The 57,671-nt window shown below is 38.5% G+C and carries 55 protein-coding genes and 3 riboswitches (1 of these 58 running past the window's edge); of the genes, 45 read left to right on the forward strand and 10 right to left on the reverse strand.

Annotated features, from left to right (window positions below):
* Positions 1-344 precede the first annotated feature (344 nt).
* The 6 genes from BUB87_RS03440 (at position 345) to rimI (ending at position 3,851) form a co-directional block, all read left to right on the forward strand.
* A complete protein-coding gene (locus BUB87_RS03440; RefSeq protein ID WP_073341808.1) occupies positions 345-707 on the forward strand; it encodes a hypothetical protein in 363 nt (120 codons plus the stop codon).
* A gap of 129 nt (positions 708-836) precedes the next feature.
* A riboswitch (FMN riboswitch) is annotated at positions 837-974 on the forward strand.
* 1 nt (position 975) lies between these two features.
* Positions 976-1,653 (forward strand): ECF transporter S component, encoded by a 678-nt coding sequence (locus BUB87_RS03445; RefSeq protein WP_234945940.1) that lies wholly within the window; start codon positions 976-978, stop codon positions 1,651-1,653.
* Positions 1,654-1,812: 159 nt separating this feature from the next.
* Positions 1,813-2,151, forward strand: coding sequence for a P-II family nitrogen regulator (locus BUB87_RS03450; RefSeq protein WP_073341810.1), 339 nt, complete (start codon positions 1,813-1,815; stop codon positions 2,149-2,151).
* Positions 2,152-2,229: 78 nt separating this feature from the next.
* The gene (tsaE, locus tag BUB87_RS03455; RefSeq protein ID WP_200792753.1) at positions 2,230-2,709 is read left to right on the forward strand and encodes a tRNA (adenosine(37)-N6)-threonylcarbamoyltransferase complex ATPase subunit type 1 TsaE; all 480 of its coding nucleotides are present in this window, start codon (positions 2,230-2,232) and stop codon (positions 2,707-2,709) included.
* Positions 2,690-3,394, forward strand: a complete 705-nt coding sequence (tsaB, locus tag BUB87_RS03460; RefSeq protein WP_073341811.1) for a tRNA (adenosine(37)-N6)-threonylcarbamoyltransferase complex dimerization subunit type 1 TsaB — start codon at positions 2,690-2,692, stop codon at positions 3,392-3,394. The genes tsaE and tsaB overlap by 20 nt, the downstream gene beginning before the upstream one ends.
* 34 nt (positions 3,395-3,428) lie before the next feature.
* Positions 3,429-3,851 carry a ribosomal protein S18-alanine N-acetyltransferase gene (gene rimI, locus BUB87_RS03465; protein WP_084110854.1) on the forward strand — a complete coding sequence of 141 codons (423 nt, stop codon included), beginning with the start codon at positions 3,429-3,431 and terminating at the stop codon, positions 3,849-3,851.
* Positions 3,852-3,885: 34 nt separating this feature from the next.
* Here rimI and BUB87_RS03470 read toward each other — a convergent pair whose 3' ends face one another.
* A complete protein-coding gene (locus tag BUB87_RS03470) occupies positions 3,886-6,006 on the reverse strand; it encodes an S-layer homology domain-containing protein (protein WP_073341814.1) in 2,121 nt (706 codons plus the stop codon).
* Between the two features lie 178 nt (positions 6,007-6,184).
* Here BUB87_RS03470 and tsaD point away from each other — a divergent pair, with 178 nt between their 5' ends.
* Both tsaD and BUB87_RS03480 read left to right on the forward strand, forming a co-directional pair.
* Positions 6,185-7,186 (forward strand): tRNA (adenosine(37)-N6)-threonylcarbamoyltransferase complex transferase subunit TsaD, encoded by a 1,002-nt coding sequence (gene tsaD, locus BUB87_RS03475; RefSeq protein ID WP_073341816.1) that lies wholly within the window; start codon positions 6,185-6,187, stop codon positions 7,184-7,186.
* Positions 7,187-7,314: 128 nt separating this feature from the next.
* On the forward strand, positions 7,315-8,259 hold the full coding sequence (locus tag BUB87_RS03480) for a D-2-hydroxyacid dehydrogenase (RefSeq protein WP_073341817.1): 945 nt from the start codon (positions 7,315-7,317) through the stop codon (positions 8,257-8,259).
* Positions 8,260-8,263: 4 nt separating this feature from the next.
* Here the strand turns inward: BUB87_RS03480 and abc-f are convergent, their stop codons facing one another.
* Genes abc-f through ribD form a run of 5 tightly spaced genes read right to left on the reverse strand, consistent with a single transcriptional unit; the run spans position 8,264 to position 13,698 of the window.
* Complete coding sequence (gene abc-f, locus BUB87_RS03485) at positions 8,264-10,171, reverse strand: ribosomal protection-like ABC-F family protein (RefSeq protein WP_456059092.1); 1,908 nt, start codon at positions 10,169-10,171, stop codon at positions 8,264-8,266.
* 30 nt (positions 10,172-10,201) lie between these two features.
* Positions 10,202-10,678, reverse strand: coding sequence for a 6,7-dimethyl-8-ribityllumazine synthase (gene ribH, locus BUB87_RS03490; RefSeq protein WP_073341819.1), 477 nt, complete (start codon positions 10,676-10,678; stop codon positions 10,202-10,204).
* A 3-nt stretch (positions 10,679-10,681) separates the two neighbouring features.
* Positions 10,682-11,887, reverse strand: coding sequence for a bifunctional 3,4-dihydroxy-2-butanone-4-phosphate synthase/GTP cyclohydrolase II (locus BUB87_RS03495; RefSeq protein ID WP_073341820.1), 1,206 nt, complete (start codon positions 11,885-11,887; stop codon positions 10,682-10,684).
* A gap of 5 nt (positions 11,888-11,892) precedes the next feature.
* On the reverse strand, positions 11,893-12,534 hold the full coding sequence (locus BUB87_RS03500; RefSeq protein ID WP_073341822.1) for a riboflavin synthase: 642 nt from the start codon (positions 12,532-12,534) through the stop codon (positions 11,893-11,895).
* A gap of 51 nt (positions 12,535-12,585) precedes the next feature.
* Positions 12,586-13,698: a bifunctional diaminohydroxyphosphoribosylaminopyrimidine deaminase/5-amino-6-(5-phosphoribosylamino)uracil reductase RibD gene (ribD, locus tag BUB87_RS03505; protein ID WP_234945941.1), complete on the reverse strand. Its 1,113-nt coding sequence runs from the start codon at positions 13,696-13,698 to the stop codon at positions 12,586-12,588.
* A 163-nt stretch (positions 13,699-13,861) separates the two neighbouring features.
* Positions 13,862-13,999, reverse strand: a riboswitch (FMN riboswitch).
* A gap of 150 nt (positions 14,000-14,149) precedes the next feature.
* On the opposite strand from ribD, the gene BUB87_RS03510 reads away from it, so the two are divergent.
* The 10 genes from BUB87_RS03510 to BUB87_RS03555 all read left to right on the forward strand — a co-directional run bounded on the left by BUB87_RS03510 (position 14,150) and on the right by BUB87_RS03555 (position 24,239).
* Positions 14,150-14,806 carry a redox-sensing transcriptional repressor Rex gene (locus tag BUB87_RS03510; protein WP_073341823.1) on the forward strand — a complete coding sequence of 219 codons (657 nt, stop codon included), beginning with the start codon at positions 14,150-14,152 and terminating at the stop codon, positions 14,804-14,806.
* 142 nt (positions 14,807-14,948) lie between these two features.
* The gene (locus tag BUB87_RS03515; protein WP_073341825.1) at positions 14,949-15,989 is read left to right on the forward strand and encodes a Gfo/Idh/MocA family protein; all 1,041 of its coding nucleotides are present in this window, start codon (positions 14,949-14,951) and stop codon (positions 15,987-15,989) included.
* Between the two features lie 25 nt (positions 15,990-16,014).
* Positions 16,015-16,818: a sugar phosphate isomerase/epimerase family protein gene (locus BUB87_RS03520; RefSeq protein ID WP_073341826.1), complete on the forward strand. Its 804-nt coding sequence runs from the start codon at positions 16,015-16,017 to the stop codon at positions 16,816-16,818.
* 23 nt (positions 16,819-16,841) lie between these two features.
* Complete coding sequence (locus BUB87_RS03525) at positions 16,842-17,828, forward strand: 2-hydroxyacid dehydrogenase (protein ID WP_073341828.1); 987 nt, start codon at positions 16,842-16,844, stop codon at positions 17,826-17,828.
* Between the two features lie 7 nt (positions 17,829-17,835).
* Positions 17,836-18,588 carry a DeoR/GlpR family DNA-binding transcription regulator gene (locus BUB87_RS03530; protein WP_073341830.1) on the forward strand — a complete coding sequence of 251 codons (753 nt, stop codon included), beginning with the start codon at positions 17,836-17,838 and terminating at the stop codon, positions 18,586-18,588.
* A gap of 15 nt (positions 18,589-18,603) precedes the next feature.
* Positions 18,604-19,674 (forward strand): M24 family metallopeptidase, encoded by a 1,071-nt coding sequence (locus BUB87_RS03535; RefSeq protein ID WP_073341832.1) that lies wholly within the window; start codon positions 18,604-18,606, stop codon positions 19,672-19,674.
* A 20-nt stretch (positions 19,675-19,694) separates the two neighbouring features.
* Positions 19,695-21,212 carry a xylulokinase gene (xylB, locus tag BUB87_RS03540; protein WP_073341833.1) on the forward strand — a complete coding sequence of 506 codons (1,518 nt, stop codon included), beginning with the start codon at positions 19,695-19,697 and terminating at the stop codon, positions 21,210-21,212.
* A gap of 66 nt (positions 21,213-21,278) precedes the next feature.
* A complete protein-coding gene (locus BUB87_RS03545; RefSeq protein WP_073341835.1) occupies positions 21,279-22,193 on the forward strand; it encodes a sugar phosphate isomerase/epimerase family protein in 915 nt (304 codons plus the stop codon).
* A gap of 17 nt (positions 22,194-22,210) precedes the next feature.
* Positions 22,211-22,978, forward strand: coding sequence for a sugar phosphate isomerase/epimerase family protein (locus BUB87_RS03550; RefSeq protein WP_073341836.1), 768 nt, complete (start codon positions 22,211-22,213; stop codon positions 22,976-22,978).
* A 172-nt stretch (positions 22,979-23,150) separates the two neighbouring features.
* Positions 23,151-24,239 (forward strand): Gfo/Idh/MocA family protein, encoded by a 1,089-nt coding sequence (locus tag BUB87_RS03555; protein WP_073341838.1) that lies wholly within the window; start codon positions 23,151-23,153, stop codon positions 24,237-24,239.
* A 51-nt stretch (positions 24,240-24,290) separates the two neighbouring features.
* Here BUB87_RS03555 and ndk read toward each other — a convergent pair whose 3' ends face one another.
* The gene (gene ndk, locus BUB87_RS03560) at positions 24,291-24,743 is read right to left on the reverse strand and encodes a nucleoside-diphosphate kinase (protein WP_073341840.1); all 453 of its coding nucleotides are present in this window, start codon (positions 24,741-24,743) and stop codon (positions 24,291-24,293) included.
* 217 nt (positions 24,744-24,960) lie between these two features.
* Here ndk and BUB87_RS03565 point away from each other — a divergent pair, with 217 nt between their 5' ends.
* From BUB87_RS03565 to BUB87_RS03590, 7 genes are all read left to right on the forward strand, one after another.
* Entirely contained in the window at positions 24,961-26,235 is a 1,275-nt protein-coding gene (locus tag BUB87_RS03565) for a homoserine dehydrogenase (RefSeq protein WP_200792757.1), read from the forward strand.
* An 18-nt stretch (positions 26,236-26,253) separates the two neighbouring features.
* Positions 26,254-27,132 carry a methylenetetrahydrofolate reductase gene (locus tag BUB87_RS03570; RefSeq protein ID WP_073341843.1) on the forward strand — a complete coding sequence of 293 codons (879 nt, stop codon included), beginning with the start codon at positions 26,254-26,256 and terminating at the stop codon, positions 27,130-27,132.
* Complete coding sequence (locus BUB87_RS03575; protein WP_234945942.1) at positions 27,122-29,479, forward strand: homocysteine S-methyltransferase family protein; 2,358 nt, start codon at positions 27,122-27,124, stop codon at positions 29,477-29,479. The genes BUB87_RS03570 and BUB87_RS03575 overlap by 11 nt, the downstream gene beginning before the upstream one ends.
* A 124-nt stretch (positions 29,480-29,603) precedes the next feature.
* Complete coding sequence (gene murJ / locus BUB87_RS03580) at positions 29,604-31,187, forward strand: murein biosynthesis integral membrane protein MurJ (RefSeq protein WP_073341844.1); 1,584 nt, start codon at positions 29,604-29,606, stop codon at positions 31,185-31,187.
* A 35-nt stretch (positions 31,188-31,222) separates the two neighbouring features.
* Positions 31,223-31,333 (forward strand): fumarylacetoacetate hydrolase family protein, encoded by a 111-nt coding sequence (locus tag BUB87_RS14945; RefSeq protein ID WP_327021779.1) that lies wholly within the window; start codon positions 31,223-31,225, stop codon positions 31,331-31,333.
* Between the two features lie 16 nt (positions 31,334-31,349).
* Entirely contained in the window at positions 31,350-32,009 is a 660-nt protein-coding gene (locus tag BUB87_RS03585; protein ID WP_073341846.1) for a trehalase-like domain-containing protein, read from the forward strand.
* 31 nt (positions 32,010-32,040) lie between these two features.
* Complete coding sequence (locus BUB87_RS03590; RefSeq protein ID WP_073341848.1) at positions 32,041-32,937, forward strand: selenium metabolism-associated LysR family transcriptional regulator; 897 nt, start codon at positions 32,041-32,043, stop codon at positions 32,935-32,937.
* 143 nt (positions 32,938-33,080) lie between these two features.
* Here BUB87_RS03590 and BUB87_RS03595 read toward each other — a convergent pair whose 3' ends face one another.
* A complete protein-coding gene (locus tag BUB87_RS03595) occupies positions 33,081-34,163 on the reverse strand; it encodes a glycoside hydrolase family 172 protein (RefSeq protein ID WP_073341849.1) in 1,083 nt (360 codons plus the stop codon).
* 155 nt (positions 34,164-34,318) lie between these two features.
* On the opposite strand from BUB87_RS03595, the gene BUB87_RS03600 reads away from it, so the two are divergent.
* From BUB87_RS03600 to BUB87_RS03610, 3 genes are all read left to right on the forward strand, one after another.
* Positions 34,319-37,318 (forward strand): glycosyl hydrolase family 2 protein, encoded by a 3,000-nt coding sequence (locus BUB87_RS03600; protein WP_073341851.1) that lies wholly within the window; start codon positions 34,319-34,321, stop codon positions 37,316-37,318.
* 247 nt (positions 37,319-37,565) lie between these two features.
* Positions 37,566-38,924, forward strand: coding sequence for a 23S rRNA (uracil(1939)-C(5))-methyltransferase RlmD (gene rlmD, locus BUB87_RS03605; protein ID WP_073341852.1), 1,359 nt, complete (start codon positions 37,566-37,568; stop codon positions 38,922-38,924).
* 21 nt (positions 38,925-38,945) lie between these two features.
* On the forward strand, positions 38,946-39,851 hold the full coding sequence (locus BUB87_RS03610; RefSeq protein ID WP_073341854.1) for a ribonuclease Z: 906 nt from the start codon (positions 38,946-38,948) through the stop codon (positions 39,849-39,851).
* A gap of 21 nt (positions 39,852-39,872) precedes the next feature.
* On the opposite strand, the gene BUB87_RS03615 is transcribed toward BUB87_RS03610, so the two are convergent.
* Positions 39,873-40,913 (reverse strand): uroporphyrinogen decarboxylase family protein, encoded by a 1,041-nt coding sequence (locus BUB87_RS03615; RefSeq protein WP_073341855.1) that lies wholly within the window; start codon positions 40,911-40,913, stop codon positions 39,873-39,875.
* A gap of 189 nt (positions 40,914-41,102) precedes the next feature.
* On the opposite strand from BUB87_RS03615, the gene BUB87_RS03620 reads away from it, so the two are divergent.
* The 3 genes from BUB87_RS03620 to BUB87_RS03630 all read left to right on the forward strand — a co-directional run bounded on the left by BUB87_RS03620 (position 41,103) and on the right by BUB87_RS03630 (position 43,565).
* Entirely contained in the window at positions 41,103-41,885 is a 783-nt protein-coding gene (locus BUB87_RS03620; protein ID WP_073341857.1) for a sugar phosphate isomerase/epimerase family protein, read from the forward strand.
* Positions 41,886-41,987: 102 nt separating this feature from the next.
* Positions 41,988-43,079, forward strand: a complete 1,092-nt coding sequence (locus BUB87_RS03625; protein ID WP_084110846.1) for a uroporphyrinogen decarboxylase family protein — start codon at positions 41,988-41,990, stop codon at positions 43,077-43,079.
* Positions 43,080-43,121: 42 nt separating this feature from the next.
* Positions 43,122-43,565 carry an S-ribosylhomocysteine lyase gene (locus tag BUB87_RS03630; RefSeq protein WP_073341858.1) on the forward strand — a complete coding sequence of 148 codons (444 nt, stop codon included), beginning with the start codon at positions 43,122-43,124 and terminating at the stop codon, positions 43,563-43,565.
* 26 nt (positions 43,566-43,591) lie between these two features.
* Here the strand turns inward: BUB87_RS03630 and BUB87_RS03635 are convergent, their stop codons facing one another.
* The gene (locus tag BUB87_RS03635; RefSeq protein ID WP_073341860.1) at positions 43,592-45,193 is read right to left on the reverse strand and encodes a Na/Pi cotransporter family protein; all 1,602 of its coding nucleotides are present in this window, start codon (positions 45,191-45,193) and stop codon (positions 43,592-43,594) included.
* Between the two features lie 212 nt (positions 45,194-45,405).
* Between BUB87_RS03635 and BUB87_RS03640 the strand changes: the two genes are divergently transcribed.
* The 14 genes from BUB87_RS03640 to BUB87_RS03705 all read left to right on the forward strand — a co-directional run.
* A complete protein-coding gene (locus tag BUB87_RS03640; protein WP_073341861.1) occupies positions 45,406-46,179 on the forward strand; it encodes an IclR family transcriptional regulator in 774 nt (257 codons plus the stop codon).
* A gap of 205 nt (positions 46,180-46,384) precedes the next feature.
* A complete protein-coding gene (locus tag BUB87_RS03645) occupies positions 46,385-47,035 on the forward strand; it encodes a bifunctional 4-hydroxy-2-oxoglutarate aldolase/2-dehydro-3-deoxy-phosphogluconate aldolase (RefSeq protein WP_234945943.1) in 651 nt (216 codons plus the stop codon).
* A gap of 45 nt (positions 47,036-47,080) precedes the next feature.
* Positions 47,081-48,031 (forward strand): sugar kinase, encoded by a 951-nt coding sequence (locus tag BUB87_RS03650; RefSeq protein WP_073341965.1) that lies wholly within the window; start codon positions 47,081-47,083, stop codon positions 48,029-48,031.
* Positions 48,031-48,675 (forward strand): bifunctional 4-hydroxy-2-oxoglutarate aldolase/2-dehydro-3-deoxy-phosphogluconate aldolase, encoded by a 645-nt coding sequence (locus BUB87_RS03655; protein ID WP_073341863.1) that lies wholly within the window; start codon positions 48,031-48,033, stop codon positions 48,673-48,675. The genes BUB87_RS03650 and BUB87_RS03655 overlap by 1 nt, the downstream gene beginning before the upstream one ends.
* A gap of 41 nt (positions 48,676-48,716) precedes the next feature.
* Entirely contained in the window at positions 48,717-49,712 is a 996-nt protein-coding gene (locus BUB87_RS03660) for a C-terminal binding protein (protein WP_073341864.1), read from the forward strand.
* 66 nt (positions 49,713-49,778) lie between these two features.
* Positions 49,779-49,882, forward strand: a riboswitch (SAM riboswitch).
* A 92-nt stretch (positions 49,883-49,974) separates the two neighbouring features.
* Positions 49,975-51,003: a homoserine dehydrogenase gene (locus BUB87_RS03665; RefSeq protein ID WP_073341866.1), complete on the forward strand. Its 1,029-nt coding sequence runs from the start codon at positions 49,975-49,977 to the stop codon at positions 51,001-51,003.
* A gap of 110 nt (positions 51,004-51,113) precedes the next feature.
* Complete coding sequence (locus BUB87_RS03670; RefSeq protein ID WP_159432361.1) at positions 51,114-52,121, forward strand: LacI family DNA-binding transcriptional regulator; 1,008 nt, start codon at positions 51,114-51,116, stop codon at positions 52,119-52,121.
* A gap of 96 nt (positions 52,122-52,217) precedes the next feature.
* Positions 52,218-52,556, forward strand: a complete 339-nt coding sequence (locus BUB87_RS03675; protein ID WP_073341867.1) for a response regulator — start codon at positions 52,218-52,220, stop codon at positions 52,554-52,556.
* Positions 52,557-52,633: 77 nt separating this feature from the next.
* Positions 52,634-53,257 (forward strand): hypothetical protein, encoded by a 624-nt coding sequence (locus BUB87_RS03680; protein WP_073341869.1) that lies wholly within the window; start codon positions 52,634-52,636, stop codon positions 53,255-53,257.
* Positions 53,258-53,272: 15 nt separating this feature from the next.
* Positions 53,273-54,124: a class II fructose-1,6-bisphosphate aldolase gene (locus BUB87_RS03685; protein WP_073341871.1), complete on the forward strand. Its 852-nt coding sequence runs from the start codon at positions 53,273-53,275 to the stop codon at positions 54,122-54,124.
* Between the two features lie 185 nt (positions 54,125-54,309).
* Complete coding sequence (locus tag BUB87_RS03690) at positions 54,310-56,223, forward strand: NADH-quinone oxidoreductase subunit 5 family protein (protein ID WP_073341872.1); 1,914 nt, start codon at positions 54,310-54,312, stop codon at positions 56,221-56,223.
* Positions 56,220-57,068, forward strand: coding sequence for a respiratory chain complex I subunit 1 family protein (locus tag BUB87_RS03695; protein ID WP_073341874.1), 849 nt, complete (start codon positions 56,220-56,222; stop codon positions 57,066-57,068). Before BUB87_RS03690 ends, BUB87_RS03695 begins: the two co-directional genes overlap by 4 nt.
* Before the next feature lie 12 nt (positions 57,069-57,080).
* The gene (locus tag BUB87_RS03700) at positions 57,081-57,539 is read left to right on the forward strand and encodes an NADH-quinone oxidoreductase subunit B family protein (RefSeq protein ID WP_073341875.1); all 459 of its coding nucleotides are present in this window, start codon (positions 57,081-57,083) and stop codon (positions 57,537-57,539) included.
* A gap of 17 nt (positions 57,540-57,556) precedes the next feature.
* A protein-coding gene (locus BUB87_RS03705; RefSeq protein ID WP_073341877.1) for an NADH-quinone oxidoreductase subunit C crosses the window boundary here: on the forward strand, positions 57,557-57,671 show its start. 326 nt of this gene lie beyond the right edge of the window; the window shows 115 of its 441 coding nt (coding positions 1-115); the start codon lies at positions 57,557-57,559; its stop codon lies off the right edge, out of view.

Below are 57,671 nucleotides of genomic sequence, written 5' to 3' on the forward strand. Positions count from 1 at the left end.
TCCTAGAGATAGTTTAACAGAGACAACCTGAAGAAGAAAGAGGGAATACGTGTACTACAATACAAAATGCAGCAATCGAGCATACATCGCAGAGAGGATTATATGTTTGGTCGATGAGTAGTCAAGCCTAAAATGAACTCACTGCGTTCGGGCTTGACAACCCATCTTCCCAAACATGGGTAGTAGCTATGCGATGTATGCATAAGTATCAAGTGGCACTTGATAGATTTAATCATGGTGAAATTTAAAGAAACAATATTTAAATATCAAAGATCTTTATTAATCTTGTTAAAGGTCGACCTTTTTGGTTGATTACAAATCATATTATACGAGGAGGTAATATTATGGAAAAAAGAAAGTTAGTGGAGTTACTTAAAGAGATAAGAAATCTTGCCGGAGAAATGTCTATGACAGGCATGTATCGTCATGCAGGGGCGACGCTGGTAAAATTTTATAATCGATGCTTAGAGGAAGCAAAATCTCAAGGATTGCTGCAAAACGATAATTTATTTGTGCAGCTAGAAGAAAATAGCAATATAGATGATGTGGGTGTTTGTGCGGCATTGCTGGCAAGATATTTAAGAGATGATGCAGAAAACGAGAGTATTAAAGTTAAAGCGAAAATTGCTAATATTCAAGAGTTCATGGCACCTGAAAATATAGATAAGGGGCCTATAAACCAGCTCCTAGCTCGTGACGATGAATAATATGAGGATATTTCCTTTCTGAGGCCCTCTTTTCTTCCATCACAAAATAATCACGAACGGTTTCTTTTGGTTCTTGACACTAACTAGATGGTGTGGTATTATTTATTAGAAAGTTAATACAACTCGCAAGTTGTCCTTCAGGGCAGGGTGAAATTCCCGACCGGCGGTATGCAATACGGTTGTATTGCGAGCCCGCGAGCCACCATAGGTGGTAGATCTGGTGAGAGGCCAGAGCCGACAGTAAAGTCTGGATGGGAGAAGGAAGATTTTGCATAAGCGATATGCGATAGTGAAAAACAAAGCCCTGGAGATATCCAGGGCTTTAATTCTTGGAGGTGTTATTATGGGTGATGTGACAATGGTCAGGAAAAAGACACTTTTTTTAACGAGGGTATCGGTATTATCGGTTATAGCATTTTTACTTATGTATTTAGAAATTGCGCTGCCATTTTTCCCGGAGTTTCTAAAAATAGATATAAGCAATGTACCCGTGCTTATAGGGACTTATGCTATGGGACCGTGGACGGGTGTGATAATTCTGCTGATGAAAGATATACTGCACTTAATATTAAAAGGCGCGACTCTGGGTATTGGGGAATTTGCTGATTTTGTGATTGGAAGCTCGTTTATGCTGGTAGCAGGTTATATGTACAGATATAAAAGGACCTTGGCGGGTGCTCTCACAGGTATGGTCTTAGCCACAGTGACCATGGCTATAGTTGGAAGCCTGATGAATTACTATGTGCTGCTGCCGCTGTATCAGAAGGCGTTAGGATTCCCACTGAAAGCGATTATAGGCATGGGAACAAAGGTAAATAAACATATTGTTGATTTAAAGTCACTGGTAGTTTTAAGTATATTGCCATTTAATATTTTAAAGGGAACTGTTGTTTCGTTTATTACATTAGTGTTATATAAAAAGGTATCTCCTATCCTCCACGATTAAAATTTGCAGGATTTTTTTCCTCTATGTAGAATATATGTATTTAAAAAGGACAGCTGGCCTTCCTGTCATTCATGTACCCGAGAGGGTAATTTTTATCGAAAGGAGGGAACCCTGGTTAAGAAGGGGAGGTCATTGACTATTTTGAACCAGGGATAAGCTCTGAAGAAGATTGAAGCGATAATACGCCCGAGTAAACTAAATGATATAAAAGAGGCTTTGAGGGAGTACGGAATTAGGGGTATGACGGTATCCAATGTAGCTGGATGTGGTCTCCAAAAAGGGTTTACGGAAGTATACAGGGGAACACAGCTGGTTATAAATCTACTTCCAAAGGTAAAGCTGGAGATAGTTGTAAAGGATGCCAAAGTGGACGACGTCGTCCAGATCATATCCAGGATTTCAAGGACCGGCAGCGTAGGAGATGGGAAGATATTCATATATCCTGTGGAACAGGCTATAAGGATCAGAACAGGTGAAACAGGAGATGATGCTATTTAAAGATAAAGCGGCTGTATGCCGCTTTTTTCTTGTATTTATTTGTGAATTGGGATAAAATTATTTTTGAGGTGTTTTGGATTGAAATTACACTATATAAGCAAGAAATACGAAGATACATATACATTTGGTTATAAGTTAGGTAAGGCCTTGGGGAAAGGCGATGTGGTTTGCCTTACGGGAGAACTGGGTGCTGGCAAGACGTCGATGGTAAAAGGAATAGCCAGAGGTTTAGGTATAAAAGAGGACGTGACAAGCCCAACTTTTACTATTGTAAATGAGTACAGTGGCCAGTTCCCTCTTTATCATTTTGATGTGTACAGGATTTTAAGCCCTGATGAGATGATGGAAATAGGTTTTGATGAATATCTGTATGGCGATGGAGTGTGCGTTATAGAATGGGCTGATTTAATTGAAAACATGATTCCTGAAGAGGCTATATGGATCGATATAAGATATTTAAAAGATGATGAAAGAATCATAGAGCTTATGGGGCCCGATGATAAATTGCTGCGTATAATAGAAGGGATGGATTGCATAGATGAAGGTCTTAGCAATTGATACGGCTACGGCGCTGGCTTCTGTAGCATTGACAGAAGAAGATAAAGTAATAGCAGAGTGTTCTGTTAGCAATATTAAGACACACTCCAAAGTATTAATGCCTATTATATCCAAAATATTTGATATGGCATCTTTGAAGCCTGAAGATATTGACGTCATAGGGGTTTCCATTGGCCCTGGCTCTTTTACAGGGGTAAGGATAGGAGTTGCAACAGCAAAAGGCATGGCTATATCTCTAAAAAAACCTCTTATCGGCATATCCACATTAGACGGATTGGCACAAAATACCCCTTTTGTGGATAGCATAATATGTCCTATCCTTGATGCCAGAGAGCATCAGGTAAATAACGCCTTGTACAGGTTCGAAAAAAATGCTTTAAAGAGGCTTACCGATTATAGGGCAATTGACATTGATGAACTGTTATCTGAGCTCAAAGAATATCGCGAGAGTATCATTTTTTCTGGTGATGGCGTATTTTTATATAAAGATATATTAATAGAAACGTTGGCGGAAAAGGCATTGCTTGCACCAGTTAATGCCATAATGCCAAGAGCTAGTTCTATAGCGCATTTAGCTGCTAAAAGGGCGAAGGAAGGAACGTCCTCAAGTAGTCTAAGTGTTGTTCCTATATATTTAAAGAAATCCTATGCGGAGAGGGTTAAGGAGAATAAAGATGGAATGTAGGTCAGGGAATGAAAGTAATATCAGAATTGAGAAGATGACGGAAAAACACCTGGATGCGGTTATGGAAATTGAAAAGGAGGCATTTACTGTACCCTGGTCTAGAGAATCTTTTGAGATGGAGATAACCAGAAATAAGTGTGCCTATTATATTGTAGCGATACTTGATGAGAAGGTAGTTGGGTACGGAGGAATGTGGTTGGTAGTAGATGAGGCTCATATTACTAATATAGCAGTGCATAGGGATTACAGGGGCCAGGGGATAGGCAAAAAAATTATCGAAGGGCTAATAGAGGAAGCTAAAAGAAGAAAACTCATGGCTATGACATTAGAGGTAAGGGCTTCTAATCGAGTAGCAATACACCTTTACGAAAAATACGGTTTTACCCCTTTTGGAAGGCGGAAGGGCTATTATTCAGATAATAATGAAGATGCAATTATAATGTGGAAGTACATGTAAAAGGAGGAGCAACATATTGCTCCTCCTTTAAATTTCACTCCACGTTTAGATAGTTATAAATGATCATAATAGCCTGGGCCCTTGTCAGTTCGTCATTTGGCTTGAAATAGCCGTTGGAGCCTTTTACGATGTTTAAACCATAGGCGATAGCTACGTATCCTTTAAGTTCTGAGTTTACTTTATCGGCGTCTTTAAACGGAATTGTATATATCCCTTTTATATCTGCTACTTTATCGTATTTGAGGGCTCTGATAATGTATTTTACAGCATCCTGTCTTTGTATTGTAGAGTCAGGTGAAATCTCTTCTTCTCGGATAATACCGCTAGGTGCTAAATAATTGTACATGCTTTCAACAGATTTTGGATCGTTTAAGTCGTAATCCATGTAATAATTCATGGATCTACTCAAAAGGTATAAGAACTCCTTTTGCTTTATGGGCTGGTCGGGCAAAAATTTGCTGCCGGGTAATGATATGTCGTATTCTGCTAGAATTTTTATGGCATTTTCAGCGTAGTTGCCTTTTATATCGGTGTAGCTGGCTTTGTCCTGAACTTTAATGGGCTTGCCATCGTATCCCAGAAGGTCTCCAGTAATGGGATCGATATTTACTATTTTACCTGGCGTTCTAGTGTAGACTAATTTTACTTCAGGTTTCTGAGTCGACATGTCTGGAATGTATTCGTAAACCGGAGATGTGGTAATATACTGCAACTGCAATCCTATCTTATCAAGAAATATCTCGTATGCTTTATCCGGGGACATGACCTTATCAGTGGATGGCAACTGTCCCTCATACCAGTTAAAATCATAAGATGTTATTTCTCCATTGACAGCGTCTACAACGACATTAAAACCATTATCGTTGAAGTATGCGTTGTTTACTTTTCGCACAAATTTAAAGCTATATTGCCTCGGCATTTGATCGGTTGTTAGAGGTTTAAACTGTGGTTCGGTTTCCGTGTATTCTACCTGATTGAATTTTTCTGGTTGAATGTCTTTTAAGAAATCTTTTGCTATTTGCAGAGACTCGTCTTTTCCGTATTTGGGTTGTGACTTTTCGTTATAAGGTACCGACCTATAAAAGCTTTTGATTTCGCCGGTTTGAGCATCCATTCCAACATTTGTATAATAATTTTGTCCATCAACTGTCTTAGAAAAACTTAAATTCCACGTGTATTTGTTTTGGTCTGGCCAGACGGTGTACAGAGATATACCATTTAGTTTATAGTTGCTGTCGAGTTTGAGGAATTTATTAGCCCTTGCCACTTCTTCGGCTTTCTGTTCTGATATAATATTGGCAAATTTTTTTACAGCATCCTTTTCCACAGGGGTAAGGTCCGGGGAACCACCTGTACCCATACTCTTATTATATTTCATGGCTGCTTCGTCAACAGGCGTGTAGTAGTAGCCTATCTGAATGATTTCACCGGATTTGGCATCGATAGCTTTATAGTCTGGAGTGGTATAGACAAGATATACATCTGCTTTGTCGCCAATATAAGTGTATCTGTACGTCAATTGAAGACCTATCTTTTCTTTGTAAACTTTTTTGGCGTCTTCAAGGCTCATGATACCATTTTTATCAGGGAAAGTTAAGTCAAAATTCCAGTTGCATTGATAATTCTCTATTTCACCAGTGTTCTTGTTCACAGTAATAGTTACATTGTTGGACGGAAAAGGAATACCATTTACTGTTCTTACGAAAAAGAATTGATAATCAAAGGCCATTACAGACGTATCATTTTTATATTCCTGGTATGATATATTTGCTGCGATATCTGGTGCTACTTTAGTTATGAATTTTTTGGCGTTAGCCAGTGCATCGTCTTTGCTTATTTTGGGCAGTTTACGCTGGGAGAGATAGTCAGAAGGGTTGTATTTGTAATAACTTAAAATATTATTGTTAGAATCAATGGTTACAGAGATGTTTCCCAGTTTGCCTTTGCTATCACTCCAGTTAAGGTTGTATGTGGTTTTGCCGTCATAAACAGAAATACTGGAGTTAAGCTTATCATAGCCGTCAGTGTTAATTACTGTTTTGACCTTTGCTATGGCGTTTTCCAGTGCCTTGTCATACTGAGCAAATCCCTGCACAGGCAACATGGCGACAAAAAACATGATGAATACTACAAGCAAAGCCAGTTGCTTTTTCATATAAAATCCCCCTTTACATAAATTTTATACCAATTAGACGTAATTGTGGATAAAAAGTTTCAATAAAATTTTATTTTTATAATATCACATTTATGATTTGACTGTAAAAGCAAAATCACATATAATATAATGTAAACATATGGTAAAAACAAATGAAATATAACCAGAGGTGAAATATATGAGTAACAAAGATGTAGTTGTACTGGGAATAGAATCGTCCTGTGATGAAACAGCATCAGCAGTAGTAATTAATGGTAGAAACGTTATATCCAACGTAATATCGTCTCAGATAGATATTCATAGAGAATTTGGTGGGGTTGTGCCGGAGATAGCATCAAGGAAACACATAGAAGTGATAGATAGCGTTATATTAAAAGCATTGTCAGATGCAAATATGGATTTTGACGATATTGACCTCATAGGAGTGACTTATGGACCCGGCCTTATCGGTTCTTTGCTTGTGGGCCTGTCGGAAGCCAAAGCCATTTCTTATGCTAAAGGTATACCTTTTGTGGGTGTGAACCATATAGAAGGCCATATAGCAGCTAATTATCTAGATAATCCAGAGCTGGAACCGCCCTACGTATGCCTTGTGGCTTCGGGAGGCCACAGCCATATAGTTCATGTTAAGGATTATACGGAATTTCAGGTAATGGGCAAGACCACTGATGATGCCGCGGGCGAAGCTTTTGATAAGGTATCAAGGGTATTAGGACTTGGTTATCCGGGTGGTCCTGCTGTTGATAACCTGGCGAAGATGGGTTCTGCCAATATAGAGTTTCCTATGGCATTTATGCAAAAGGGCAACTATGACTTTAGCTTCAGCGGCATTAAGACAGCTGTAATAAATTATTTAAAAAAACATCCAGATGTTTCTCTGGCGGATGTGGCTGCCAGTTTTCAAAAAGCTGTGGTAGATGTACTTTCATATAAACTTTTTGAAGCTGCCAAGGATGTGGGGGTAAATGTGATAGCCATTGCAGGCGGTGTTGCATCTAATAGCGGTTTGAGGAAAAGAGTAGAGGAGATGGCTGCTGAATATGGCTTTAAAGTATATAGACCTAAGCCTGTTTATTGTACGGACAATGCAGCTATGATTGCATCGGCTGCTTATTTTAGGTATAAGCGAGGTTATGTTTCTGACCTTCATTTAAATGCTGTTGCTAATTTGAATCTGTGAATACTTTTATAGTGGATATTGTGGATAAATATCTTGATAAGTGCAAAAAAAGGATTTATGCTGTGGATAACTTGTGGATATTGTGGATTGTTTTCAAAATTTAATGAATTCAAAAAGAGGTGTCTATTATGAAAAAGATATTGTTTTTTAAGAAAAGAAATATATCTGAAGGATTAATGAAAAAAATAAAAGAAGCTGCTGCTGGATATGATGTTATTGTAGAAAATAATTTAAAATCGGCGTTAAAATTAGTCAAAGACGTTGAAATTATAGCAGGGGAAGTGGAAAATGATTTAATAAAAGCGGGAAACGCTCTGAAATGGGTACATGTGTGGAGTGCAGGTGTAGACAATTATGATTTAGCCTATATGAAGGATAAAGGTATAATCCTTACCAATTCCAGTGGCGTTCATAGTATTCAGATTTCGGAGTATATTTTGGGCGTTATGCTGGAATTGACGAAAGGTCTGCATTTATTGAGAGATCAGCAAGCAAGAAAATTATGGGGGAAAGTATCTACCGATGAACTTTACAAGAAGACCTTGGGCGTATTAGGTGTCGGCGATATTGGCCGAAGAACAGCTGAGCTGGGTAAGGCAATGGGTATGAGGGTATTGGGTTATAGGAAGTCAGGAAGGCCTGATGAGTATGTGGATGTGATGTATTCAGAAGGCCAGCTTGATGATATGCTGCCACTTTGTGATTTTGTAGTAAATACGCTTCCGCTGACAGATAGCACTTACCACCTCATAGGTGCTGCGCAGTTTAATGCGATGAAAGATGGCGCCTATTTTATAAATATAGGCAGAGGCAAGGTAGTAGATGAGAATGCATTGATCAATGCGCTACGAAGTAATAAGCTAAAAGGAGCGGCTCTGGATGTGTTTGAAGAAGAGCCATTGCCTCAGGAAAGCCCTTTATGGGACATGGAAAATGTCATCATAACACCACATATATCCGGATTATCACCCAGTTATGATGAGAGGGCTATCTCCATTTTGGTGGAGAATATTGAAAGATATATACAGGGGCGGCCAATGCTCAACCAGGTGGATTTTGATAGAGGTTATTAGGTTATTACTGTGCAAAAAATGCCCATTGTTCGTAGAGCTCGTCCAGCTTTTTTTTAAGGGAGTTATATTCTCTGGTTATTTCAGATATTTTTATTTCGTTTTTATATATCTGGGGATCGCAGAGCAGCCGTTCATATTCTGCGATTTTTTCCTCTACGTCTACTATGCTCTGTTCAAGCTCAGCTATTTGACGTTTTTGCTGGGCTATTAATTGTCGTTTTTCTCTTTCTTTTTTTCTCTCATTTTTTTCTTGAGTTTTGGTTTTTGCTGGCATTACGACTTCTTGATTAGAAGTGTTTTTCTTTTTCTTCTCAATATAATAATCGTAGTTGCCGAGATAATTTACGATCCCTTCAGGAGTTAATTCAAGGATCCTTGTGGCTATTTTGTTGACAAAATATCTGTCATGAGATATAGCCAATATAGTACCACGGTAATTCTTAAGCGCATCCTCTAGAGCTTCTTTTGAAACTATGTCGAGATGGTTGGTAGGCTCGTCCAATAGGAGAAAGTTGGCATTTTTAAGAATCAATTTGGCCATATAAAGACGGGCTTTTTCTCCGCCACTCAAATCCCTGATCTTCTTAAAGACATCGTCATTTCTAAATAGAAAACACCCCAACACACTTCTAACCTCTGTCTGGGTCATACGAGGGTATTCGTCCCATAGTTCATCTATAACGGTTTTGTCTGGATTGAGATTGGCCATCTCCTGGTCATAATATGCAATACTGACATTATTACCGTATTGTATCGTTCCGCTATCAGCGGAAATTATGCCATTTAATATCTTAAATATGGTGGATTTACCTGAACCATTGGGCCCGATTATGACTACGCGTTCCTGTTTTTGAATGTCAAAGGAGATTTCTTTAAATAGCTGGCGGTCAAAGGATTTAGACAGCTTTTTGACCTTTAATACGTCATTTGACGATTCCTTATCAATATCAAAGAAAAAGTAAGGCTGAGGGTCTTCACCTTCAGGTTTTTCAACCAGTTCCATCCTGTCAAGCATTTTTTGCTTGCTTTCGGCCATTTTTACGCTTTTTTCGGTACCACGGGACTTTTGAACAGCTATTATTTCTTTTATTCTGGCAATTTCACGCTGCTGCTGTTTATATCTTTTTTCGGCTATTTCTTTTTGCAATATACTTTGCTGTATATAAAATGAATAATTTCCGTTATATTCCATTAAAGAACCATTTTTTAAACAAAAGGTCCGGTTGGTAATCTTATCTAAAAAATACCTATCATGGGATATGATCATAACACAGCCTTTGTAATCTTTTAAGAAATCTTCCAGCCATTCGCAGGAATTAAGATCAAGGTGGTTTGTAGGCTCATCCAGCAGCAATATATCAGGCTTTTTTAATAATAGCTTGCCCAGAGCTATTCTAGTTTTCTCTCCGCCGCTTAAGATGCTTATGGGCATTTCATAGCTTTCTTTCCCAAAGCCCAAACCGGTTAGAACTCCCTTTATCCTGCTTTCGTATTCGAATCCGCCAGCTTTTTCAAATTTATCTCTCATTGTGGCGTACTCGTCTAACAACTGTTGTAATCTATTGTCGTCTTTACATGAAGAGATTTCATATTCTTTCTGGCGAATGTCCTTTTCCAGCTGTATTAGATCATCGAATACGCTTAAAAGCTCACGGTAAATTGTATTTGGCGAGTCGAAGACCCCATTTTGATCCAGATAGCCGATTTTTGTATCCGGATTGTATATTTTAACCTCACCGCTGTCGGGAGAAAGTAAACCTGCCAGTATTTTAAATAGCGTAGATTTTCCAGCCCCATTTACTCCGATTACGCCTATTTTATCATCAGAATTAACGTTAAAACTTATATCTTTTAATACTGTATTTATTCCATAGGACTTTGTAATATTTTTAGCACTGAGAGCTAGCATCATAAAAAACCTCCCAGTGCTATTTTAACATAACTAAAAACCATTTACCAGCGACTCACACAGGTTAGCCATTTCTACAGCCGTTACGGCAGCATCAAACCCTTTGTTGCCAGATTTTGTACCAGCCCTGGAAATAGCTTGCTCTACAGTATCTGTGGTTAACACACCGAAAATTACCGGTATGCCTGTATCGAGGGATATTTTTGCTATTCCCTTTGAAACCTCTGCAGCCACGTAGTCAAAATGTGGTGTCTCTCCTCTTATGACAGCGCCCAGGCATATAACGGCGTTATATTTTTTGCTTTCGGCCATCTTTTTTGCTATTAATGGTATTTCAAAAGATCCAGGGGTCCAGGCTATTTCGATGTCGGATTCATTTACCCCATGCCTTATCAATGCATCTATTGCACCTGATAACAACTTACTGGTGATAAACTCGTTAAACCTGCTTACAACTATGCCGAATTTTTTACCACTACCTACCAGTTTTCCTTCATACACATTGCTCATATTTTATACTCCTCCTTTAAAGTTATAATTTAACATATGTCCCATTTTAAGCTTTTTGGTTTTGAGGTAATACTCGTTGTGCTTGTTGGGGCAAATCTCTATGGGGACTCTTTCTACGATTTCCAGGCCATATCCTGCGAGGCCGGATAATTTTTTTGGGTTGTTAGTGAGAAGTTTTAATTTTTTTAATCCCAGATCTTTTAGAATTTGAGCCCCTATTCCATATTCTCTCAGGTCTTCAGGAAATCCCAGGCGGATATTGGCTTCTACAGTGTCACAGCCTTTATCCTGCAGGTGATATGCTTTTATTTTGTTGAGCAAGCCGATACCTCTGCCTTCCTGCCTTAGATACAGGAGTACCCCACCGTTTTGTCCTATAATTTCCATGGATCTGTGCAGCTGATCTCCACAGTCGCACCTCAATGACCCCAGTACGTCTCCTGTAAGGCATTCGGAGTGTACCCTTACAAGGGTGGGTTCAGGACCTATAGGTTCTTTTACAAGAGCTATATGCTGTTTGCCATTGATTGCTTCTTCATAACCGATTATTTTAAAGTCGCCGTATCGGGTAGGCAATTGGGCTTCAGCTACCCTTTTTACTAAATTTTCTGTTTTGCGTCTGTATCTTATAAGATCTTCAATGGATATTATAGATAGGTGATGCCTTGTGGCAAATTCTATCAGATCAGGTAATCGAGCCATTTTCCCATCGTCTTTCATTATCTCGCATATAACCCCTGCTGGTTTTAATCCAGCCATGCGGGCCAGATCCACTGCTGCTTCGGTATGGCCAGCCCTTACAAGGACACCGCCTTCCTTTGCCATAAGAGGGAATACGTGGCCGGGCCTTGCAAAATCGTCGGGCTTTGAACTGTCGTCAATCAATTTTTGTATTGTTAATGCCCTTTCGTAGGCTGAGATACCTGTAGTTGTGTCTTTGTAGTCCACAGAAACAGTAAAGGCGGTTTCCTTTGCATCGGTATTCAAGCTTACCATTGGTGGGATGCCTAATTCTTTTAACCTATGGGCAGTCATAGGGACGCAAATCAATCCACGGCCGTATTTAGCCATAAAATTAATGTGTTCTGCCGTCACTTTTTCAGCTGCCATCAAAAGATCTCCTTCGTTTTCTCTGTTTTCATCGTCAACTACAATGAGCATCTGCCCATCTTTTATTTTTTCTATAGCTTCTTCTATAGAGATAAACATATAAATCACTCCCTTGTGAAATCTGATAAATATCCATGATCTTTAAGGATTTCATAAGTATCTTTAAAACCTGTAAGCCTTTCTAAGTACTTTGCCAGTATATCTGTTTCTACATTTACTTTATCGCCTATTTTCTTGAAGGAAAGGGTGGTTTCCTTTAAGGTATGCGGGATTGTAGAAACCGTGAAATAAGATGTGCCAGCTTCTACTACGGTTAAACTTATACCATCAACAGCTACAGAACCTTTGTGCGCGATGTACTTCAACAGTTGATTTTCTAAAGTGATTTTGAAGATAACGGCATTTGCTTTGTTTACCTTATTTACGATAGTACCGATGCCGTCGACATGGCCTGTGACAATATGTCCACCCAACCTGCCTGCTAGAGAAAGAGCTCTTTCCAGGTTAACCCGATCGCCTTTCTTTATAATCGACAATGTGGTCGTATTATATGTTTCGGGCATTATGTCAGCCGTAAAACCATCATTCATTTTTTCGGTTACGGTTAAACATACGCCATTTACAGCTATGCTGTCACCTATATTAGTCGAATCTAAAACCTTGCTACATATGATTGAAATCTTTGTATTTTTTCCTGCTGATATTTCTTTGACTATACCTATTTCTTCGATTATACCTGTGAACAAAATATCACCCCTATATATGATGTTATTGCTAACCTTCAAAGTATATAAGATTTATTCGGGATAACCTTCCAACAGTATGTCTGTGTCTATTGTAGTTACACTGGTATTTTTTAGTCTGATACATTCACCTATGTTTTTAAATCCGACCCCTTCTACCGGCGTTTTTGCGTCTACACCGCCTATTATCATTGGAGAGATAAAAAACATCACTTTATCCACAATACCCTCTTTTAGCGCTGACCAGTTCAGGGTGCCACCGCCTTCTATGAGGACGCTGTCAATTTCTAATTGGCCCAGATTTTCCATGACTTTTTTAAGGGGTACAGTAGGAGGTGTTTTGCTTTCTGGAGGTAATTCGGATTCTAATATAATGACGTCAGCGTATTTTGTTAGCTCACTTAATTTTTCTTTATCTATTAAATCTGTTGTAAATATAATAGTCTTAGCTCCAGATTTAAAAATATTGGAATCCAGCGGCGTTCTACCCCGGCTATCGATTATTATTTTTATAGGGTCTTTTAACCCTTCTATCCTTGTATTGAGGTGCGGATTGTCTTTTATAACTGTATTTACTCCTACCATTATTGACGCTACTCTGCCCCTTATCCTTCGAGCGTATTCTCTGGATGCTTCTGAGGTAATCCATTTTGAGTCACCTGTACAGGTAGCGATTTTGCCGTCTATGCTCATAGCGGCTTTCATTATTACAAAAGGTATCTTTGACGTAATGTACTTTATAAAAATTTCGTTTAATTTGATGGCTTCTTTTTCGAGAATTCCTACATGCACTTTTATTCCGGCATCCTGTAGCATTTTGATGCCACGACCGGATACTTTTGGATTGGGGTCTTTCATGCCTATATAAACCTCTTTAATACCTGATTTGATTATAGCTTCACTGCAGGGCGGTGTCCTTCCATAATGGCTGCAGGGTTCCAGGTTTACATATAATGTACTGCCTGTGATATTATAGCCTTTTTGATAAGCGTCTTTTATGGCATTTATTTCGGCGTGGGGACCTCCGATTTTTTGATGATAACCTTCGCCGATGACCTTGTCATCTTTTACTATAACAGCACCAACCAGTGGATTGGGATTTGTCATGCCCCAGCCTTTTATAGCAAGATTTAATGCCTGTTCCATAAACTGTTCAGGTTTGTGCAACGTATCCCACCTCCTGTTATATCTGTAATAAGAACAAACAAAAATGCCCTCGAATATAATCTCTTCGGGGCATTAAATAAAACATATACTTAATAGCTTTATATTAGAAAAGCCCTGAAGTAAAAATACTTCAGGGCACTGTCGTTCTTTAGCGCTTGTAACTTCGTTCCTTCTTCCATCCAGACTTTACTGTCGGCTCTGGCCTCTCACCAGATCTACCACCTATGGTGGCTCGCGGGCTCGCAATACAACCGTATTGCATACCGCCGGTCGGGAATTTCACCCTGCCCCGAAGGATAAATCATATTTTTAACTTGATGTTATTATATCGCGCATTATTATAAATTGTCAATACGTTGTCTGTGAGAATCATGATTCGTAAATAGTCAATATTGACTTATTTATCTGGAAAATATATAATGATGAAGAAATCCAATTAAGAGGTGACGATATGGCAAAAGAGACAAAGATTTCAATGGCGATAATACGGCGATTGCCGCGATACCATAGATATCTGGGAGAGCTTTTGAACAGCGGTGTTACAAGGATATCTTCACAAGAATTGAGCAAAAAGATGGGGGTTACCGCATCGCAAATAAGGCAGGATCTCAATAGTTTTGGAGGTTTTGGACAACAGGGATACGGTTATAATGTTAAAGATTTGTACGATGCTATAACGAAGATTTTGGGCCTTGAGAAAACGTATAATTCTATAATAGTCGGTGCCGGAAATTTAGGACAGGCTATAGCCAATTATACTGGCTTTCAGAGCTGGGGTTTTAAGCTTAAAGCGCTATTTGATGTCAACCCAAAGCTCATTGGATTGAAGATCCGAGATGTAGAAATACTTGATGTAGATTTATTAGAAGATTTTGTGAGCAAGAACCCCATAGATATAGCTATTTTGACAATTCCTAAAGAGAGAGCTCAGGAAATAGTAGATAGATTAGTTGCTAAGGGCGTAAAAGCATTCTGGAATTTTTCCGCGGTAGACGTAAACGTTCCTGATGATGTAATCGTCGAGAGCGTTCACCTGAGCGATAGTTTGTTTACTATATCGTATAGATTAAATGAGGATGAATTGTTCAAAAAAATAAAAGAAAAGTGATTTTGAGGGCTCATATGTACACAACATTTGAGCTCTTTATATTTTTAATAAAAAATGCAGGATTTTTTTGATTTGTGTTGAATATATATATTAACCGGGCATAAAACAACAATATTTTATTTTAATTGAGGGGGATTAAAAAGTGAAGAAAAAATTAGGCTTTGCTATTGTCGGTTGTGGAGTTATATCAAAAACCCATGCCAGATGTATAAGCGAGTTGCCTGACGCACAATTAATAGCTGTAGCTGATATAATCGAAGAGAGGGCTAAGAATCTGGCTGAACAATATAACTGCGACTATTATACAGATTATCATGAACTTTTAAAAAGGGATGACATCGATGTGGTTAATGTGACAACACCCAGCGGGTTACACGCGATGGTTGGCATTGATGCCGCTAAAGCGGGAAAACATGTTATAGTGGAAAAACCTATAGATGTGACGCTGGAAAAAGCAGATGCGCTTATAAAGGCGTGCCGCGAGGCTGGTGTTAAGTTATGTTCCATATCCCAGCACCGTTTTGACGATGATATTGTGATCCTTAAAAAAGCTGTGGAAGAAGGTAAACTTGGGCAGTTAAATTTCGGTGGGTCTCATACCAAGTGGTACAGAAGTCAAGAATATTATGACAGCGGTGACTGGAGAGGTACATGGGAATTGGACGGTGGAGGAGCTTTAATGAATCAATCGATTCACTATGTGGATCTTTTGCAGTACATTATGGGACCTGTTGAAGAGGTTTATGCCTATTGTGCTACTCGGGCTCATGTGAGAATAGAGGTTGAAGACGAAGCTATAGCAGCAGTTAAATTTAAAAATGGAGCAATAGGTGTCATCGAAGGAAATACAGCAGCGTATCCGGGCTTTTGCACGCGACTTGATATATATGGCTCCGAGGGCAGTGTGATTGTAGAGAATGACAGGATCAAGGAGTGGAAGCTCAAGAGCGGTGAAGAAAAGCCTGAAACGGCTGTTGAGAATGAAAAGTTAATCGTAGGTACCAGTTCGGCGGATATATGGCATAATTCTCATAAAAAAGAAATTCAGGATATGATCGATGCAATACAAAATGATAGAGATCCAATGGTTACAGGTGAAGAGGGTAGAAAACCCCTTGAAATTATCTTAGCTATATATGAATCGGCAAGAAGACATGAACCTGTTAAACTTCCACTAAAATGATGTGCTAAAAGGGGGGAGAGAGTTTATGCCAGGATTTGTATTGTCTGCATTTGCTGACGAGATCAGCAAGGATTTAAATACGCAGATGGATGTACTGGATGCCCATAACATAAAATATATAGAATTCAGGTCTGCTGACAAACCAGTTTTAAGTTATACCAGAGATGAGCTCAGGGATATAAAAAAGAAGCTTGATGATAGGGGCTTTAAGGTATCGGCAGTAGGTTCTCCTATTGGAAAGGTAGATATATCAGTAGATTTTAATGAATATCTGGATACATTTAAGTGGTGTTTAGAAGTAGCTCATATACTGGATACACCGTATATAAGGATGTTTTCTTTTTATCCGCCTAAAGGGAAAGCCGATGAGTATGAAAGCGTGGTTATAGAGAGAATAGGCAAAATGGCAGATCTGGCTGGGGCGGAAAACATCGTCCTTCTCCATGAAAATGAGAAGGATATATACGGAGATACTGCTGAGAGGTGCTTAAAGATCTTAAAAGGTGTGAACAGTCCATATCTATGGGCGACATTTGACCCTGCAAATTTCATTCAGTGTGGAGTAGTGCCTTATCCTGATGCGTACGAATTGTTGAAAGATTACATAAAATACGTGCACGTAAAAGATGCAAAGTTTGATGGAGGTATTGTAACACCTGCAGGAAAGGGTGATGGGCGCGTCGAAGAGTTGCTTAAGGTTCTCCATAAAAGTGGATTCGAAGGCTTTTTGTCTATAGAGCCACATTTAAACAACAGCTTGCCGGGCGGTGGACCTGAGCTTTTTGACGTTGCATATAAAGCCCTTAAAGATATATTGGATAAAATATAAAAATTGCAAAGGAGGATTTTTGCATGGAAAAATGGAATGTATATGTTACCAGGATGTTGCCACCTGCTGCAATGGAATTTCTGAGGGAACATTTTAATGTAGAAGTGAATCCGGAGGATAGACCTCTTACCCGTGAGGAATTATTAAGAAATATAAAAGGCAGGGATGCAATAATAACCCAGCTGGTCGATAAAGTTGATGCTGAATTTTTAGATGCCGCTAAAGGTGTAAAGATAGTTGCTAATTATGCTGTTGGTTACGATAACATAGATCTCAATGCAGCAACAGAGCGGGGCATAATGATCTCGAATACACCTGATGTATTGACAAATGCTACTGCTGAACTGGCATGGGCATTGTTATTTGCTGCTGCGAGGAGGATTGTAGAGGCGGATAAATATTTTAGAGCGGGTAAGTATAAAAGCTGGGGACCGATGCTTTTCCTGGGGCAGGATATAACAGGTAAAACTCTTGGAATAATAGGAGCAGGTAGAATAGGTACTGCATTTGCCAGGATGGCTAAAGGTTTTAATATGAGAATTTTATATACTGATGAGAAGCCTAATCCCAGATTTGAAGAGCAGACAGGGGGCGAATATGTCGACAAAGAAACATTGCTAAGGGAATCGGATTTTATTTCACTGCATTGTCCTTTACTTCCTTCCACACGGCATCTTATAAGTGATAGGGAATTTGATATGATGAAAAAGACTGCTATTTTGATAAATACGGCAAGAGGGCCTATTGTGGACGAAAAGGCTTTGGTAAGGGCGCTTAAAGAAGGTAAAATATTTGCTGCAGGATTAGATGTATACGAAAATGAGCCGGCAGCAGAGCCTGAATTATACGAAATGGATAATGTAGTATTGTTACCTCATATAGGCAGTGCGACGACAAAATCTAGAAATGATATGGGCATTCTTGCAGCCAGCAATGTTTTAGATGCTTATGAAGGCAAGGTGCCAAGGACTTTAGTAAATAAAGAAGTTTTAACCAAATTGGGAAAGTAGGGGTTTGATGATAGCAGCGAGCAGAAAAAGAGAAATAAAGAGGATTATAACAGAGAAAAAATATGTAAAAGTAAATGAACTCAGCCGTCTTTTCAATGTGTCGGAGGAAACTATAAGGAGAGATTTAGAGGCATTAGAAAATGAGGGTATACTGGAGCGGAATTATGGTGGCGCTGTTTTGGTAGAGAGCGCCACAGTTCCACCTCTTTCTATAAGAGCGGCGGAAAATCTGGAGGAGAAAAGGCTTATAGGGGAAAAAGCTGTCCAGCTCATAAAAGAAGGAAGTATTATTCTTCTGGATGCAGGGACGACCACTTTTCAGATAGCGAAAAAGCTCGAAAACAAAAGGATGACGGTAATTACAAATGATATAAACATAGCTTATGAGCTTAAAGATAAAAATGCTATAAACGTATTTATCACGGGGGGTAAGTTATCGGGCGAAGTAATGGCTTTATATGGGCCAGAGACTCAAAAGAGTATCGAAGGCTATAATGTAGATATAGCATTTATTGCTACTACCGGCATAACCCTCACTAAAGGTTTTACCACGTCGGATATCTACGGCGCAGAGGTAAAAAAATCTATGATTAGAGCAGCTAGGGAAAAGATAATTGTAGCAGATAGCAGCAAGATAGGGAAAAATGCATTGATCACTTTTGCATCTTTTTCGGATATAGACTGTTTAATACTGGCAGGTAGCGTTGATGAAGATGTTCTTCATCGCCTTGAAGAAATGATTAAAGTTGTGATGTGTTAAAGGTGGTATGACATTATGTCTGTTTTTTCTGCAAGGATTGATATGTTAAGGAGGCTAATAAATGAATACAGCATCGATGGCCTCCTTATTACACAGCAAGTTAACTTTTCATGGCTTACAGGTGGTAGGGCTTATATAAATGGCAATAGTGAGGCATCAATCGCTCAAATTCTTGTTACAAAAAACCGTACTTTTTTAATAACCAATAACATTGAAGCACAACGTTTGTTAGATGAAGAGCTTCCTGAGGTTATAGAGGTATTAGAATACGATTGGCACGATCCCGGGGGACGAGATAGGTGCATTTATAGTGTCTTGGGGAATAAAAAGTTTATGACCGATGTGCAGTTAAAAAGTCAGATAGCATCGTTAAGATATACTCTCTCCGATGAAGATATTGAGAAATACAGGATAATAGGAAAACTGGCAGGACGAGCAGTAGAAGAGACGTGCCGCCAAATTTTACCTGGCATGAGCGAGTGGGAGATCAGTGCGATATTGTGCAAGAAATGCCTTGATAATGGATTGGAGCCTTTTGTACACCTTGTGGGTACTGATCAGCGCGCAGAAAAATATCGCCACCCGCTGCCTACTGAGAAAAAACTGGATAAATATGCGCTTGTAGCAGTGAACGCCATGAAATATGGTTTATGGGTATCTGCTACGAGATTGGTTTGTTTTGGCAAGGTTCCTGATGATATAAAGAGAAGGTTTGAAGCAGTTGTAAAAGTTGATGCATGCTTTATTGCCAGTACGAGACCAGGTAATACCATCGGGCAGGTATTTAGAAAAGCTATGGAGGTGTACGAATCTACTGGCTATAAGGACCAGTGGAAATATCATCATCAGGGAGGTCTTACTGGTTACAGTTCAAGGGAGTATAAAGCAAGCCCTGATATGGATATAATCATAGGTGTAAATCAGGCTTTTGCGTGGAATCCATCGATAATTGGAACTAAGTCAGAAGACACGATACTGGTCCATGAAGGAGAAAATGAAATCATCACGCAGACAGGAGAATATCCATTGATAGAGGTGGATTATGATGGGCATAAGATTTTAAGGCCTGATATCCTTGTAAGGTGATTTGCGAAAGGGGGATATTTTTGAAAGCTATTTTGACATTGGATATTGGCACGACGGCTTGCAAATCAATGGTATTTGATACCAATGGCAAAATATTGGCAGAAGAAAGTCAGGAGTACCCCATATATCAGGAAAAGCCTACATGGGCACAACAAAACCCTGATGAATGGTGGGGTGCGGTTATAAGTACGGTTAAAAAGTGCATTGCATCGCTGAAAGAGGAACCGGAAATAGTAGCAATAGGCCTTTCGTCCCAGAGAGAAACAGTCGTGCCCGTTGATAAGAACGGCGAAAAATTGGATGATGCTATATTGTGGATGGATAGGCGCGCCAAGGAACAGGCTGAAGAGCTGGCTGAATATTATGGTAAAGAAAATTTACATCGCATAACCGGTATGATTCCTGACTCTACGTTTACCGCTACAAAACTCCTGTGGTATAAACGCAACAGACCTGAGATCATCAAAAGAGCATATAAATTTTTGCAACCTAAAGAGTATATAGCTTACAAACTTACGGGGGAATACGCCACTGATTATTCGCTGGCATCCAGGACCATGATGTTGGATGTAAAAAGCAGGAGTTGGTTTAAAGACATATTTGACTATATAGGGGTGGATATAGAGCAACTACCTCCTATAAAGCATTCTGATGAGATAGCGGGTTATGTAAAGGACGAAGCGGCAGCGTTGTTAGGAATAAAATCAGGTATTCCAGTAGTGGTAGGCGGTGGAGACAGACAGTGTGAAGCTCTCGGCGCTGGAATTTTTGGCAATCGCGCAATGGAATCCACTGGCACAACCACCAATGTTTCGATGGGAACAGATAAGTTTGTAGAGGAGATCGATGAAAGGGTTATAATCTCATGCCATGTTTTAAGAGATCATTGGCTTATTGAACAAGGCATGACCACATCTGGAACCATCAACAGGTGGTACAGGGATAACTTTTGCGCTATAGAACGTCTCGTAGCTAGTGATATTGGTGAAAGGGATTATGCCATTATTGATAAAGAGCTGGCTATGAGCCCTCCTGGAGCTAACAAGTTGTTGCTTCTGCCATTTTTTATGGGGGCAAAATCAACGAGGTGGAATTCTAACGCACGGGGTGTTTTATTAGGCCTCACTCTTAATACCCAAAAAAGGGATATAGGCAGAGCTATCTTGGAAGGGGTTGCCTATGAGATAAGGGCATGCCTTGACATATTAAAATCTATGGGGCTGTCGATTGATGAAATTGTGGTCATGGGAGGAGGTGCTAAAGGGGCTCTCTGGAATCAGATAAAAGCGGATGTCTGCGGTAGGCCTATAAGAGTGCCTATGGTGACTGATGCAGCGTCATTGGGTGCGATGATCCTGGCCGGCACTGGAGTTGGTGTATTTGACGATGCAAAAGCTTGTTCTAAGAGGCTCAACAACATTGTAAAGGAATATTTGCCTGATGAAGATAATTATAAGCTTTATTCTAAGCTTTATAGTATCTACAATGAACTTTATGAAGTGCTTGAACCTATTTACAATAAACTGGCAAATATATAATTGATTAACGGTGATAAGTTATTTTTGGGAGTAAGATAATTGCGATATAAAGGAGGAATTAAAAAAATGAATGAGAGCATGTATAAATATATGAAAGTTGGCATAATTCACTTTATGGCGTTTCCAGATACCATGAAAGGGGAGGGTCCCATTTTTGAAACCTTGCAAAAAATAATGGAAGATGAGTTTTTTAATGCTGTAGAGATTTCATGGGTTAAAGATGATTCGGTAAGGGATAAAGTAAAAAATCGTCTGGAAGCGGCTCATATGGCAGTGGCATACGGTGCACAACCACGGCTACTTACTACAGGATTGGATCTTAACTCTTTTGATGAGGACATAAGACAAAAAGCTGTGGAGACGATAAAAGAAGGAGTTGACGAAGCGTATTATTTTGGTGCCCAGGGAATCGCATTTTTAAGCGGGAAATATCCTGGTGAAGAAAATAAACAAAAGGCTATGGACCTACTTCGTGAATCTATTGAAGAAATTTGTGACTACGCTAAATCCAAGGGAGATATGCTGGTAGAATTGGAGGTCTTCGATAGGGATATAGAAAAAAAGTCGCTTATTGGACCAACTCCTGATGCAGTAAAAATTGCAGAGATGATAAAAAAGAAATACGATAATTTTGGCCTTGTGGTTGATTTGAGTCATTTGCCGTTGCTAAAGGAAACCCCAGAGCAGGCCCTTATACCTGTAAAAGACCATTTAACCCATGCCCATATAGGCAATTGTGTCGTAAAGGATAAAAATCATGTGGCCTATGGCGATGCTCATCCGAGATTTGGGATAAAAGGAGGAGAAAATGACGTACCACAATTGGTACAGTTCCTCAAAGTGCTTTTTGACATAGGTTTTTTGAATGATAAAAAGCCTCCTATTGTCAGCTTTGAGGTAAAACCGCTTCCCAACGAGTCTCCTGAGGTGGTTATAGCAAATGCCAAGAGAACTTTATTAGAAGCCTGGGCAAGATTATAAAAAAGGGGGATGTTCACATGTCAAAGATAGCTGCACAATTATATACGCTGAGGGAGTACACAAAGACTCCTGAAGGCATAAAGGATACTATGCACAAGGTGAGTCAATTGGGCTATAAAGCGGTCCAGCTTTCAGCTCTTGGGCCTATAGATCCTGTGAAGTTAAAAGAGATTGTTGACGGGGAAGGGCTTTATATATGTGCTACCCATAATTCTTTTGAACGGTTGAGGGATAAGACGCAGGAGGTAATAGAGGAGCACCGCTTGTGGAATTGTAAATACGTAGGAGTAGGCAGTATGCCAGCGGAGTACAGAAATGAAGGTGAAGATGGATTTAAAAGGTTCGCAAGGGAAGCGTCGGCGGTAGCGAGAAAATTGGCAGATGCAGGCCTCGTATTTGTATACCATAATCACAGCTTTGAATTTCAGAAATTCCAGGGTAGAACAGGCCTTGAGATATTGTATGATGAGAGCGATCCGGAAGTGTTTTTCAGTGAGATAGATACCTACTGGGTACAGCATGGTGGCGGAGATCCTGCTGCGTGGATAAAAAAGTTAAAAGGAAGGGCACCTGTTGTACATTTTAAAGATATGGTTATAGGCAAAGAGGGACAGCAGCTCATGGCGGAAGTGGGTGAAGGCAACCTTAACTGGCCTGAAATAATTGAAGCGTGTAACATTGCAGGAGTGGAGTGGTTTATCGTAGAACAGGATATCTGCCAGAGGGATCCTTTTGAGAGCCTTGGCATAAGCCTCAAGAACCTCAAATCGATGGGCGTTGAATAGAGAAAGGGTCCCAAAACGATTTGGTGTCTTAAAAATAAGTTTTTATATTGCAAACTAAAATGAGTTGTGGTATGATAGGAGATGGATATGTGAGAAGAATTTCTCATTGTTATTTTATTACACTTTAGTTTAACGTTTACGCAATCCTATATTAACAAGGGAGGTTTTGAAAATGGCTTCAGACAAGAAGGTTAGGGTGGGTATTATAGGTGTTGGCGGCATTGCCAATGGAAAACATATGCCTAACCTTGCTAAGATCGAGAATGTAGAAATGGTTGCTTTTTGCGACCTCATCAGGGAAAGAGCAGAGGAAGGTGCAAGGAAATACGGGACACCGGACGCAGAAGTGTTTACAGATTACAGGGATCTTTTGAAGATTAAAGATATTGATGTAGTTCACGTATGTACCACAAACGATGCCCATTCATTTATAACTGTTGATGCTTTAGAAGCTGGAAAACATGTTATGTGCGAGAAGCCCATGGCTATAAATGCTGCTGAAGCCAAAAAGATGGTGGATGCTGCTAAGCGTACAGGTAAGAAATTAACGATAGGTTATCAAAACCGCTTTAGACCTGATTCGCAGTACTTAAAACAACTTTGTGATAATGGTGAATTAGGTGAAATATATTTTGCTAAAGCATTGGCTGTAAGGCGTCGCGCTGTACCGACATGGGGCAGTTTTTTGGATGAGGAGAAGCAGGGCGGTGGCCCATTAATCGACATCGGAACCCACGCTCTGGATTTGACTCTTTGGATGATGAACAATTATGAACCTGAGATGGTCGTGGGTACTACATATCATAAATTAGGCAGCAGAAAGAATGCTGCAAATGCATGGGGACCATGGGATCCTGAGAAGTTCACTGTGGAGGATTCAGCCTTTGGATTTATAAAGATGAAGAATGGCGCAACAATCATCCTGGAGGCCAGCTGGGCGTTGAATACACTGCAAATAGGTGAAGCCATGACTGTTCTCTGCGGAACAGAGGCAGGTGCAGATATGCTGGATGGGCTCCGAATCAATGGAGAGAAATACAGCAGGCTTTATACCACAAAACCAGAATTACAGAGTGGTGGAGTAGCTTACTTCGAGGGCAATAGTTCAGATCCCGGCGAGGTAGAAGCAAGGCAGTGGATCGACGCTGTTGTCAATGATAAAGAGCCTCTTGTAAAGCCTGAAGAGGCATATGTCGTAAGTCAGATACTTGAGGCAATCTACAAATCAGCACAGACTGGTGAGCCGGTATATTTTAAATAATTAATATAAAAACATCTACATCCTTTGTGGTGTAGATGTTTTATTTTATTTTTACAAGACAGATAACTTTCTTGTTTCATTGGTTCTCAACTCTGGGAACCAGAGGTTAATTTCTCTTTGAGCATTTTCATAATTATCTGAGCCATGAACAATGTTTTGTGCAGTAGATGTGGCGTAATCACCTCTTATGGTACCAGGCAGGGCTTCCTCGACCCGGGTTGCACCGTTTATCATGCGTACCAATTTAATAGCATTTTCACCTTCCAGTATCATAACCATTATGGGGCCCGATAAGATATACTCTACTAATTCGTTAAAAAACGATCTTGACCTTAAATCGCTATAATGTTCCTCTACCGTGTTCCTGTCTGCTTTTATCAGTTTTGCGGCTACGATGCGCAACCCCTTCTGCTCATATCTTTTTATTATTTCGCCTACAAGGCCTCGCCTGACGCCATCTGGTTTGATCATTGCGAAGGTTCTTTCTACATTGCTTTTATTCATTTAATCACCTCAACATTTATTATTTTAAATGAAAGCATATAAAATTCACTTTTACTGGTTACGGGAATTCCACATTATATAATATAAGCATAGTTTACTAAAAAGTCAATCATTAATTTTTGCTATGTTATTGCGCTTATTGTGTTTTTGTGATATTATGTATTTACTTTATAAACATATGTACTTATATCATAAACATTCAGGAGGTATGTAAATGATAAATATAGGTATCTTGGGTCTTGGAACAGTAGGTTCTGGTATTATAAGAATTTTTAATGAAAACAGTGAATTGATAAAAAAGAGAATAGGTGATAAGATAAATGTAAAAAAAGTATTGGTAAGGGATTTACATAAAAATAGGGATGTAGAAATAGATAAAAACCTGCTTACGACAAACCCCGATGATGTGCTACAAGATCCAGAAATAGATATAGTAGTAGAAGTTATAGGTGGTATAAACCCTGCGCTGGATTTTGTATTAAAAGCCATTGAAAACAAAAAACATGTGGTAACAGCAAATAAGGAAATGATGGCGAAAGAAGGGTGGGAGATATTAACCCTGGCTAGAAAGAAAGGAGTTGATGTTTATTATGAGGCAAGTGTTGCAGGTGGCATACCGATCATAAGGCCAATGAAGGAATCTTTGACGGCCAATAAGATTGAGGAGATACTGGGCATAATAAATGGAACGACAAATTATATACTCACAAAGATGGCAAAAGAAGGTAAAGAATATGAAGACGCGCTTCGAGAGGCGCAGAATCTGGGTTATGCTGAGGCTGATCCTACTTCTGATGTAGAAGGTTATGATGCGAGATACAAATTAGCTATTTTAGCGACATTAGCCTTTGGAACTAAAGTAAATGTTATGGATATATATACAGAAGGTATTACCAGAGTAACTAAAACCGATATAAAATACGCAGAAGAGTTAGGATATGCTATAAAGCTTCTGGCTATAGGTAGGCAAAGGAAGGACGGATTAGAACTCAGAGTGCATCCAGCTTTTATAGAAAAAAACCATCCATTGGCACAAGTAAATGATGTGTTTAATGGTATTTTTATAAAAGGGAATGCCATAGGCGAAATAATGTTATACGGTAGAGGGGCAGGGCAGATGCCTACAGCCAGTGCTGTAGTCGCTGATATTATAGATATCATAAGAAATATCAAAGCAGGAACTGTAAACAGGGTTGTAAGTGAGTACGATGACTATATACCTGTGATCGATATGAATTCTATTGTAAGCAGGTATTATATAAGAATAAGAGTAAAAGATAAACCTGGTGTCATGGCGTCAATTGCCAAGGTATTTGGTGATCACGGCGTGAGTTTACAGTCGATTATACAGAAGGATACGAAAGGAGAAGAAGCGGAAATAGTTTTATTCACCCATGATATTGTTGAAAAATCCATAAGCGATGCGCTGGTAGAAGTTAGGCTTATTCCAACGGTTATAAAAGTTGAAAGCGTGATAAGAGAAATTAGATAAGGAGATGAAGCAAACAAAATGATTAAATTAAAGGATAAGCTGCAGAAAAATGAGTTTGTTATAACTGCTGAAGTGGAATCACCAAAGGGTCCAGATTTTGGAGATGAACTAAACAGGATAAAAAAGCTCTATGGCTATGTAGATGCGGTTAACATCTGTGACAACCCCATGGCCAATTTAAAAATGAGTCCCATAGCGTTGTCTCATATTATACATGAGCAGCTTGGCATTGATACTATTTTTCATCTTACGTGTAGGGACAGAAGTCTTCTTGGTTTACAATCGGAGCTTTTAGGAGCTTGGGCATTAGGGATTACAAATATTCTTACCCTTACGGGTGATGATCCTAAAAAAGGTGACAATCCTACTTCCACAGGAGTCTTTGACTGTGATTCAGTAGGGCTTGCCAGGATTGCCAATAGCCTCAATAATGGGTATGATATAAGTGGCAATAAATTAAATGCAAAAACAGCTTTTCTTATTGGAGGCGTTTTAAACCCCTTTGATTCTGACGCAGAAATAGAAAAAATGAAACGCAAAATTGATGCAGGTGTTACGTTTTTTCAAACGCAACCGGTTTACGATGTAGATGCATATAAGAGGTTTATTGACAGGGTTGGCAATTTAAATGTTAAAATAATAATGGGTATAATGCCTTTGAAATCGTATAAGATGGCAATTAATTTTAACGAAAAGGTTCCTGGAATTAATATACCTGAGCATATAATAAAAAGATTAGCAGAAGATCCTTCTTGTGGCATAAAAATTGCCATTGAAATTGCTAAAAAGGCTAAAGATTTTGCTGATGGTGTTCATATTATGCCTCTTGGAAGATTAAACGCAGTTGTGCAGATCGCTGAAGAATTGGGAAGAGGAGGTAAACGGTTTGAACTTTAAGGATTTAATCAATGGGGAAATAGCGTATTTGGATGGCGCTATGGGGACTATGCTGATGGCAATGGGATTTAAAGATGGGTGTCCCGAGCTATTAAACGTTCAAAATCCTGATATCATAAGGAAGATACATGAACAATATCTTGATGCAGGAGCACAAATTATTGAGACGAATACCTTTGGTGGCAATAGGATTAAGCTCAGGGAATGGGGTCTTGAAAACAGATTAGTAGAGCTAAATACTGCTGGCATAATGTTGGCCAGGAAAACGGCCCAAAGGTATGGGGCTCTCGTAGCCGCATCTGTTGGTCCTACAGGCAAATTGGTTCAGCCTGTAGGGGATTTTTCATTTGACGAAGCTTATGAGACTTTTTATGAACAGATAAAGGTATTATCAGAGGCTGGTGCTGATATCATACTCATTGAAACCATGTCGGTTTTAAATGAGGCAAGGGCTGCAATCCTTGCGGCAAAAGCAGCTACCGATAAGCCTGTTATGTGTTCTATGACCTTTGACCAAACAGGTCGTACTCTTTCAGGAACTGACGTAGAGACAGCGGCTATAGTTCTATCTTCTTTGGGAGTTGATGCTGTAGGCATAAATTGTTCGCTGGGACCTCGTGAGATGATACCATTGGTTCAAAAGATGGTGAAGGTTAGCAGAGTACCTGTTTTTGTTCAACCTAACGCTGGTTTACCCACCGTAGAAGGCAATAATGTGGTATACCCTGTAACTCCTGAAGAGTACTCTGATAGCTGTAAGCTGTTTGCACAAGCTGGGGCGTCTATAATAGGTGGATGTTGTGGAACGACGCCCATGCATATAAAAAAGATGGTTCAGTCAGGCCTAAATAAAGTAACTGTTGAGGTAAATAAAAAAACGACATTGGCATCAGCAGTAAAATCCGTTCAAATAGATGATAAATCGCCGTTGTTGATAATCGGTGAGAGAATTAACCCTACGGGGAAAAAAGAGCTCGCAAGGGCTATAAAAGATGGAGATATATTTTACGTAGTCCAAGAGGGATTGGATCAGGTAAAGGCAGGTGCAGATGTGCTTGACATAAACGTAGGAGTACCGGGCATTGATGAAGCCAGGACAATGGTAGATGTGGTGTCAGAGCTACAGATGATGGTAAGAGTGCCTCTTTGTATAGATTCTTCTGATCCCGAAGCTATCGAAGGCGCATTGAGGTGCTATCAGGGTAAAGCATTGGTCAATTCAGTAAATGGCAAAGAAGATAGCATGAATACGATATTGCCGATAGTGAAAAAGTACGGTGCGGCTGTTATCGGGCTTACAATGGATGAGAGAGGTATACCTGAAAAAGCGGACAGAAGATTTGACATAGCAAAAAGGATTGTAGATAGGGCTTTAAGTTACGGTATTCCACTTGAAGATATATTTATTGACTGTATTACATTAACTGCCAGTTCTAATCAAGAATCTGTTATGGAAACAATAAGGGCTATAGAACTTGTCAAACAAAATCTCGGAGTTAAGACGATATTGGGCATCAGCAATGTGTCTTTTGGTCTTCCGGAAAGAAAAAAGCTCAATGCAGCTTTTTTAGCTATGGCCATAGGAGCAGGCCTGGATGCAGTGATAATAAATCCGGCTATTGAGGAGTACAAACATATAATAAAAGCTGCAGAGGTTTTATCGGGTAGAGACGAAGGGGCAGAAAGGTATATTTTGGCTTATAGCAAAAAAGGCAAGGGCGATAGTGAAGTTATAACTGCTTCAGGCACTCTGTACGAAAGTATCCTGGACGGACATAGAGCTCAGGCTGTAGAAGCGGTTAAAATAGAATTAGAGCAAAGAGAACCATTGGAGATAATCGATAAGATAATAGTGCCAGCTTTAAACGAGGTAGGTGCAAGGTATGAGTCTGGGGAATACTTCTTGCCACAGCTTATCAAGTCGGCAAATGCGGTACAGGGAGCGTTTGAGATTATAAAAGAAAGGTTTCCATCTGCAGGTAAAACTAAAGGGAAAATTGTTCTTGCCACGGTAAAGGGAGATATTCATGATATAGGGAAAAACATCGTAAAAGCTCTTTTAGAAAACTATGGGTATAACGTGATAGATTTAGGTAAAGATGTACCACCTGAAGTTATACTGGATACCGTGGTTCAGAATGGCGCGGGTCTTGTAGGTTTAAGTGCACTTATGACAACCTCTCTGAAAGCTATGGAAAAAACGGTCAAGCTTATAAAAGAAAACACGCAATGCAAGGTAATGGTGGGTGGAGCTGTGGTTACAGAGGATTATGCTAAAAGTATAGGTGCTGATTTCTATGGAAAAGATGCTATGGAAGCAGTTAAAATAGCTGAAAAAGTATTTTGATCTTGTACAAATTTACGATTAATTGTATAATAATAGCTAAGACAATAGGTTTTATCTTTGCTAATTCATTGATAATATATAATAATTCACTGTTATTTAGGTTAAATAAAAAGAGAGGGATAACATGCCTAAGCCTAATGCCGTTAAAGTCGCAAAAGCTGCTGGAACGATTATGATACTGGCCTTTGTAAGCAAAATAATGGGCTTTGTGAGGGAAACAGCGCTGGCTGCAAGATTCGGAGCCAGCGTTGCATCTGATTCTTATGTGATGGCAACGACAATACCACTGGTGGTGTTTCAAATGATTGGCAGCTCAATAGGGACGACATTTATTCCGGTTTTTACTGAATATATGACTAAAGAAGGCAAAGAAAAGGCCTATGAACTCACTAATAATGTAATAAATATCATATTGTTTCTGAGCATAGCAGTATCAATTGTTGGCATATTATTTTCGCCTGTTTTAGTGAGATTAATAGCTCCAGGGTACAGTGGAGAAAGGTATTTTTTGACTGTTACAATGACGAGGATCATGTTTCCTATTGTCGTATTTATCGGACTTGCCAATGTAATTACAGGTGTATTGCAGGCCCAAAACCATTTTACTGTACCAGCTTTCATAGGAATCCCTTATAATTTTATTATTATTATAACATTGCTGTTTTTTGCAAAAAGCTTTGGCATTTTTGCTGTGGCTTTAGCGACTGTTGTAGCAACGTTAACGCAGGTACTGGTACAGCTTCCCGACATGTATAAACTTGGTTATAGATATAAATTTATATTAAATTTTAAACATCCTGGAGTACTTAAAATATTTGCACTTGTTTTACCTGTTTTGATCGGTTCAGCAGTTAATCAAATCAATATTGTAGTTGATAAAGCATTTGCGTCTGGTCTGCAGGAAGGTGCCGTAGCTTCTCTCAATTATGCTAATAGACTCAATGGCTTTGTGATGGGTATTTTTGGAATGGCCATATCCACAGTTATTTATCCCACACTTTCAAAGCATATCTCTTTAAATGATTATGATAATTATAGAAAATCTTTTAAGTTGGCTGTAAATGCTATATTTATGATCATGGTGCCTATAACAGCTATAACCATTCTTTTGAGAACGCCTATCGTTAGTATAGTGTACAGGAGAGGAGCTTTTGATGAAAGGGCTACCTATATGACATCTATTGCACTGCTCTATTATGCTGTGGGTATGACAGCTTTTTCAGTAAGAGATGTTATTAACAGAGCGTTTTACTCATTACAGGATACTCGAACTCCTATGGTGTACGGCGTATATGCTGTAATCATTAATGTAATATCAAATCTGTTGCTGGTAAGGATCATGGGAGTCGGAGGTTTGGCGTTTTCTACTTCTCTTGCAGCTATTTTTACTTCTATTTTCTTGTTTTTTGCTCTTAGAAAAAGATTAAATGGCATTGGCGGAACAGATATGTTAATTACTATGGGCAAAATATTGATATCTACAGGCTTTATGATTGTAGCTATTTATGCTTTAAATCATGTGGCTATATTTACGAAGCTGTCTGCAAAGGGTGTTGGTGGCTGGATTCTCTCTTTTTTAGGAGCGTCATCGATAGGTCTTTTTATATATCTTTTGGTCCTCGCGGTATTGGGGGTGGAGGAGTTAAAATTTGCTAAAGGGATGGCTGTAAAAATACTGGGTAAATACAAACTGGCAAAGGGCCATTGATGGAGGAGATTATATGAAAATATTGCGGTTTTTTTATGAGGTGTTTACTTACCGGAACACCTGCAGGAGTAGGCCTCGTTAAATCAGGTGATGTGATAAAATTTACTATCACAGGTATAGGTACGCTGGAAAGCTATATAAAATAACTTATGAGGTGGTAAGATGAGAAAGGATTGTTGTTCTTTTATTGGCAATAGTACTACAGCGGCTGCCATATCTGATAAGCTGAGCGTGGATTGGCTCTGTATACCGTCGTTGAGTAAATTTCCTTTATTTGCATCCACAATTGATTCAAAGGTTGGGGGCAACATTACACTGGATATAGGAGAAGAATACACGCCGGTATACCAGAAATATTTAAATCCTTATAATGTTCTGGAGACAGTGTGCAAAACATCGACGCTCAGGGTTGCTTCTATAGATTATATAATTGAGAATAAAAGGGCACTTATAAGGGATCTGGAGATAGAGAATATATCGCCTACGGTGGCAAGGTTTACTCCTAAAATTAAGGTAAATCCCACTTTGGTAAATGGGCATAGTGTGGTTGTCAAAAACTTAAACGATTTAATTATAGTTTCGGATGAAAAACTATGCTTTATTATTGGTGCATCAAAGGCATTTAAAGATATAATGTTAAATCCTGGACAGGCGTATAAGGTGAAAATCATTGTGGCTTTTGGGGAAAGCTATGTTGAGGCTCAATGTAATTTTTCAGATGTGATGAATTTTGATGTAAGTAAAGATTTAAATTGGTGCAATAGATCGATGAGTTTAAATGGCCCGGAAAGTGTTATTCCTACCTGCTATGCTATGAAATAATAATAAGTAAAGCATACGAAGTGTTAAGAGTATGATGGATCTAGATTTATTGATATTCAAGGCTGTGGCTGATAAGGGTAGTTTTTCAAGCGCGGCAAAAGAGCTTCATATGACTCAACCTGCTGTAAGTTTTCACATTCAGGCGCTGGAAGAAAGCCTTGGCGCAAAATTATTCGATAGAAGCAATAAGAGAGTTATATTAACAGCTGCGGGGAGGGCATTTTATGCTCATGCGAAAAAGATATTAAGTGAATACGAAGAAGCTCGAAAAGCAGTTTTGGAAACCACAGGGCTCATAAGTGGCACATTATCACTTAGCGCCAGTCTTACTATAGGGGAATACATGGCACCTGGTCTTATCGGTAAATTTATTCAAAAGTATCCGGATGTTAAGTTTTTGTTGCAGATCGAAAATACAGAAAAAACAGCAAAGATGGTCCTTGATAAATCTATAGACATTGGCTTGGTGGAAGGTCCTGTGGAAGAGAAAGCTTTGGATGTTATAAAGCTTTACGATGATGAACTTGTAGTGATATTTCCAAAGAAAAAAAACGAAGAAAGGGATCTAATAACAATAGATGATTTTCTAAGATATCCTCTTATAATGCGAGAAAGAGGCTCCGGGACAAGAAGGGTTTTTGAAGATGTACTGAAAAGCCATGGGATTAATCCGGAGTCATTAGATATTACTCTAGAATTGGGAAGCAATCAAGCTATAAAAGAAGCTGTTATAGCAGGGTTAGGTATTTCTGTATTGTCAAAGATTGCTATAACAAGAGAATGCAAATATGGTCTATTAAACTTTTCGCGGATAAAGGATTTGTCGTTTTTTAGAACGTTTAACATAATTATAAATAAAAATAAAATCCTCCTGCCTGTAGAAAGGGAGTTTATTAAATTCGCTGTTGATTATGGGAAAACTATATAGATAGTATTGATTGGCAAGGCTCAAAAGGGCTCTATTGCGGATACAATGCCGGTAAAACTAAGGGCTGCGGCAAAAGAATTACACGCAGCCCTTTCTTTGTAGTTATAGGCCTTACATGTGGAGGTCTTTTTCTCGCATCAGCGTCATATGACTTCCAGATAGTCCGCATCAGGGAACGGCGGGAATGGGTTGTGAGGTTCTTTTTGATACCAAAAGCCCACTGATGCTATATCGTCCTGCAGCGGCAGGTACCTCCCTCCTGAACGCCAGCCTAAAGCCTGTATGGTTACTCTGAGATCCGATTCAAACCGTATGGGGTCCATTATATGCCAACGGTACATGCCGAAACGCTGTTGAGTTCTATAAAGCCCATCTGGCTTGATGACCTGGGAAAGGCCCGAGTACAGGGAGGAGAATACCCCATATTGTCCTGGTGGAAATTCAAAATTCCAGGCTCCTCCAAAATAATCTTCGGTTCCTGTGCCGCATATGGTTGGGAATTCTTTATCGCCGTCTAAGTAAAATTTTACTTCGCCTTCACCCCACCAGCCGTTGTTATTTACGCCCCATGCGATGTAAGTGCCCACATAATGACCCTGCCCTTTTACTCCGTCGAGGATTGTGTGAACTTCTTTATATTTAAGAGGGTTATCCCGTCGCCATTGTGCGTGAAAATAACCGACATTATCAGGTATATCTGTCAATGTATAGTCTATTTGATAGAATAATGTTACAGGTTTGTCTTTTAGATTTTCTATAGTTATTTTTGCTGATTTTTTAAAGGGCATGGTCCAGTACGAATTCATTCCACCGGCAGGATTTACGGCAACGGCTAAAGAGTTGACGTTACTCCGTTCACACCATCCATTACAGAAAAAGTCGCCGTAGGGTGTCTCTACTGAAGGATACTCTTCTCCATCCCAGTACATCCTTAAGACAAGGGAACGCCATGCATCGGGGAAACAGGTCATCCATATGTGTTGAATAGCGCCGGGACCTTCTATGTCGGCTAGAGTAAAAACGCTTTTCTCAGGGATATTTATAGAAGGTGAGATCTTCCATCCCTGCCCCAAATCTCTGGCGCATTCTTTGCCGGTTCCTTCAGTAGCCATTCCGCCCTTTCCTTTTTCACCGGTAAAATTTTCTGCGCTTATGGATCTGGTTTTTGCGTTGGATAAAAGAGGCAGGTTGCCTAAACTTAAACCTATTCCATTAAAGTTTATCATTTTATCCCCCCAGTCTATCATTATCATTTACTTACATATTTTAGCACTATAATTTTGAATTGACAATAGCCGAGAAAGCGTTGATTTTATCTATTGTTATGTTATTATTATAATAGTGAATATCCATATTAGCTAAAAACAGGGGGGATTGTACAATGGACTTTAAGCAATTTAAAAATCCTGGGGCGATTTACAGAAGTGCACCATTCTGGAGCTGGAACGATAAACTGGACAAAGAGGAGCTTAAGAGACAGATAGATGAGATGGCTGAAAAAGGTTGGGGTGGTTATTTTATGCACTCCCGTGTAGGGCTGGTTACAGGTTATCTGTCTCAAGAGTGGATGGAGATGATAAAGACCTGCGCAGAAGAGGCAAGGGCTACCGGTACATATGCATGGCTGTATGATGAAGATAAATGGCCTTCAGGTTTTGCTGGAGGGGAGGTTCCTGAGGCTGATGAAAAATACAGAAGTCGCGCTCTGGTTTTATTAAAACCCGATGAGGTTACTGAAAACGATACGATCATGTTGCATGTAGAATGGGAAGGGCAACAATATAATATATGTAAAAGAATATCACCAATGGGCGACTTGTGGTTTAATGGAACCAGCTATGTAGATCTTATGAACCCTGAAGCAGTTAAAGCTTTCCTGAACTGTACCCATGAAAGATATAGGCAAGCGGTGGGAGAGTATTTTGGAAAAGAGATACCGGGCATTTTTACCGATGAGCCGTGCTATCTCATGGAGGGACATTATAGTCAGCCGGCGGTGCCATGGTCTGATTACCTTCCAGAATTTTTTAAAAAATTAAAAGGTTATGCTATTGAAGAGCATCTAAAAGAACTTTTCTTTGATACGGGAGATTATCGGAAAATAAGGTTTGATTTTTATGATGCAGCTACAAGGTTGTTTATAGAGAGCTGGACAAAACAGTATTACAATTGGTGCGAAAAAAACAATCTCAAGATGACAGGACATTTTATGGCGGAAGATAGCTTGCCATATCAGACCCAATGGATAGGTGCGGCCATGCCCCATTATGAATTTATGCATTGGCCAGGAATTGATAAGCTGGGAAGGAATGTCCAGCAGCTGGTGACAGTGAAACAGGTATCGTCAGTGGTGGATCAGCTGAATAAAGAGAGGGCTTTTTGCGAGGTCTTTGGCTGCGTAGGGCAGCAGGTAAGTTTCTATCATCGCAAATGGATAGCAGATTGGCAGGCTGCATTAGGGATAAGCTTTGTCAATTCCCATCTGTCCTTGTATTCTATGAGAGGAGAGAGAAAGAGGGATTATCCTGCAAACCTCTATTACCAACAACCGTGGTGGGATGATGAGCGCAAGTTTGCTGATTATATTGCCAGAGTAAGCTATGCTGTATCTCAGGGCAAAAGGGATGTGGATATACTGGTTTTACATCCGATATCCAGTGTCTGGAGTGAATACTCACCGCTGCATAAGCGCAATGGCCTGGCCGTGGAGAATAACATTTACAATCAGCCATTTGAGTTCCTGTCAAAAGCGCTTATGGCGGCAAAACTGGATTTTCATTATGGCGATGAAATAATAATGGAAAAACACGCCAGAGTAGAAAATGGGAAATTTATAATTGGCCAACATCAGTATTCCACGGTTATAGTGCCTCCGTCTCTCACATTGAGGTCCAATACTGTAAGGCTTCTAAAAGAATTTGTAGAACAGGCGGGAGCTGAAAGGCTGATTTTCATAAAGCCTATACCTTCGAGAATAGACGGTCTTTCTGGCGATATGAATTTACCCGATGGGGTTATATATGTCGATTCTGTAAACGAGGTTTTGAAAATTGTAGACAGGTATTACAGTGACAGGATCAGGGTAGTGGATAAGGCAACAGGGATGAATGCAGAGAAGGTTTATTGCCATAGCCGCACGTCAAAGGAAGGTAAAAGCATATTTATTGTAAATACGGATGAAAACAGAGAAATAGATGCAGTTGTATCGCTGCCGGGCGAGGAGATGCCATACCTTTTGGACCTTATGAGCGGCGAGGTTTATGAGATACCTTCGGAAATAAAAGGTGGGAGGAGAGAAATTCATATCAAATTATATCCTGCCGGAAGTATGCTGCTGTATTATCCAGTTCAGGAGATAAAAGCACAAAAGGCACCCGATTATCTGGATAGCGGTGTGGCTTTTGCGGATAAAATCAGCGCGGGAAGCACTATTGACGATTGGGAAGTAAAACTGTTAGAGCAAAACGTGTTGCCGCTCAATGATGTTACACTTTATTTAGATGGCGAAAAGGTATTGGAAAATCAACCTGTGGCGAAAGCCTGGCATCAGTACTTTTATAAAGCACCTGATGGGACTCCATTTAGGGCTGAATACACCTTTGAGGTATTAAATATACCTGAGGGAGAGGTATTTGCTGCGATAGAAGTGGCAGAAAACCTGGATAGGATTACCATAAACGGCATTGAAGTAAGGCCATTGAAGCAAAAAGGTGAGCTGGGGGCCTTTAATCCTGAAAAGAGCTGGAAGGATATTAACTTTACAAAAGTACCGCTGTCTGGCTATATCCGCAAGGGATTAAATACCCTGGTACTGGAGGGCAAAAAGGTAAACAACATATCAAATCCGGGTTGCCATGTAAGGGTTGCAGATTTTAAAAACCACGTACCTACAGAGGTAGAAGTGATATATATCGTAGGAGATTTTGCTGTTGTAGATTTTGACAAAAGATATTTTGCTATTGACGGCCAAGCTAAAAAAGCAAACTATAAAGATTTAACCGAGTGTGGTTATCCATTTTATGCTGGTAAAGCCGAATTTACTTCCTATATAGAATATAAGGGCAAAAGCGATAGGACATATTTAGCTGTAAACGATGTGGAGGCCGCATGTATTGAGTTGTATGTCAATGGTCAGTATGTCGATGTTAAGTACTGGAAGCCTTATATATTCGATGTCACGGAGTTATTAAAAGAAGGCACAAATGAGATAAAGATAGTGGCTGCGACGACATTGTTTAACCTTATGGGACCCAACAGGATAGCGGGTATATTAAATGACGAAGGAGTTGGACCCTATACCTTTGTGGATTTCAGAAGGTTTACAGAAAAGTATACGCTGATTCCTTTTGGTATAGGAGGAGCGTCCTTGATTTGCTTATGATTGAGTTAGATATTAGAGGCCGTATGTGGAGGTCAATGCCTTAGCATACGGCCTCTTTTAAGGGTATTGCAGGGGTATTTTTATACGAAATTTAAGGCAGATGCGATTGTATTTTTAAAAAACTTGATGAAATAAGTGTAATTTGTATAATATATGTATATGGAATAACCATCAGAAATTAATCGTTTATATTATGAAATAACACTGTTTGGGTATGTACTCGTATCAATTTCAATGGGGTGTATTTATGAAAAAGGGACAAGAATTGATTGTAGACATCGTCGACGTTGAGTATCCGGGATATGGTATAGGATATTTTGAGGATTTTAAGGTGAAGATTAAAGGTGCTGTTACCGGACAAAAAGTGAGAGCTATTATAAAAAAGATTAGAGGCAATGTCATAGAAGCTGATGCTGTAGAAATTGTGAAAAGAGCTGCTTATGAACGGGAAGGTATCTGTTCTAGCTTTGGGGCATGTGGCGGATGTACGTATTTAAATATGGATTACGCGGAGCAGCTTAAAATTAAAGAAAATATGGTAAAAAAGCTTTTAGATGGTGCGGGGATAACTCAATATGATTTTTTAGGCATACAGGCAAGCCCATTGGAATTTTCTTACAGAAACAAGATGGAGTTTACATTTGGCAGAGATAGTGCCGGTTCATTGACATTGGGTATGCACAAGAGGGGTAGATTTTTTGAAGTAGTTAATTTAGATACATGTGTGCTGGTGGATGAAGATTTCATTAAAATTTTAAATTGTGCTCTTGAATATGCGGCGAACAATCATTTGCCATATTATGATTCCCGCACGCACAGCGGTTTTTTACGACATCTGGTAGTTCGAAAAGCATTTAAAACAGGGGAGATATTAGTAAATATTGTTACCACAACCCAGATGAATTGTGATTTTGATCAGTTTATTAATGCCATAAAAGATATCAGATTACGGGGAAAAATAGTGGGAATTTTGCATACATACAATGACAGATTATCCGATGCGGTTATTTGCGAAAGGCTTGAGGTGCTGTACGGAAGAGATTATATTATTGAAGAATTACTGGGACTTAAATTTAAGATAAGTCCATTTTCCTTTTTTCAAACTAATACTTATGGTGCTGAAGCATTGTACAATATGGCCAGAAAATTTGCTGGAGATTTAACAGATAAGATCGTTTTTGATCTCTATTGCGGTACAGGGACCATAGGCATTATAATGGCACCTAAGGCTAAAATGGTGATAGGAATAGAGTTGATGGAAGAGGCTGTAAAGGCTGCCCAGGAAAATGCCCGCTTTAACAGACTTTCCAACTGTACGTTCTATACGGGGGATGTGGCCGAAGTGTTGACAAAAATCAATGATAAGCCAGATGTAGTGGTAGTGGATCCTCCTAGGAGCGGCATAGGTCCTAAAGCCATAAATAACATAGTAAAATTCGGACCCGATACAATAGTGTATGTTTCGTGCAATCCCCAAACGCTTGCTGCGGATTTAAGGATTTTTGAGGACGCTGGCTATAAGGTCAAATGTGTAGAGTGTATGGATATGTTTCCTCACACGTACCACGTTGAAACAGTAGCAAGAATTCAAAAGGAATATAACTGAGAGAATACAGGTGGATAGCAAATGTTCGATGTATGTTTATTAGGTACAGGCGGTATGGTGCCGCTTCCATATAGGTATCTTACGTCGTTAATACTGAGGTATAATGGGACGACAATACTCGTCGATTGTGGGGAGGGTACACAGATTCCTCTTCAGGAGCTGCGATGGGGTTTTAAAAGTATCAATGCCGTTTTATTTACGCATTATCATGGCGATCATATAACAGGGTTGCCGGGTATTTTGTATCAGATGCTTAACGCAGAGAGGACCGAAAAATTGATTTTAATGGGGCCTAAGGGAATTAGCATTCTGGAGAATATGATAAATGTGTTGTTTAAAAATATATCGTTTGATATAGAATTTAAAGAGCTAGCCGAGGGTGAGGTTTTAAATATCGGTGATATAGTTGTTAAAAATACACCGGTATGGCATACAGTTACATGCTATGGGTATAGTTTTGAAGTTAAAAGGTTGCCTGAATTTGATGTCGAAAAGGCAAAGAAGCTTAATATTCCAGTAAAGTTATGGAATGCTTTACAGCATGGACAGGTGGTTCAATATGAGGGCCGCATATATACTCCGGATATGGTATGGGGAAAAGAAAGAAAGGGCCTTAAGGTAAGCTATAGTACGGATACACGGCCTACGAAGAGTCTTATAGACCTTATAAAAGAAAGTGATCTGTTTATTGGCGAGGGCATGTACGGCGACGATAAAGACTTGGAAAAAGCCATAGAGAAATGTCATTCCACCTTCAGTGAAACAGCCCATATAGCGAAGGAAGCTAATGTAACTGAATTGTGGCTTACCCATTATAGCCCTTCTCTGGTAAATCCGGTGAAATTTATAAAAAATGCCACATCAATTTTTCCTAATACTGTAATCGGCAAGGATTTGATGATAAAGAGCTTAAAGTTTTCACCATAAGCAAGGTAACCTTATGCATAGTTATACATATTTACCATATTCTTTTGCTGTCTTGACCATAATCCTGGCATTTTCAAAATCAGCGTTAGGAGGATATTCGCAACCAGTGGCCAATATAAAGCCACCATTTTTCTTAAATATGTCAATTTCTCTTTTGCATTCCTCCTCAACCTCTTTAGGTGTGGCACTTATCAACCATGGGGGTGGAACACAGCCTATTAATGTGGTTTTATCACCGTATTTAAGCTTTACTTCTTCGTATGAATTGCAGTCATCGGGAATATGGAGAAAGGATATAGCTTCGGGGTGCATTGTTTGTATTTGTGCATCAAAATATATCCCGTTTCCGCAGTTGTGTACCATGACCATGCAGCCTTTGTCATGAATGTGTTTTGCCAGTCTTTCAACATAAGGTCCTTCCAGATCAAGCCACATTTTTTTGCTCATGATAGATTGAGATGCAAACAAAGTGTCCAACATAATAGCGTGTACACCTGTTTCTATAAGGGCATCTGCATAATCTATTAATGTTTGAGTAATAGCCTCTAAAGCATGTTTTATGGGTTCTGGGTCATCCATTATATCTATAAATAAATCAGCTTGTCCCCGTAGCATACTGACAATTCCCAATGGCCCGAAAACAAAGGCGACAATAGGGACTTCCTTGCCTTTGGCTTTTGTTAATAAATTACATAATTTTATATGTTCACTCATCCTGGGTGTTTTGCGGGGATTTATTGGCTCAATCTTGCGGTAGTCATCCAGTGATTTAATGAGCCTGTTATATATATCGGGTTCTGCTGCTTTGTCTTTATAATATACTATCTTTTGACCAAAATCTGCAGCTTCTACAGAAAGGTCTGTCAGGGTACATATGATGTCAAGGTCCAGCATTTCGGTTACTTTTATATATGCTTCTGCACAGACCTCTGCATCTCTTGTCCAGCGCTCATAATCTGCGTTAACTAATCTTCTTGAAATCCCGTTCATTAATGGATACACAGGAACTCTATCTGGTTCTTTATGTTGCAAAGTCAACGAAACCCTTTCAAGTGAATTCATTTTTTAGCCCCCACAAAATTATTTATTTTTAATTTTATAGTAACACTTATTTGTGGTTTAAATCTTGTACTATTCTAAGCTTTTTTGTCATTTACTTATTTATAATATTAAATTTTGAGCTACTTAATTGATTTAAAAAAATCTTTGTGATAACATAAATGATAGAAAAATAAAGGGAGGAGGATTTTTGTGAAGTTAGGTATAATAGGTTTTCCAACTGAAGATAGCATAAAAGCTACCAGTCAATTAGGGCTTAAGTACATAGAATTTTGCATGAATACCAAACCAGAAGAACTATATGATCGCGTAGACGAAATAAAGTCCTATCTTGATAAATATGGTGTAAACGTTTCTGCTATCGGGCGTTGGGGTGTTGATAAGTATACAGCTGATAAAAAGCTGATAGATGAGGAGCTTCAGATATCTTACAATCTTATAGATGCAGCCAGCAAATTAGGTTGTACTGTATTTAATACAGGGTGTAATTATGTAGAGTCTTTATCTTATTATGAAAATTGTACTTTGGCAATAGAGTTTTTATCAAAATTAATTGAATATGGTAAAAGCAGAGGAGTGCGAATAGCCACATATAATTGCCACTGGAATAATTTTATAGTAAACGATATGGCATGGACTCTCATACATGGCTATTTGAAAGATTTGGGAATAAAGTACGATCCTTCCCACGCTAGATATGCTGGTTATGATTATTTGAGTGAAATACAGAAGTGGGGACATAGATTTTATCATATGCATATTAAGGGGTCTTTGATTGTCGATGGCAAACGTGTTGATGATCCCCCAGCAGGTCTAGACCAGACGGATTGGCCAAGTATTTTCGCAATATTGTATGCTAAGGGTTATGATGGCGTTTTAAGTATAGAGCCCCATTCCAGTGTATGGATAGGTGAGTTAGGAGAAAAAGGGATTAAGTATACGATAAATTATATAAGAAAATTAATGCTGGAATAATCAACGAAGCCAAATGCCGACATAGGGACGTCTGATGAATATCCTGATGTAAATAAGAGGTTAGTAGAGTTGGACGTGGTGGTTAAAGAGAGGGGGAGTTGTGTGAAATTACCTTTAGAGAATCCAAATCCTGATATAGATCGATTTATTAGAGTGATTAAAGGTGAGGAGATACCTAAAAAGCCGCCGTTTGTCGAGCTCTTTCTTGATGGTGAGGTCTATAGAGAGATAGCGGTGAATTTTCTGGACAGAGAATGGGTAGAACCAAGGGATAGAAGATCCTTAAAAGCGTATTGGGATAACATTGTGTATGTACAGTATAAAATGGGATATGATTACGTTCGCGTATCAGGGGGATTAGATTTTCCAGGAAAAAGTCGCATAGGAGAAGATACAGCAGGAGAATTGTCCAGAGGTAAAAGAGGTTGGGTTGAAGAAGGAGTGGGGGTTATTTCTTCGTGGGAGGACTATGAAAAATATCCATGGCCTGACCCACAAAAAGCAGACCTTTCAGCGTATGAGCATGTAGCGAATAATTTACCTGAAGGTATGGGTATTTTTGTTTGTCCCTCTAGCGGTTTTTTAGAAATACCATTAGACACGCTGTTTGGTTATGAGAATTTGGCATTTTTGCTTTATGATAATCCTGAGCTGGTAAAGGCTGTTTTTGATAGAGTAGGGAACATTTTATACAGATTTTATGAACAATTAATTGGGCTTCCTCACTTAGTAGGTTTTTTCCAGGGCGATGATATGGGCTTCAAAACATCGACAATGATATCTCCCAATGATTTGAGAAAGTATTCATTGCCATGGCATAAGAAACTGGCTAACTTAGCACATGAAAATGGACTTATATATATGCTTCATTCTTGTGGTAATATTGACAGTATAATGGAGGACTTGATATACGATGTAAAAATAGACGCGAAGCACTCGTTTGAAGATGAGGCTACACCTGTGATAGAATTTAAGCAAAAGTATGGAGATAAAATTGGCGTTTTAGGTGGCATTGACATGGATAAACTGTGCCGCTTAGAAGAGAATGATTTAAGGGCGTACGTGAGAAATGTACTGGACAGGTGCATGCCAGGAGGGAGATATGCATTGGGGTCCGGGAACACCGTTGCCAATTATGTGCCGCTGAAAAACTATTTTATTATGTTAGATGAGGGTTTAAAGTGGGGAAATTAGATTTTGCAAAAAGTTAATATTGAATATTGGAGGTTTTGCGTCATGAATATAAAGGTGGAGAGTTTTCAACTGGATCATAGAATGGTTAAAGCGCCATATGTAAGAAAGGCTGGACAGCTTACGGGACCTAAAGGTGATATAATAACGAAGTACGATATAAGGCTCATACAGCCTAATACCGATGCTATACCGACCGGTGGAATGCATACCCTGGAACATTTATTTGCTACGTATTTTAGGGATTATATGGATGGTATCATAGATATCTCACCTATGGGTTGCAGAACGGGATTTTACTTGATTAAATTCGGCGATACGCCTGTAGAAGAGGTAAAGGGTGTTTTAAAGAAGGTTTTGAAAAAGGTCCTTGAAACAAAAGAGGAAGATGTACCGGCTACCAATGAGATACAATGCGGCAATTATCGTGATCATTCTCTATTTACAGCCAGGGAATACGCAAAGTATGTACTCGATAAGTTGGAGTAAAAAAGTTCGATATATATCGAACTTTTTTACTTTCCGATAAATACTTCTGCTATTCTTTGAATGTGATCCTGAATCCTTGCCATGTGGCTTACAACATCCAAAAATATCATGCTGGTTTCGGGCAAGCAATCACCAATGCTCAATCTCTTGATGTGGTTTGATCTTATAGTGTTTTGGATATTTTTAGCTTCCTGGCATTTATCTAATATTTTTTCCACTAAGGTGCTATCTTTTTTTTCAAGGGCTTTTATGAGCTCTTCTAATAAATTCATTGTTATCAATTTTAAATCGCTTAAATCCTTTAAGGCCTTTTGTGAAAAAGAGATTTTATTTAAGTTTATATAATCTGCTAAATCAGCTATTTTTTCAGCGTGATCACATATTCTTTCAAATTCGTTTAAGTAATTAAAATAGGAAGTAATATTTGAAACCTGTTCTGGAGCGATCACATTTGAAGATACCTTTGATAAAAATTTGGCTATATTTCTGTCTAGCTTGTCTACATATTCTTCATTCTCTTTTACTATTGGGACATAATCCAGCTTTTGCTCAAAATATGCCTTAAAAGCCATTTTTAGAGTCTCGGCTGAGAGCCTGGCCATTCTCAGTATTTCTTTTTCGACCTGGCTGAGGGCTATAATAGGTGTTGCGATAATACGCTCATCTATGTATTTAAATCCTTTCTCAGTTTCTGCATTTTTAGATGGTATCAATTTGGTTACCAATGCAATGAGGAGATTTATAAAAGGCAATTGTATCAATGTATTTAATACATTAAAAAATGTATGAGCATTTGCTATCTGCCTTGCCACATCGGTAGAGGTTCTGACAATTATTGCAGAAAAAGGAGATAACAATCCGACGAATATAACTGCCCCAATAAAGTTAAATATAAAGTGATAAAGTGCTGCTCTCCTAGCATTGCTGTTGGTTTGTGCGCTGGCCACAAATACAGAAAAAGTTGTTCCGATGTTATCACCTATCAATATAGGTAAAGCGATGTCAAGGGTAATCAAGTGTTGTATAGCCATTGCCTGTAACAACCCTATTGTAGCACTGCTATTTTGTATCAAAGTTGTCATAGCAATACCCAATAGAATTCCGTATAGAGGATGTTCCGATAACTGCGCTATAAGTATGTTAAAAGAAGGATTGCCTTTAAACGCCATGAATGCTGTAGTCATAATCTGCATACCCAGGAACAAAAAACCAAAGCCTATAAGTACCTCGTTTATTTGCCTATATATTTTGCGCTTAGCAAAAAAATTCATCGATATGCCGATAATCAGCAAAAAAGGTGTAATATATGTGAGCTTAAAAGCTACCAGTTGAGCTGTTATAGTCGTACCTATATTAGCGCCCATAATGACCCCAATAGCCTGTCTTAAGGTCATAACACCTGCATTTACAAATCCTACTACCATGGTTACTGTAGTACTGCTGCTTTGAATCAATACTGTAATGAAACTACCGATGATGATACCAACAATGGGATTTTGAGTAAGTTTTTCTATTAATCTTTTTAGCCCTTCACTGGCAAACTTTTGTATTCCTACCCTTATAACTTTTAAACCATATAAAAATAAGCTTAATCCGGCAAAAATATTAAGGAATGTTAATATGTTCATAAACAAATATCCTCCATAAAATAACACTTACTCTCCTTTATTATAGCAAAGTAAAGTTGAAAATTAAAGCAGTAATGATAAAAGTTTTTAGCTAGCTATATCTGCCTTTTGGTTAAATATGCAAATTATTTTGAACTGTTAAAAATTGATTGAATGGGTAATTTGATTTAAAATAAATCCAGCATATAAAACCAGAAAGAAGGAGTACACAAATGAAAGGGTCTAAAATAAAGAATATCCAATCACTGGACAGAGCAATACAGATACTCGAGGTTCTGGGTAATAATCCGAGTGGTATGGGCGTTAGCGAACTATCACGTGTAGTAAATCTTCCTAAAAGCACTGTTCACCGTATTCTTGATACATTGTTACAGAAAGGCTATGTTGAAAAAAATAGTGAAAAAGAAAAGTATAAATTGGGCTTAAAAATAGTAGAATTAAGTAATAAAATCTTGGCCAATATGGAATTAAGAAGTGAAGCACGCCCTTACCTAGAAGAACTGATGAATTATGTAAATGAGGTTGTGCATCTTTGTGTATTACGAGATGGAGAAATGGTTTATATTGATAAGGTAGAATGTCCTAATCCTATCCGTATGTATTCACAAATTGGAAGACGTATACCTGTACATTGTACAGCAGTTGGGAAAGCTACTTTAGCATTTTTACCTAAAGATGAGGTTATTAGAATATTAGAAATGAAGGGTATGCCTCGAAAAACTCAGAATACTATTACGGACTTGCAACAATTGCTCAATCATTTAGAAGAGGTTAGACGGTTGGGTTATGCTGTAGATGATATAGAGCATGAAGAAGGAATTCGTTGTGTTGCTGCGCCTATTTTTGACGGCACAGGGCAAGTTGTAGCTGCTATAAGTGTTGCAGGGCCAGATTTTCGCATAACAATAGAGAGAATACCAGAATTAGCAGATAAAGTTAGAGAAGTAGCACAAAAAATTTCTCAGAGGTTAGGTTATTTTGCGTAATAGTTATAGACACTTGAATTGTAATTATATTTTAGTAATTTTATCTAATTTTTGAAAGAAAATTTGTCAAAAGAACCAGAAGGAATTAGAGGTTTTTTGTCAAAAGTAAATTAATGAAGTAGCAAAACATCGTTCCACATAGTGAAACACAGAGAAAGCGGTAAACAAAAATTACAATGCGTTTCATGAGATAAGGGATGGTGATATGAATATGATGTTACCAAAAATTGCTGAGAGTGGCCTTGTAGCTATAATTCGTGGGATTGATAAGAACTATTTATTATCAGCAGTAGATGCTTTAATGGAAGGAGGATGTAACACCGTAGAGATAACATGTGATACACCGTCTGCTATAGAAATGATCGATACATTAAAAGAAAATTTTAAAAACGACCTAATAATTGGAGCTGGAACAGTATTGGACCGACAAACAGCAAGACTAGCTATTTTAGCCGGTGCCCAATTTATTCTTATGCCTCATCTTTCTGTAGATGTTATAGAAATATGCAATCTTTATGGTAAAGATGTTGTTCCTGGAGTAATGACTCCCACTGAAATTACCCAGGCACTTCAATTAGGATGTAAGATGGTAAAAATATTTCCAGCTAGTATTCTTGGAGCAAGGTATTTTACTAATATTTTGAAACCAATTGCGCAAATACAAATGATGGCAGTAGGAGGTATAAATATTTCAAATGCTGCAGATTATTTGCGGGCTGGGGCTGTAGCTTTAGGTGTGGGTAAAAATCTTATCAATAAGGAGATATTAGAAAGAGGAGAGTACAGTGAGATTATCGCCAAAACGCGAGAATATTTGAGAATAATTTGTGAAGTAAAAGGAAATATTGCAAGATAAAAACATTTATTTTTAAACATGTATGTTGAAGGGGTGATAAAAGAAATGCTGGATGTTGTTACACTAGGTGAAACGATGGTACTTATGAATCCGGAGAGTTCTGGACCGCTTAGATATATTAGTACTTTTACCAAACAGATCGGTGGTGCAGAATCAAATTTTGCGATTGGAATTGTGCGATTGGGCCATAAAGCAGGTTGGATCAGTAAATTAGGGAATGATGAATTTGGAAAATACATACTTTCTTTTATCAGAGGAGAGGGAGTTGACACTTCATGTGTTAAATTTGATCCAGAAGCTCCCACTGGGGTATACTTTAAAGAGCGAAGAGAGTATGGAGAAACCAAAGTTTACTATTATCGTCGGGGTTCAGCGGCTAGTAGGCTTACACCTGGTGATCTTGATCCAGTCTATATAGGCTCTTCAAAGTACTTACATATTACGGGTATTACACCGGCTCTTAGCGAGTCTTGCTACTTAACAGTAAAAGAAGCAATAAAAATTGCAAAAAGTAGTGGCGTAAAGATATCATTGGACCCTAACATTCGTTTGAAGTTATGGAGTAAGGAACGAGCTCGAGAAGTAATTATGGAATTGGTCGCACAAGCAGATATTGTTCTACCTGGCATAAGCGAAGGAGAGATATTAGTTGGAGAAAAGCAACCAGAAAAGATAGCTGCCAAATTTCTAGAATTAGGAGTAAATATTGTTGTGGTCAAGTTAGGCAAAGATGGTGCTTATTATGCTACCACAAGCGAAAGCAAATATGTACCTGGATATCCTATTGATAAAGTAGTTGATCCAATAGGAGCAGGAGATGGATTTGCTGCTGGTTTTATAGCTGGCCTACTTAAAAGCTATAGTTTAGAGCAAGCAGTAAAGTTGGCCAATGCAGTAGGGGCAATTGTAACGACTGTCATTGGAGATGTAGAAGGTTTGCCAACAATGGAAGAGGTTGAGATATTCATGGGGAAAAGAGAGGAGGTTAGCCGGTGATGAATGGTTTAGAGAAAATTAAGAATAGTGGGATAGTTGCGATTATTCGTGGTGCTAAGAGCGATACTATTTTAAAGATAATTCAAGCTTTAAGAGAAGGTGGAATAGATAATATTGAAATTACTGTTGAGGTCCCAGGAGCAATAGAGATTATAAAGGAAGTCAATGCTCAACTGAGAAATGAAATTTATTTAGGAGCAGGAACTGTTTTAGATGGAGAAACTGCTAGATTAGCTATTTTAGCTGGAGCCCAATTTATTGTATCTCCAAGCATGCACCCTGATGTAATTACAGTGAGTAAGCGTTATGGGAAAATTGTTATTCCTGGGGCGATGACACCAACTGAGATTGTTAGGGCTTATGAATTAGGAGCAGATATGGTAAAAGTTTTTCCAGCGGACGTTTTAGGACCTCAGTATATAAAAGAGATACGGGGACCTTTAAGTCATATACCTATAATGGTTACTGGAGGTATAGATTTGCACAATGCGGCAGATTTTATTAAGGCTGGTGCTACAGTGATTGGAATTGGTGGTTCTCTAATATCTCAAAAAATTTCACAAGACGAAGAAAGTTTTAAAATGATAACCGAGAAGGCACGCAATTTTGTCGAAGAAGTCAAAAGAGCTCGATTGGAAAGATAAACTATGTTGAGAAAGACCTAAATAAGTAGGGAGGAGAAAAAATGGATCAATTAAAGGTTGTGGTAACCGATTATGAATATGCTGATCTAAGATACGAGGAAGAGGTGTTAAAGAAGGCGGGTATCAAACTGATACCTGCACAATGTCGTACAGAAGATGAATTGATTTCAGCATGTAAAGACGCGGATGGACTGTTAAATCAGTATGCTCAAATTACGCGACGTGTTATTGAGGCATTAGTGAAATGTAGAGTAATTGGTCGCTATGGTGTTGGCGTAAACACTATTGATATGGAAGCTGCTACAGATAAAGGTATTTGTGTAGTTAACGTCCCTGATTATTGTGTGGACGAAGTTTCAGATCATGCTTTAGCTTTACTGCTAGCATGTGCTCGCAAGGTGGTTTTGTTAAACAACAGTGTAAAAAATGGCAGATGGGATTATAAAATAAGCAAGCCTATTAATCGGTCAAGAGGAAAAGTACTCGGCATTGTGGGATTTGGCCGTATTCCACGGGCATTAGCTCAGAAAGCGAAAGCTATTGGTTTTAGCCTATTGGTTTACGATCCTTACATTACTTCGACGGATGCAGAAGCTTACGGGGCTAAACTGGTTGAATTGGAAGAATTGATGGCAAAATCTGATTTTGTATCGGTACATGCTCCTTTAACTAAACAAACTTATCATATGATTGGAGAAAAAGAATTGAGTTTAATGAAGCCAAGTGCATTCATAATCAATACAGCAAGAGGACCTGTTATTGATGAGGAAGCTTTAATTAAAGTTTTAAAAGAAGGGCGAATAGCTGGAGCAGGTTTAGACGTGTTGGAAGAAGAACCTACTCCACGAGATAATCCTCTGTTGACTATGGATAATGTTATTATTACTCCTCATGTTGCGTGGTATTCTGAAGAAGCAGAAGTTGAGTTACGAACAAAAGCAGCGCAGGGAGTTGTTGACGTATTGCTTGGCTACTGGCCAAAATACTTAGTGAATAAAGATGTAAAAGATAAGATACAATTAAAAGTTTTTTATTGACATCTAAGGGCAATTGCATTATACTTATAGACAAATAAGTAAATAATAAGTGAATAATGTAAGCGACTCTTATCGAGAGTGGTGGAGGGACTGGCCCGATGAAACCCGGCAGCCGGCACATTAAGTGCGTCTGGTGCTAAATCCTGCAGGTGAAACCTGAGAGATGAGAGGACGGCTTTTTTTATAAAAAGCTCTCTTCATCATCGAAGAGAGCTTTTTTTAGCCAAAAATCGCGCAATCACAAGTTTCGGGGGGTGCTTATATGCATATAGAAATAGGATTGTTAGGGTTTGGAACAGTAGGTACGGGCGTGTATAAGCTGTTAGAATTAAGGCGAGAGAAAATAAAGAAAAGGACAGGTTTTGATGTATCAATAAAAAAAATATTGGTAAGGAATCCTCAAAAACAAAGGAATGTATTATTTGAAAAAAGTTTGTTGACAACGAACCCTGAGGATATTTTGCTGGATAAAAATATAGATATAATTGTTGAGGTGATGGGAGGGGTACACCCTGCCAAAGAGTACATTGAAAAGGCGATTATAAATGGCAAAGATGTAGTGACTGCCAACAAAGAACTGATGGCAAAACATGGACTGGAACTTTTGAAGCTAGCTGAGAGCCATGGGGTTTCTCTGAAATACGAAGCGACTGTTGCAGGTGCTATACCTATAATAAGGCAGATAAAACAGTTTACTGTGACCGACGATATTTATTATATAGGAGGAATATTAAATGGCACGTGTAATTTTATACTTACGCAAATGAGCGATAATAAGTGGGATTATTATACTGCATTAAAAGAGGCACAACGATTAGGATATGCAGAAGCTGATCCTTCTTATGATGTGCTTGGATACGATTCGATGTTTAAGTTAAAAATACTTATCAGAGAAATATTTGGTGCTGAAATGGATGTTAAAGATATGGAGGTGGAGGGAATAGCAAACATCTCCAGAGATGATGTGGAAGAAGCAGAAAGGAATGGCTGTAAAATAAAATTATATGCATGGGCTAAGAAAGAAGGCGACAAAATAACTGCTGGAGTTGGACCCAAACTCTTTGATGCTAACAGTATTTTTAGCAGGGTAAGCGGCGTTGAAAATGCGGTTTTAGTAAAAGGCGATGGCTTTGGACAACAGCTGTTTGTGGGGTATGGCGCTGGACAGATGCCTACAGGAGATGCGGTATTATCTGATATTTTGGATGTTATAAATGATTATAGATTTATCCGAAAAATATCTGTTGATAAAACAGAATACAAAAATAGTTTCACAACTGTTGCCTTGTAGAGAAAATAAAGGTATACAATACCTTTATTTTTTTTGTTTCTTGTTGCTTTCATATATAGTATAATAATTATAAAGCAGTAAGATATCGTTTGCTCGAAGGGGGATTTATATTGAATATAAAGACGATTGCCAAGGAAGCGGGTGTTTCAGTTTCTACAGTATCTAAAGTTATAAATGGTTATGAAGATATAAGCAAAGAAACAAGAGAAAAGGTATGGAGTGTAATAAAACGTTTTAATTATCAACCTAACCAGATTGCACGGGTGCTCTGTACCAAGAAATCCTGGCTGATAGGGCTGCTTTACGATGTCTGGAATGACTACGAAAATGAGTTTTTTAGTGAAATAATCATGAGTTTTAAACATACGGTAGAGGAAAGTGGCTATAATATTCTTTTTTTAAACCTCTATAAAATAAAAAATGAAAATATCTCATATGTTAGTTACTGTGAGCAATATAATTTGAATGGAATTTTAATTATCGGATTTAAAGAGGATGATCCATATATAAAAGAATTAATAGAAAAAGAAATACCATGTATAGGCATAGATATTCCCATAAATGGTAAGAAATGTGGATATGTGACATCTGATAACTATGGAGGTATTGCAAAGGCGGTAGATTATCTTTATGAATTAGGTCATCGAAAAATTGGATTGATAAATGGGAGAACAGATATGTATGTTGCAAGGGAACGTTATAAAGGATTTATATCTGCTATGAAGAAAAATAATATTGAGATTGTGAAAGATTGGATATGTAATGGTGATTTTAGTGAAGAAAGTGGTTATACTGTAATAAATGAAATGCTTAAAAGAGGTAGTACACCATCAGCCATAATAGTAGCAGGAGGTGACAATATGGCTTATGGAGTTATTAATGCTCTAAAAGGGCATGGCTTGAAGGTACCTGAGGATATATCAATAATAGGATTTGACGACATAAGATCAGCTAAAATATTTACACCACCTCTTACTACTATAAGACAGGATAAATTAATGATGGGTAAGGCAGCGGCTTGGTCTTTGATAAACATGATAAATGATAAGTCATTTAAAGCTCCTGTGACCATCATACCTACCGAATTGATAATTCGCGAGAGCACCAAATCTATTTAGTTTCGGTTTGTGTATTTAAAGAAGGATTTTTGATTTTTGTAAAGAAATACAATATTCGCAGAGAAATTTATTTTAGCTGATGGAGAAGGGGAAACGATGAAGAAAAACATATTGGTTGTGGATGATCAAAAAGCTTTGTGCTTTATTATAAGAGAGGTTTTTAAGGACAGATATAACGTAGAGGTAGCTCATGATGAGAACGAGTTAAAAAATATATTAAAAAGGATGTATCCACATATTGGAATATTTGATTATCACCTAAATGGACATAATGGGTTGGAATTATTAAAGTGGGCAAAAGAACAATGTCCTGACATGGAGTGTATTCTTATGACGGCATATGATATCTGGGAAATAAAAAAAAGTGTACCACCTTTTGTAAGTATTTTAAAAAAGCCTTTTGATATAAATGACTTAAAAACTATTATAGAATAATTTACGGGCATAAAGGAATTTCGGAGTGGATGTAGAATATATAAATACAAAAGGAATATATTTTGGGGAGGAAAAAAATGCCCGTATTAGAACCTGTCATAACAATTGGTTACAAATGTGACATCTGTGGCAGGCTGAATATTAATAAGGTGAATCTTTTTGAGATTTCTAAAAATGGCGTAATTGATTTGAAATGCGAATGTGAAAATAGCCATATATCTATAGCTAGAGCAAAAAGAAATTATGTGTTTAAGGCATCATGTTTTGGTTGCGGCTGTGTACACACCTATTCGTTTCATTTGAATGAAATATTGTCTTTGAAAAATGTTATATGTCCTTATTCTAAGGAAAATATGTTTTATGTGGGTGCTCAACAGTCGGTTATTAAGATGCTGGAGAAGCTTGAGAGTAATTTAAATATAATGGCTGAAGAAATGGGATTCAAAAGCCAATTTGTTAATCAAGACGTAATGATACAGGTTTTAGATAAGATACATGAATATGCCAATAAAGGTAATATCCTATGTAGTTGTGGTGACCCTGATCTTTCATTGAGGCTAATGAGCAATGGTATTTTATTGACATGTGAAAGGTGTTATGATAGTATTACAATCAATGCAAGGAATATTCAAGACCTTCTTGCATTAGTTGATAAAGGATATGTGCAGCTCATATCCGGAAAAAATCAAAGGACTAAGTGAAGTGGAGGATTTGTTATGTTGGTTTCGGGCAAAGAAATACTTCAAAAAGCAAATGAGGGTGGTTATGCTGTAGGAGCATTTAACACCAGCAATCTGGAAATTACTCAGGCTATAATCGAAGCCGCAGAGGAAGAAAAAGCACCTGTCATAATACAGGTGAGTATGAGTGCTATCAAATATGCTGGCATTGAAAACATCGCTGCTATTGTTATTACGGCTGCGAAAAATGCCAGTGTTCCAGTGGCATTGCATTTAGATCATGGTACTGACTTTAATGTTGTGATGCAGTGCTTGAGAAATGGATGGACTTCTATTATGTTTGATGGTTCTAAATATCCTTTTGAAGAAAATGTAGCTATAACAAAAAATATTGTAAATATTGCTCATCCTATGGGAGTATCTGTAGAAGCAGAATTGGGCAAGATCGGAGGGACAGAAGACCATATTACTGTTGACGAGAGAGAAGCTACTATGACGGATCCGGATGAGGCAGTGAGATTTGTAGAGCAAACCGGTGTTGACTACCTGGCGATAGCTATAGGAACTGCTCATGGAGTATACAAAGGAGAACCCAAACTCGACTTTGACAGATTGCAAAAGATTAAGTCTCTTTTAAAAATGCCTATAGTTTTGCACGGCGCATCGGGTGTCCCTGAGGAGTCGATTGTTAAAGCCGTAAAGTTGGGTGTAAATAAAATAAATATTGATACCGATTTAAGACAGGCGTTTGATTCAGCGATTAGAAGTTACTTAAACGAAAATCCCAATCAATATGATCCAAGAAAGATATTGGCGGCTCCAAGGGAGGCTATGAAGAAAGTCGTAGCTCAAAAGATAAGGATGTTTGGAAGTTCTGGAAAGGCTTGAGGCATTAAAAAGGTAGAGGATGGCTTTAATGGCCATCCTTTTTCTATGAAAGGTTGTTTGATAAATTATAAACTAACATTGACTTTTTACAGGATAAGAATAAAATAAATGTGGAAAGTTTATTTGGAGAAAGATTGTATACAGTACACAAATTTTTTGAAAATTGAAGGTGGGTGAAAGAATTTATGCAGGCAGGTTTGTTTATAAATATTTTGTTACCGTTTGCTATTGCCTCGATAATTTATTTTGTTAAAAACGTCAAAGTGAGGAATATACTCATTATCGTCACTGCAGGATTGGTCATCATGAGTTCTGTGTATATATGGTTTGAGAAACCTGGGAGAATACCAGCAGGCTCGATAATAGGGGTACCTTTAGATAAGATAATTGAAGTTATGGATTTTTTGCTGGGATTATATATCCTGTATATTTCTATATCGTTAAAAAAATGGTATCTTGTTATGCTTTCTCTGGCGCAGGTTATACCGATGCTGATTTTTGAAGTAATTATTGGACCAAATTTGGAAGTAAAAGATGCCTTGTATATAGATAACCTTTCTATGGTATTAAACCTTATTGTATCGATTATAGGTACATTAATATGGGTGTTTTCTATAAGATATATGGCAGAAGATGAAGAGCACAAGAAGATATATCCATCGAGGCAAAATAGGTTTTTCTTTGTATTAATACTATTTATAGGTGCGATGAATGGATTGGTATTGTCAAATAGCCTTACTTGGGTGTACTTTTTCTGGGAAATAACTACTTTGAGCTCGTTTTTGCTGATAGGACATGATAAGACAAAAGATGCTATAAATTCTGCTATCAGGGCTTTGCTTTTAAACAGCTTTGGTGGAGTAGCTTTTGTGGCCGCGATTATAATCGCATATTATGAATATGGTACTCTTGACATCCAGAAGATTGTCGCATTGAGGCCTTCAGGCTTATTATTGGAGCCTATTGTGTTATTGTGCTTGGCGGCGTTTACTAAATCAGCCCAGATACCCTTTCAAAGCTGGCTTTTAGGTGCTATGGTGGCTCCCACTCCTGTGTCTGCATTGCTTCATTCTAGCACTATGGTAAAAGCGGGTGTTTATTTGATATTGCGTCTGGCTCCTGCTTTCAGGGATACGTGGGTTAGCGACATGGTAGCCATATTTGGTGCCTTTACTTTTGTAGTTGCATCGCTTTTTGCTATCGGACAGTCCAATGCAAAGCGTATTCTGGCGTATTCTACCATATCAAACTTAGGTCTGATAATAGCAGCTGCAGGTATAAATACACCTGCTTCAATAGCGGCTGGAATACTGCTTATTATATTTCATGCTATATCAAAAGCTCTTTTATTCCTATGTGTGGGAACAATTGAGCATCATATAGGTAGTAGGGATATAGAAAATATGCGTGGACTTTTTACAAAAATGCCCTATACCACTGTATTGACGGTAATCGGTTTGGTGACGATGCTTTTGCCACCTTTTGGGGTCTTGCTCAGCAAGTGGTTGGTCATTGAAACCGCTTCAAGCAATCCTCTACTGGTTTTACTTATAGCTATAGGTAGTGCTTTGACTGTTATGTATTATACCCGGTGGATCGGTATACTGTTAACTGGTACAGCATCTCAGGATAAAGTAGAAAAGGAAACTGAGCCTCCATCTATCAGTGTACCGCTGACATTATTAGCTATAGGTTCTGTCCTTATAAGCTTATTTGTCACTAATGTATTTAATGTAATGGTGGCACCAGAAGTGATATCATATTATAAAAGAATAGGTATAAAGGCATCTGAAGGTATGCTATCAATGTCCATAGGTGCTTTTAACCTGTTCCCTGTATTTTTAGCGATGGGCGTTGCCATGGTTTTAGGCTTGATATTTTTTAGAAAGAGTAACGTTAGCGCGACACCATATATGTGTGGAGAAACAATTAAAGACTATAAGTATGCTAAGATAAATAATGAACTTCAAACAGTAGAGGAGATTGTGGTTAGAAATTATTATTTTGAGGATTTAGTCTCTGAGCGTAAATTAGTGAAATGGGTGAATGCTATAGCTATAATATTAATTTTGATGATATTTGGAGTGATGATATTATGATAATACTTAAAATCATTTTTGCGTTAATAGTGTTGCCTATTGTGGGGGGCCTTATCGTAGGTATAGATAGGAAGCTTACAGCGAGATTGCAGGGCCGCTTTGGGCCACCTGTATTACAGCCTTTTTATGACTTCATAAAATTGATAGGAAAGGAAAGACAGCTTGTTAATGGGTTTCAAGCTTTAAGTGTGTTTATATATTTTGTTTCGTCAGCTTTAAGTCTTTTACTTTTTGTACTGAGGCAGGACCTCTTGATGATTATCTTTGTTATGTCTATCGGAGCTGTGTTTTTGGTGGTTGGTGCACTATCTGTTAAGTCACCATATAGTCAGGTGGGCAGCCAGCGGGAATTGTTGCAAATGATGGCATACGAACCCCTTTTAATACTTGTGATCGTCAGTATGTATCTTGTTACTGGAAGTTTCAGCATAAGAGCTATAGCAAATTATCCTGTACCGCTTTTTTTTAAGTTGCCACTTATATTTTTGGTTATGAGTATTGTTCTGGGTATAAAAATGAGAAAGTCACCTTTTGATATATCGGCTTCAGAACATGCTCATCAAGAAATAGTAAGGGGTGTGCTGACCGATTATTCAGGTATGTATCTGGCATTGATAGAAGCTGCCCATTGGTATGATCTTGTGTTACTTTTAGGGATAATAATGCTGTTTTTTGCTAATAACTGGTTAGTAGGAGCTGCTATTGCTTTAATATATGTGATATTTGAGATATTTATTGACAATGTTACGGCAAGGCTGACTGTAAAATGGATGATGCAATTTACCTGGATTGTTGGACTGGCATTGGCTGTAGTAAATATAGCATGGCTGTATTTTGTAAGGTAAGGAGGTGTGATTATGGGATTGTTAGATAAAGCCAGGAAGTTATCGCCATGGCTTATTCATTATGATTGTGGCAGTTGCAATGGCTGTGATATAGAACTACTGGCGTGCCTTACTCCGTTATACGATGTGGAGAGGTTTGGCATCGTGAATGTAGGCAATCCAAAGCAAGCTGATATATTGGTTGTGACGGGAACTGTAAATCAACAGAATAAGCACGTGTTAAAAAATATTTATGAACAGATGCCTGATCCTAAAGTAGTGGTAGCCATTGGTGTATGTGCTTGCACAGGAGGTATTTTTAGGGATTGCTATAATGTGTTGGGAGGAATAGATAAGGTCATTCCCGTGGATGTGTATATACCTGGTTGTCCGGCGCGGCCTGAACAAATCTTAAAAGGTATTGAATTGGCTATAGATAAGCTTGCTGAGAAAAGGAATAATATTAGAGAAGAGAAAAAAGATGTCGTTTAAAGGAGGGTATAAGTGACTTGGTAGAGGCGAAAGAAATTACTATAGAAAATTTGCTGGATGAAGTCAAATATTACCATGATTCTGGCTATAGGTTTGTAACGACGACCTGCATAGATATGGGTGATAAATTCC

It is taken from the genome of Caldanaerobius fijiensis DSM 17918 (assembly GCF_900129075.1).
In the GTDB taxonomy this organism is placed as follows: domain Bacteria; phylum Bacillota; class Thermoanaerobacteria; order Thermoanaerobacterales; family Caldanaerobiaceae; genus Caldanaerobius; species Caldanaerobius fijiensis.

Bases quoted from the DNA above. Each gene is read 5' to 3' on its own strand.
- BUB87_RS14945 (WP_327021779.1), top strand. From the start codon at position 31,223: ATGAGGTGTTTACTTACCGGAACACCTGCAGGAGTAGGCCTCGTTAAA.
- BUB87_RS03550 (WP_073341836.1), top strand. From the start codon at position 22,211: ATGTCAAAGATAGCTGCACAATTATATACGCTGAGGGAGTACACAAAG.
- BUB87_RS03585 (WP_073341846.1), top strand. From the start codon at position 31,350: ATGAGAAAGGATTGTTGTTCTTTTATTGGCAATAGTACTACAGCGGCT.
- BUB87_RS03655 (WP_073341863.1), top strand. From the start codon at position 48,031: ATGAATGGTTTAGAGAAAATTAAGAATAGTGGGATAGTTGCGATTATT.
- BUB87_RS03650 (WP_073341965.1), top strand. From the start codon at position 47,081: ATGCTGGATGTTGTTACACTAGGTGAAACGATGGTACTTATGAATCCG.
- BUB87_RS03600 (WP_073341851.1), top strand. From the start codon at position 34,319: ATGGACTTTAAGCAATTTAAAAATCCTGGGGCGATTTACAGAAGTGCA.
- abc-f (WP_456059092.1), bottom strand. From the start codon at position 10,171: ATGATGCTAGCTCTCAGTGCTAAAAATATTACAAAGTCCTATGGAATA.
- BUB87_RS03570 (WP_073341843.1), top strand. From the start codon at position 26,254: ATGATTAAATTAAAGGATAAGCTGCAGAAAAATGAGTTTGTTATAACT.
- BUB87_RS03510 (WP_073341823.1), top strand. From the start codon at position 14,150: ATGGCAAAAGAGACAAAGATTTCAATGGCGATAATACGGCGATTGCCG.
- BUB87_RS03595 (WP_073341849.1), bottom strand. From the start codon at position 34,163: ATGATAAACTTTAATGGAATAGGTTTAAGTTTAGGCAACCTGCCTCTT.
- murJ (WP_073341844.1), top strand. From the start codon at position 29,604: ATGCCTAAGCCTAATGCCGTTAAAGTCGCAAAAGCTGCTGGAACGATT.
- BUB87_RS03530 (WP_073341830.1), top strand. From the start codon at position 17,836: ATGATAGCAGCGAGCAGAAAAAGAGAAATAAAGAGGATTATAACAGAG.
- BUB87_RS03525 (WP_073341828.1), top strand. From the start codon at position 16,842: ATGGAAAAATGGAATGTATATGTTACCAGGATGTTGCCACCTGCTGCA.
- ndk (WP_073341840.1), bottom strand. From the start codon at position 24,743: ATGAATAAAAGCAATGTAGAAAGAACCTTCGCAATGATCAAACCAGAT.
- ribH (WP_073341819.1), bottom strand. From the start codon at position 10,678: ATGAGCAATGTGTATGAAGGAAAACTGGTAGGTAGTGGTAAAAAATTC.
- rlmD (WP_073341852.1), top strand. From the start codon at position 37,566: ATGAAAAAGGGACAAGAATTGATTGTAGACATCGTCGACGTTGAGTAT.
- BUB87_RS03520 (WP_073341826.1), top strand. From the start codon at position 16,015: ATGCCAGGATTTGTATTGTCTGCATTTGCTGACGAGATCAGCAAGGAT.
- BUB87_RS03470 (WP_073341814.1), bottom strand. From the start codon at position 6,006: ATGAAAAAGCAACTGGCTTTGCTTGTAGTATTCATCATGTTTTTTGTC.
- BUB87_RS03695 (WP_073341874.1), top strand. From the start codon at position 56,220: ATGATAATACTTAAAATCATTTTTGCGTTAATAGTGTTGCCTATTGTG.
- BUB87_RS03690 (WP_073341872.1), top strand. From the start codon at position 54,310: ATGCAGGCAGGTTTGTTTATAAATATTTTGTTACCGTTTGCTATTGCC.
- BUB87_RS03555 (WP_073341838.1), top strand. From the start codon at position 23,151: ATGGCTTCAGACAAGAAGGTTAGGGTGGGTATTATAGGTGTTGGCGGC.
- rimI (WP_084110854.1), top strand. From the start codon at position 3,429: ATGACGGAAAAACACCTGGATGCGGTTATGGAAATTGAAAAGGAGGCA.
- BUB87_RS03440 (WP_073341808.1), top strand. From the start codon at position 345: ATGGAAAAAAGAAAGTTAGTGGAGTTACTTAAAGAGATAAGAAATCTT.
- BUB87_RS03610 (WP_073341854.1), top strand. From the start codon at position 38,946: ATGTTCGATGTATGTTTATTAGGTACAGGCGGTATGGTGCCGCTTCCA.
- BUB87_RS03675 (WP_073341867.1), top strand. From the start codon at position 52,218: ATGAAGAAAAACATATTGGTTGTGGATGATCAAAAAGCTTTGTGCTTT.
- BUB87_RS03685 (WP_073341871.1), top strand. From the start codon at position 53,273: ATGTTGGTTTCGGGCAAAGAAATACTTCAAAAAGCAAATGAGGGTGGT.
- BUB87_RS03635 (WP_073341860.1), bottom strand. From the start codon at position 45,193: ATGAACATATTAACATTCCTTAATATTTTTGCCGGATTAAGCTTATTT.
- BUB87_RS03660 (WP_073341864.1), top strand. From the start codon at position 48,717: ATGGATCAATTAAAGGTTGTGGTAACCGATTATGAATATGCTGATCTA.
- BUB87_RS03495 (WP_073341820.1), bottom strand. From the start codon at position 11,887: ATGTTTATCTCTATAGAAGAAGCTATAGAAAAAATAAAAGATGGGCAG.
- BUB87_RS03480 (WP_073341817.1), top strand. From the start codon at position 7,315: ATGAAAAAGATATTGTTTTTTAAGAAAAGAAATATATCTGAAGGATTA.
- BUB87_RS03665 (WP_073341866.1), top strand. From the start codon at position 49,975: ATGCATATAGAAATAGGATTGTTAGGGTTTGGAACAGTAGGTACGGGC.
- BUB87_RS03590 (WP_073341848.1), top strand. From the start codon at position 32,041: ATGATGGATCTAGATTTATTGATATTCAAGGCTGTGGCTGATAAGGGT.
- BUB87_RS03700 (WP_073341875.1), top strand. From the start codon at position 57,081: ATGGGATTGTTAGATAAAGCCAGGAAGTTATCGCCATGGCTTATTCAT.
- tsaD (WP_073341816.1), top strand. From the start codon at position 6,185: ATGAGTAACAAAGATGTAGTTGTACTGGGAATAGAATCGTCCTGTGAT.
- BUB87_RS03645 (WP_234945943.1), top strand. From the start codon at position 46,385: ATGAATATGATGTTACCAAAAATTGCTGAGAGTGGCCTTGTAGCTATA.
- BUB87_RS03640 (WP_073341861.1), top strand. From the start codon at position 45,406: ATGAAAGGGTCTAAAATAAAGAATATCCAATCACTGGACAGAGCAATA.
- BUB87_RS03545 (WP_073341835.1), top strand. From the start codon at position 21,279: ATGAATGAGAGCATGTATAAATATATGAAAGTTGGCATAATTCACTTT.
- BUB87_RS03680 (WP_073341869.1), top strand. From the start codon at position 52,634: ATGCCCGTATTAGAACCTGTCATAACAATTGGTTACAAATGTGACATC.
- BUB87_RS03615 (WP_073341855.1), bottom strand. From the start codon at position 40,913: ATGAATTCACTTGAAAGGGTTTCGTTGACTTTGCAACATAAAGAACCA.
- BUB87_RS03535 (WP_073341832.1), top strand. From the start codon at position 18,604: ATGTCTGTTTTTTCTGCAAGGATTGATATGTTAAGGAGGCTAATAAAT.
- tsaB (WP_073341811.1), top strand. From the start codon at position 2,690: ATGAAGGTCTTAGCAATTGATACGGCTACGGCGCTGGCTTCTGTAGCA.
- BUB87_RS03630 (WP_073341858.1), top strand. From the start codon at position 43,122: ATGAATATAAAGGTGGAGAGTTTTCAACTGGATCATAGAATGGTTAAA.